Genomic DNA, 55,575 nt, shown 5'->3' with positions numbered 1-55,575 from the left:
GAGGGTCGCGAACTCCTTCGTGTAGTCGAAATCCGCGTCCATCGGGTTCGCGCGGGGCGAGTGCTGGTGGAGAACCTGGAGGTCCAGCTGATTCGGCCACCAGTCCCGGTTGGTCCTCGGCCGGGTCGGTGTGGGGGTCGGGGAGGGGACCGCTGGGTTCTCGCTCTCGCTACCGGACATGCCCGTCCTTCTTTCCTGTCTCGCTGTTCCTCTGCCGGTGCTGCCCTTGGGGTTCGTACGTCGCGACGTCCTCATGCTCGCGCACCGGGCACCGCACCGCTACGAAACACGCAGGGCGGTGACCGGCACGACCGGGTGGAACGTGCGACTCCCGCCCGGCTCGTCCGGGCGCGGGATCAGCGGCCGGGGACGGCCGGCCCGGTGGTGACCGTCGAGACGAAGGCCGGGCGGCCGTCCTGCTCGCGCACCCGCTGCTGGACCTGCGCCTCTTCCGCTCCGGCGCCTTCACCTCCTCGCTGCTCGTGCTGATGCTGGCGATGGCCACCATGGGCGGCAGCTACCTCTTCATCACCGGGTTCCTGCAGATGGTCGAGGGGCTCTCACCCACCGCCGCCGGCCTGTGGATGGTGCCCTCCGCGCTGGCCTCGATCGTGGCGGCGATGATCGCCCCCGGCCTGACCAGGCGCCTGCCGATGGGCGTGGTGATCGGCGGCGGTCTCGTCCTGACCACCGTCGGCTACCTCCTGGTCGCGTTCGTCGACCCGGTGGGCGGCCTGCCGCTGCTGATCATCGGTTTCGTCATCGCCTTCTTCGGCACGGGACCCATCGGCGCCCTGGGCACCAACCTCGTGGTGAGCTCCGCGCCCCCCCGAGAAGGGCGGCTCGGCCGCCTCCCTGTCCGAGACCAGCGGGGAGTTCGGGGTGTCGCTCGGCGTCGCCGCCCTCGGCAGCCTGGGCACCGCCCTGTACCGCGACGACATCACCGTCCCGCGTGGGGTGCCGGCCGAGGAGGCCGAGGCCGTCCGAGGCGGCATGGAGGGTGCGGTCGTCGCCGCCCAGCACCTGCCCGCCGGCCTGCGCGAGCAGGTGCTCGCCGCGGCGCGTGAGGCGTACACCTCAGGACTCAACGTGGTCGGTGTCGTGTGCGCCTCGCTCGTCGCGGTCACGGCGGTCCTCGCGGTGACCCTGCTGCGCAAGGTGGGCGGCGCCGCCCCGCAGCAGCCCGAGCCGGCCGACGCCCCGCAGGAGTCGGTACCGGCCGGCTCCTGACCGGCTGACCCACGGCACGGGCCCTCGCCGAACGGGACGCTGCTCGGGCCACGCCGGCCGGCCCCGCGCCGGCCGGTGGCCGACGGCGGCCCGGGACTCACCCCGGCGGGGCCATCACCCAGCGGATGGTCCGGGTCAGGGCCTGGCCGGTGGGGCGTACGGTGAGGTCCTCGACCACCGGGATCCGGGGCAGCCACAGCATGGCACGCGCCCAGGGCGGCAGCAGGGCGACGGCGTTGGCTGCCAGCCCGCCGTACAGCGGCCGTACCGGGAGCGGCAGAGGAGGCCGCAGCAGCAGGAAGCGCGCGGTGGCGCGGGCGTCGGGGCCGACCCGCAGCTCCGGCCGGTAGGCCGCCAGGCACTCGGACAGCTCGCGCCGGTCGCGCGGGGGATCGCACACACCGAGCGCCTCGGCGACGCGCGCGGTGTCGGCGACGTAGGCGTCGTAGCCGGCGGCGTCCAGCGGGTGGGCGCCGAAGCGCTCGTGGGCCCGCAGGAAGCTGTCCGTCTCGGCGGCGTGCACCCAGCCGAGGAGATGCGGATCGGCGGCGTGGTAGGGCACCCCGTCGGCCGTCGTGCCGCGGATGCGCTCGTGGATGGCGCGCACGGCGTCGACCGCCTGCTGGGCGTCCCCGGCGGTGCCGTACGTCGTCACGGCCAGGAACGTGCTGGTGCGCTGCAGCCGGCCCCACGGGTCGCCGCGGTACCCCGAGTGCCCGGCCACCGCGGCCATGGCGAGCGGGTGCAGCGACTGCAGCAGCAGCGCGGTCAGCCCGCCGATGAACATCGACGCGTCGCCGTGCACCGTGCGGATCGGGCGCTCCGGACCGAACCAGCGCGGGCCCGGGGTGTCGTGGATGCGGGCGCGCTTGGCCGGTCCGTCCGGGCCGGCGACCCGGCGGAACAGGGCCCGGCCCAGCTGTTCGCGGACTTCGGTCAGCACGGTCGGCCTCCCCTCTGCCTCCCAGTGTCCGCCCTCGCGGCGGTCCCGGTCACCGGCCGGAGGTCACCGGCCCGCCCGTGCGGTCCGAGGCCGGCCAGACGTACGGCAGGTCGTCGGGAACCCCCGCGAAGACACCGGCGTAGGCCTCGCGGTCCTTGCGCAGGAGCGCCGAACGGTGGCTCTCGTGGAACGGCTCGTCACCCAGCCACGGCGGCAGCTCACCGGCGCGCGCCAGCTCGTCCTGGTCACGGACCGGGGCACCCGGCCGGAGCCCGGCCAGCCCGGCGACCAGCGACGCGGCGCAACTGTCCTGGTGGCCCCGCTCCCGCCAGACGCGGCAGATCTCCAGGCCGTAGCGGACCAGGGCCTCCTCGTACCCGGTCCACATCCGGACCGCCGGATGGTGCCGCCACCCGTAGCCGGGCACGGTCAGGCCCCGCAGCACCTGCAGCGCCTCGACCCGCTGCTTGCCCAGCCGCCGCCGGTCCAGCAGCAGCGCCGTGCGCCGGAAGTCCGCGTCGGGCAGGAACGTCTGCATCGGCGCGGCTCACTTCTCGTGCAGCGCGGACGGCTTGTGAACCGCCGTCCTGCCGGACTTCTCGCTGCGCACCTCGTACTGCGGTTCCTCGGGCGAGGCGGCCACGGTCCGGCCGGCGGCCTCGGTACGCCGGGTGATCTTCCGCTCGACCGTGCCCTCGGCGGTGCCGCCGTGGCTCTTCCAGGTCACCTCCTCACCCGCCGCGAACGCGTCACCGCCGTCGGCCTTCCCCGTCTTCCCCGTCTTCCCTGTCGTCCTGCGCGCCTTCTTGCTCATCGCGGCACCTCGTTCCGGTCGACTGCGAAAGGGCTCCGTACCTCTGCTTCGGCACCGCGGCGTGCTTCGGATGCGCCCCGCGCCCCGCCGGTCCGGGCGGCCGGCGGCACCGCGTCCCCCGGCGTCGCGCCGTGTGCGGGCGGTCAGGCGCCCGGTGGCACGGACGCCGCGCGGTCGGCGAGGCCGCCGGCACCGAGCGGGCCGGTGAACTCGAAGGGGGTCTCGGCCTCCAGACGGGGCAGTTCCCGGCGCGCCACACGCAGCACCACGGGTGGCAGGGCCGCGCGCACCGGCTGGGTCAGCCGGAGCCACGCCGGCGCGTACACCGCCGTACGACGGCGTTCCAGGGCCCGGACGACACGGGCGGCGACGGTCTGCACCGGGTACACCCGGCGGGCGGGCGGCGGCATGTGGGCGCGCAGCTCGCGCAGCACGGCGTACCGGTCGGCATCGCGGATCATGTCGGTGTCCGTCCAGTTGAGGTAGGCGATGCCCACCCCCACACCCCGGTGGGCCACCTCCGCCCGCAGCGCGTGCGTGAAGGACTCCACGCCGGCCTTCGAGGCGCAGTAGGCGCTCATCAGGGGAGCGGCGCCGATCGACGCGAGCGAGGCGATCTGGAGGAAGTAGCCCGCCGTGCCGAGCAGATCCGGCAGGAACGCACGGGCCGTGTTCGCGCTGCCGACGAGGTTGACGTCGATGACGCGGGACCAGGCGGCCGGATCCGTGGCGAGGAACGGGCCGCCCTGGGCGACGCCCGCGTTCGCCACCACGGCCGAGCACCGGCCGAGCGCGGCCCGCACCGTGCCGGCCGCCGCGTCCAGCGCGGCGGTGTCGGTGACGTCCGCCTCCACGGCCAGCGCCGGGCCCGGCAGGGACGCGGCCACCGCCTCCAGGGCCGCCTTCTCGTGGCCGAGCAGCGCCACCCGGGCTCCGCGCCGGGCCGTCTCGTGGGCCAGCGCCGCGCCCAGGCCTCGGGCGGCCCCGGTGACGACGACGGTCCGGCCGGCCAGCGGACTGCTGCGCAGGGAGTCCATCGGACGCCCTCCTTCCCGGTGGGTCGGGTGGGTCAGGTCTCGTCGGCGGACGGCCGCGCCGTGTGGTGCGGATGCCCGGGGGTTCGGCGGGCCTCCTTCAGCTCCGCCTCGTACAGGTGGTCGCGGCCCGCGGCCAGCTCCCGCACCACGCTCGCCTCCAGCTGCCGGAACGGCTCGTAGTAGGTGGTGTCGTAGGCCTCGACGACCTGGAACGTCCAGTGCCCCGGGATCACGTTGCGGCCGAGGATCTCCGAGCGGACCTTCTCCGCCCACTCGGGGTGGCCGGCCTCGTGCAGCAGCCGGACCGCGCGGTCCAGCTGCAGGTCGGCCGTCCCGGTCAGCTGGTGGAAGTCGTACAGCCGGCCCCTGGCCCGCTCGGTCGTCTCCAGCGCCTTGGACAGTGCTCCGAGGGCCTCGACGGTCGTGTCGTCCACGCCGGCGGGCCGCCGGTGGGCGCGGTCGGGGCCGAGGCCGTCGGCGCCGACCGGCGCGTGGCGGCCGTCGGGGTCTTCGAGCGTGCCGGGGGCGTCGGGGTCTTCGCAGGCGCCGGGGATGTCCTCGTAGCCGTTCATGGGTCCTCCTTGCCGGCCGGGCCGCCCGGCGGGGCGGACCGGCGTCGGGTTCCGGTGCGGTCACGGTGGGCCAGCAGCCGCTGCGCCTGGGCGAGGCCGGGCGGCCGGTGGCGGCGCAGGGCGGCCCGCGCCGCGTTGGCGCCCGGCGCGCCGTGCACCCCGCCGCCCGGGTGGGCCCCCGCGGAGGCCAGGAACAGGCCGGGCACCGGGGTCTCCGGGCGCCCGGTGCCGGGCAGGGGGCGGAACACGAGCTGCTGGTGCATCGCGGTCGTGCCCCCGTTGATGGCGCCGTCGGACAGATTGCGGTCCAGCGCCTGGAGGGCCGGCGGCGAGAGGACGCGGCGGGCGCGGACCAGGGAGCGGAACCCGGGGGCGAACCGCTCCACCTGGCGTTCCACACGGTCGGCCATGCGCTCGCGGTCCGCGGCGTCCCACCGGCCGGTGACGCCCTCCTCCCCGGCGTCGGCGCGGACGCTGCGCGGGAGGTGGGTGTAGGCCCAGGCCGACTCGGTGCCGAGCGGGGACCGGCCGGCGTCGGCCGTGGTCATCTGGCCGAACAGCAGGAAGGGCCGGTCCGGGACCTCGCGCATGGCGATCTGCGCGGCGAAGCGGGTCAGTTCGTCCATACCGTCGGCGAGGTGCACGGTGCCGGCCCGCGACGCCTGCTCCGCCCGCCACGGCACCGGGCCGTCCAGCGCCCAGTCCACCTTGAACGTGGCGAAGTCCCACTGGAAGCGGCGCAGGTCGTCCAGGAGCTGCGCCGGCAGCACACCCGGGTCGAGCAGTTCGCCGTAGAGGGCCGGCACCGACACGTCCGCCAGCACCGCCCGGCGCGCCGGCACCGCGGCGCCGGCCGCCGTGCGCACGCCGACGGCCCGCCCGCCCCGGACGACGATGTGCTCGACGCGCTGCCCGCAGCGCACCTGCCCGCCCCGGGTCCGCAGGCGCCGGACGAGGGCGTGGGTCAGCGCCCCGGCGCCGCCGACCGGGACCGGGAAGCCGTACGTCTGCCCCAGCATCGCCATCAGCCAGCCGAAGCCGCCGCTGCCGGCGGCCTCCGGGGCGAGGTCGGCGTGCAGGGCGTTGCCCGCCAGCAGCAGCCGTCCGCCCTCCCCGTGGAACTCCTCCTCGCCGAGCCGGCGCACCGGCAGCACCAGGGACCGCGCCAGGCGCAGGCCGCCCGCCGCCCGCAGCCGCAGCGCCAGCCGGGCCCCCGCCCGCACGGGCGGGAACGGGGTGAACAGGGCGTCCAGCAGATCGGGACGCAGGGACTCCCACACCTCGTGCAGCCGCCGCCAGGCTGCCCCGTCCCCCGCCGCGAACGCCTCCAGGGAGGCGGCGGTGGTCCCGACGTCGCGGTCCAGGACGGCGCAGCCGCCGCCGGTGAGGGGATGCGCCAGGACGCTCGGCGCGTGGCTCCACCGCAGCCCGTGGTCCTCCGGGCGCAGCCCGGCCAGCACCGGAGAGGCGGCGGCCAGCGGATAGAACGAACTGAACAGGTCGTTGACGAAGGCCGGGTCCACCCCACGGTCGTGGCGCACCGCGCCGCCCGGATCGGGCTGCTCCTCCAGCACCTCCACGCTCCACCCGGCGTCGGCCAGCAGATTGGCGGCGACCAGGCCGTTGGGGCCGGCGCCGACCACCACGGCGTCAGGCATGGCCGACCCCGTCCGTGTCCCGCGCCGCCGACGCGACCGGCGGCCGCCGCGCCGCGCGGCGGCCCTCGCCCGCCTCCCGCTCGCACAGCCGCGCCAGACGGGCCAGCATGGCCGTGTGGCGCACCAGGATCAGCGCCTCGAAGCCGACGTTGTGCAACAGACCGCCCGCCCCCCGCAGCGGGTGCTCGTCGACGATCACCAGACAGTGCTCGCCCCACGGCCGCAGCTCGATCGCTATGCGCGCCGTGCCGAGGGGACCGGCGTCCGCCTCCAGCTCCAGGCGCACGTCCTCCTCGCAGTGGCGGACGACCGTCTCGTTGGACAGGCGCACCGGCCCGAGCCGGATCTCGTAGCGGATCGCCGCACCGGTGTCCGGCCACCGGCCGCGCACCGGACGGGACTGCGACGTCCCCACCACCCACTCCGCGTACCGCCGGCCGTCGGCGAGGACGTCCCACACGGTGCTCGGGCCGACATGGACCAGACGATGGCGAACGGCCACGGATACCTCCTGTGTCGGCGCACTCCGCTGCGCCACGGGCGTGACGCACAGACGTATTCGGCCCGGACACGGTGCCCGGATGCGGTCGGCCCCGGTCGCTCCGGTGCCCCGGCGCGGCTCCCGCGCACCCGTGCGAGGCCGCGCGCTTCGGGTACCCGGCGGACCATGGGCGAGACACGAGCCGCAGGGGAGGGCGCCGCGGGGGCGCCGGCCGGTCCGCTGTCCGTGGCGGTGCTGGTGGAGCTGGTCCGCAGCCGTTCGGCGGGCGGCCACGTCAAGTGCTGGGAGCGGTTCGCCGAGGCGGCGGCCGCCGCGTCCCGGGGCGGCCACACCGCCGTCGACCTCACCGTGTACGTCCTCGGCGACCACGAGTACGTCGAGCCGCTGTCGCCCCGCGTCCGGTTCGTCGGCCTGCGGCCGGTACTGAGCACCGCGCCGCTGACGCGGGCGATCGGCGGCGACGTCGCCGACATGGCGCCGTACCACCCCCGGCTCGCCCGGCTGCTGCCGCGCCACGACGTCTGGCACCTCACCCACACCTTCGCCTTCGCCGCCACGGCCGGCCGCCTCGCCCGCCGCGCGTCCCGGTCGGGGGCCGGGCGCCCGGGGCTCGTCTGCTCGGTGCACACCGACGTGCCGGCGCTGGCCTCCGTGTACGTACGGCAGCTGGCCCGGCGCGTGCCACGGCCCGCGGGCCCGGCCGCGCGCGGGGCGTCCGAGTTCGTCGGCACGGTCGTGCGGTGGCGGCGGGACCGCCTGCTGCGGATGTGCGACCGGGTGCTGGTCGGGTCCTCACAGGACCGCGCGGAGATCGAGGCGGTGGTGGGGCGGGAGCGGGTGGCCCTGCTGCGGCGCGGGACCGACCACGAGCGGTTCGGCCCCGACCCCACCGCCCGGGACGCGCTGGCCCGGGAGCACGGGATACCCGGCGACCGGCCGCTCGTGCTGTTCGCGGGGCGGGTGGACGAGACCAAGCGGGTCTGGACGGTCGCCGAGGCGGTGCACCGCGTACGGCAGCGGCGGCCGGTGCATCTGGTGGTGGCCGGCGCCGGTGCGGACGCCGGGCGGATCGCCCGCCTCCTCGGCCCCGACGTCACGCTGCTCGGCGCCCTCGCCCAGGAGCGGCTCGCCGGCGTCTACGCGGCGTGCGACCTGTTCGCCTTCCCGTCCCGGACCGAGACGGTCGGCAACGTGGTCGCCGAGGCGATGGCGAGCGGGCTGCCCGTCGTCCTGCCGGAGGGCGCCCGGACCACCCAGTGGCTCGCCGAGCCGGGCGCCGACGGCCTGGTGGTGCGCGACGACGACCCCACCGGCTGGACCCGCGCGCTGGACACCCTGCTGGCGCACCCGGACCGCCGCCGCGCCATGGGCCTGCGGGCCGCCGCCACCGCCCGCGAACGGCACCCCAGCTGGGGCCGTGTCCTCACCGAGGACCTCCTGCCCGCCTGGCACGAGGCCGCGGCCCGCGGCACCCGCCCGCACCCCCGCCGAGCCTGACCCCGGCACCGGTCCTGGCCCTGACCCCGGCACCGGGCCTGGCCCTGGCCCCGGCACCGGGCCTGGCCCTGGCCCCGGCACCGGTCCTGGCCCTGACCCCGGCTCGGGCCCTGGCCCCCCGCGCCGCCGGCGGCCTGATGCCGTCCCGGGCGCCGTGACGGGCCGGTGCGGGAGGCGTCGCCGTCGGTGTGGGGCCGGCCGGGCCCCCGGTCGTGCGGAGGCGGGTGGTTGTCCTGGCGGTGTCCGGTGCGGCCGGGCCCGCGCAGCGGGTGGCGTGCGTGCCTGCCTTGGCCGCGGTGCCGCTTCGCGGGGGGGCGCCGGTCGTCGTCCTCGCCGTGGGGCGCGGCCGTCCGCGAAGGGCCCGTCCGCGAAGGGCCCGTCCGCGAAGGGGCGTACGGGGCGGCGCCGACGGCGGGGGAGCGGGGGCGGCAGGCCGGCCCGGTGGCGGCCGCCGGGGGGCGGCCGGTGTGCCGGTCACGCGCGTCCGTCGGGGGCCGCTTCGGCCGTCGAGGTGCCCGCGTCCCGGTCCGTCTCACCGTCCGTCTCGCCGTCCGGGTCGTCGTCGCCCTCGTCGTCGGCCGCCTCGTTCCGGCCCCGGCGCTCCTGGCGGTGCAGGGCGGCCACCACGGGGGAGGAGTCCAGGCTGACGATGCCGGAGAGGGCGAGGACGACACCGAGGACCGTGAGGGGCGTCGCCACCGGACCCAGGTACAGGGACTCGCCGAACAGGACCGTCCCGGCGGCGATCGCGACCGCCGGTTCCGTCATGTCGAGCACCGTCATCGACGCGGCGAGCGGCCCCTCCTGGAAGGCGCTCTGGATGAGCAGCAGCCCGCCGACGCTGACTGCGACGAGCAGGTACGTCTGCCAGGCCGTCGCGACGGCGGCCACCCCCTGGTCGAACCGGGACACGGTGACGCTCAGCAGCACCGACTGGAAGCCCATCACGACACCGGCGGCCAGCGCGGTCGCCGACGCCTGCCACGCACCGGCCGTCGACCGGCGCACGGACAGCGCGGCCAGGACCACCCCGCCGACCGCGCCCAGCGTCCACAGCCACGGGCCGAGACCCACGTCCGGGCGGGCACCGCCGTGCGGACGCGCCGTCGACAGCGCGAGGGCCAGCCCGCCCGCGACCGCGAGGACGCCTCCCCACTCGCGGGCTCCGAGCCGGGTCCGCGCCAGCCGCGCGGACAGCGGGATCGCGAAGACCAGCTCGGTCACGATCAGCGGCTGCACCAGACTGAGCGGCCCGAACGCCAGCGCCAGCGACTGGAACCCGTACGCCAGGACGGCCAGGCCGATGCCGGCCAGCCACGCGGGCTGCCGGGCCAGCTGCCGCAGCAGCCGCCACGACAGCGTCTCCGTGTCGGGCCGGGCACTGGCGGCCCGCTGCTGCAGCACCCCGGCGAGGGCGAAGCAGGCACCGGCGGCCAGCGCGGCGAGGACGGCGATCGTCATGACAGGGGCGGCCGTCGGGGACGGTCAGTCGGGCGCGCCGGGCGACTTGGTGCGGGAGGCGGGCCGACTGTGGATGTAGAGCAGCCGCCGGTCGTCGACGGGGCGGTGCGAGGGAAGCGGCAGTTCGTAGCGCACCGGCCGGGAGTGGTCGGCGATCTGGCGGCGCGGGTTGTAGACACTGTTGAACTTCCACAGCATGCGCGCGAAGTTGGTCTGGCCGTGCAGCAGGTTGCGGCCGAGGATCCGCCCGGCGCCCAGCGCGGTGCTCAGACCGAGGTGCTTGCGGTTGATGACGGACTGGGTGCGCACCAGCTCCTGGTAGAAGACGTCCAGGGGCAGCGTCGTGGGGACGACGGCGTGCTGGATGTCGAAGAGGCGGTAGTCGCGGGTGGTCAGCCGGCGCGACTCGGTGTGCCAGATCTCGGTGCCCGGGTACGGGGTCATCACCGTGAGGTGGACGATCTCCGGCACGGACAGGGCGAACTCGCGCACCAGCCGGAACCGGTCGACGTCCCAGGCCGGGTCGACGATCAGGTTGATGGCGACGTTGATGCCGAGCTTGCGGGCCACCTCCAGCGCGCGGAAGTTGTCGTCGGGGTTGACGCGCTTGCGGAACTGGTCCAGGCCCTCGGCGTCCAGGGCTTCCATGCCGAGGAACATGTAGCGCAGGCCCAGCCTCGACCAGCGCTCGAACACCTCGGTGTTGCGCAGCAGGACGTCCGCGCGGGTCTCCAGGTAGTACTGCTTGTCGATCCTGCGGCGCTCGATCTCGGCGGCGATCGCGTCGCCGTGCTCCGGGCGGATGAAGGCGACGTCGTCGACGATGAAGACGTTGGGCTCCCGGATCGAGGCCAGTTCCGCGGCCGCGGCCTGCGGTGACGCCTTGCGGTAGCTGCGGCCGTAGAACGTCCAGGCGGAGCAGAACGAGCAGTCCCAGGGGCAGCCGCGGGTGAACTCGATGGAGGCGCAGGGGTCGAGTTCCCCGATGAAGTACTTGCGCCGCTTGCGCATCAGGTCGCGTGCGGGCAGCGGACTGTCGATGCTGTGCAGCATCTGCGGGGCCGGCCCGCGGCCGTCGGCGGTGACCAGCCCGGGTACGCCGTCCACGCCCCCGTCCCGCACCGCCTCCAGGAGCGGGGCGACGGCGGGTTCGCCCTCACCGCGCACCACGGCGTCGACGCTGCCCTCACCCTGTTCCAGCACGTCCTGGGCGACGAACGAGACGCTGTGGCCGCCGAAGAAGACGAAGCACCCCGGCACGGTCGCCTTGGCGCGGTGGGCGATGCGGATCGCCTCGGGGATGTTGGCCAGGTAGTTCAGGGAGACCCCGAGCGCCTGCGGGCGGAACGACCGGAGTTCGGCGTCCAGGTGCTTGTGGTTGAGGACCTGGAGGTCCACCACCCGCACCTCGTGACCGGCCTTGCGCGCGGCGGCGGCCACCCGTTCGAGGCCGAGTGGTTCGAGGCGCAGGAAGATCTCCGAGTACATCAGGGCGCTGGGGTGGACGAGCAGCAGTCTCATGGATCACCTCGGACGATGGCGGGCTGTCGTTGGGTGTCCCCGTCCACACGCGCCGAAACGACGGGGAGCGCGGACCCACCCGGATGGTGGAGTCCCGCCGCGGCGGGTGCCGGCGGGCGCCGTCACGGCGCCGAGCCGGACCCGTCGAGGGTGATGACGGTCTTGATGTCGTCGGGCCGTGGGGTGAACGCCTCGGCCAGTCGCTCCAGCGGGACCCGCCGGGTGACGATCCGCTCCAGCCAGGCCGCGTCCGCCCCGGCCAGCGCCTCGGCAGCCTGCCGGTAGTGATCCAGGTTGGCGTTGACGGAGCCCACCACCGCGTCGTTCTCCAGCACGATCTCCCGGTTCACCGACCCGGCGTCCACGGTCAGCCGGCGTCCCGCCGGGGAGACACCCGTCAGGCAGACGATGCCGTACGGGGCGGTGCCCTCGATCGCGCTGAAGACCAGGCGGCCCACCCCGGTGGCCTCGATGACGATGTCGGGGCGTACGGCGGCCAGGACGTCGTCGACGTCCCCGGTGTGGTACTCGGCGCCCAGGTCGGCCACCAGCTTCGGCTTGGGTCCGTCGGTCACCCGGTCCAGGACGTGGACGTCGAGGCCGCGCCGGCTGCCCAGCAGGGCGGCCAGCAGCCCGATGGGCCCGGCCCCGGTCACCAGGACCCGCCGGGGCTCGAACCAGGCCCGGGCGCCGACCCGCTCCACCTGCTCCCACGCCTTGGCGACCACGCTGGTCGGCTCCATCAGGACCCCGGCGCGGGACAGCCGGGGGTCGACGCGGACCGCGTAGGGAACCGGTACGGTCCACACCTCGGCGCCGTAGCCGTCCGCCTGCTTGATGCCCCGCTCGGTGTACCGGCCGTTGCGGCACATGTCGAACTGGCCGTGCGCGCACGCCCCGCACGGCACCGGGTCGGGGCGCCGCACCACCCCCGCGACCAGGTCGCCGGGCGTGAAGCCGCTGCCGGCGGGGGCCTGCCGGACCCGGCCCAGGGACTCGTGCCCCAGCACCAGCCGGTCCCGGCCGGGCGGGGCCCAGCCGTAGGCGCCGGAGACGATCTCCCGGTCGGTGCCGCAGACGCCCACCGCGAGCCCGTCGACCAGCAGGTCGTCGGGACCGGGCGACGGTTCGGGCAGCTCGGACAGGGCGACGGAGCCCTCCCGTCCTGGCGACACGGTCACGGCGCGCATCGTGGTCCTCCCTGAGGTGCGATGTCGTACTGGCGGGTGTGGAGTACCACCGATCCGCCGGAGTACCACCGGTCTGCCGGAGTACCACCGGTCTGCCGGAGTGCCGCTGTCCGCCGGGCCCCTGGACCCCTGAGCCCTTGAACCGCGGTCCGCCGGGCCGCGGTCCGCCGCCGTCCCGCCGATCCGCTGCCTGCGCCGGACCGTCGGCCGCTCCGCGGCACGGGCTCAGCCGAACCGGGCGGCCAGTCGGCGGTACAGCGCAGGTACGGTGCCGTGCACCCGGGCGGGCAGCCGCAGCCAGCCGGGCACGTACACCTCGTCCCGGCCCCGGTGTACGGCGCGCAGCACGGCGTCCACCACCCGTTCCGGGGACACCGGCCGGGGGCGCCGACGCGGGTAGGGCGCGCCGCGCCGCTCGAAGAAGGGGGTGTCGACCACGCCGGGGACGACCAGGGTGACGCCCACGCCGGTGCCCCGCAGCTCGTAGCGCAGGGCGTCGGCGAACGCGGCGAGGGCGGCCTTGGCGGCGGAGTAGACGGCCTCGCCCCGCACCCCGACGGAACCGGCCACCGAACCGATGAGCACCACCCGGCCGGCGCGGGCCTCGACCATGTGCGGCAGCAACTGCCGCACCAGCCGCATGGTGGCGAGCAGGTCGACGTTGACGACCTCGTCGATGGAGGACGCCGGCATGGAGCTGAACTCCCCGGCCCAGCCGATGCCCGCGCCCGCCACCAGGAGGTCCATCCGCCCGCTGTGGTGGAGTGCGAAGTCGGCGAGCCCGCGGTCCGCGCCGGGGCGGGTGAGATCCACCGGGTAGGGGACGGCGGACGCCTCGGCGGCGACCCGGTCGAGGCGCGCAGCGTCGCGGCCGTTGATGACGAGCCGCCAGCCGCCCTCGCCCAGCCGGCGGGCCAGGGCCGCGCCGATGCCCGAGGACGCGCCCGTCACCAGGGCGGTCTTCTGCCGTGTCGCGCGTTCGGTGGGGTGCCGCACCCGCACGGGTGCCGCCGGATGCTCGGTCAGCGAGGTCCCGGTGCGGGGGCGGGGGCCGGGTGCTGCGTGCGACATGGCGGCTGACCTCGGTGTGTGCGGCGGTCCCGCGGGAACGGCGGACGGGTTGCCGTCGGTCCACGGCTCCGGGCGGACGGGTGAGAGAGGTATCCCGGCCCGTACCGTCCGAAACACCCGCTTTCACCCCATCGTCCTCTCCCGGACCCCGCCCGCGCCGACCGGCGTTCCCGGCCTCGGGGCTCGCCGGGGTGCGGACCGGATCAGGGTGCGGACCGGATCAGGGCGCGGGCCGCTCCACGCAGACCCGGGGGAGCGGGAACCAGCGCATGCGCTCGAAGTCGGGGGCCAGGCCGGTGGGGCCGTCGTCGGCCGGAGCGGGACGCGCGGTGAGCACGGTGCGGGCGGCGGCGAGCTGGCCCGCCAGCGCCTCCTCGCTCAGCCGGCGGTGCCGGGGCGCGGGCACGGTGAGGCCCTCGTCGGCCGTCCACCGCACCCCGGTCAGCCGTACCGGCGGCTCGGCGGGGCCGCCGCGGTGGTGCCACTGCCCGGTGCGCGGGTCGAACCGGTAGTCCGGCAGCAGCCGGTGGCCGTAGCGGGCGATCAGGGCGACGGCGTCGACGAGGTAGTCCCGGACGGTGTCGCTGATGAAGTAGTTGAAGTTGACGCGGATCCAGCCGGGCTTGATGCCGTCGCAGCCCTGGACCACCTCGTCCATCAGCGCGTGCGAGGTGTCGGCGTCGATGGCCAGCAGCCGGTGCCCGTACGGTCCCGCGCACGAGCAGCCGCCGCGCGCCTGGATGCCGAACAGGTCGTTGAGCAGGGCCACGACGTAGTTGTGGTGCAGGAAGGCGCGGTCGCCGTGGCGGATCCGGAAGGAGACGATGGACAGCCGCCGGGCGTCGTGACTGCCCAGGATCTGCACCCCCGGCTCGCCGTCCCACCGGGAGAGGGCGTACCGCCAGTGGCGCTCCTCGGCGGCCTGGATGGTGTCGGTGCCGACGGCCTCCTTGAGCGCGAAGACCAGACCGGCCCGCACGGACTCCACGATCGCCGGGGTGCCGCCCTCCTCGCGGGCCACCGGATCGTCGAGATAGCGGTGGCCGAGCGGGTCGACGAAGGCCACCGTGCCCCCGCCGGGCGCGGTGGGCACCCGGTGACGGACCAGCTCGCGCCGCACCACCAGGACCCCGGGGGTCTGCGGGCCGCCGACGAACTTGTGCGGGGAGAGGAACACGGCGTCCTTGTGGTCGCCCGCCCCCGGGGCGCTCTCGGCGACCCGGATCGGGACGTACGGCGCGGCGGCCGCGTAGTCCCAGAAGGACAGCGCCCCGTGCTCGTGCAGCAGCCGGGCGATCCGGTCGGTGTCGGTGAGGATGCCGGTGACGTTGGAGGCGGCGGAGAAGCTGCCGATGCGCAGCGGCCGGTCGGCGTACCGGCGCAGCGCCGCCTCCAGCCGCGCCAGGTCGACATGGCCGTCCGGGTCCGTGCCGATCACCTCGACGTCGGCGACCGACTCGCGCCAGGGCAGTTCGTTGGAGTGGTGCTCGTAGGGACCCACGAGGACCACCGGGCGTTCGGCGGGCGGGGGCTGCCGGTCCCCGGCGCGCAGCCGGAGGATGCCGACCAGCTTGTTGACCGCGGCGGTGGCGCCGGAGCCGCAGAAGATTACCAGGTCGTCCTCGGTGCCGCCGACCGCGTCCCGGATGATCCGGCGCGCGTCCTCGCGCAGCCGCGTCGTCTGCAGGCCGGTGCTGGAGCTCTCGGTGTGCGTGTTGCCGTAGCGGGGAAGGACCTCGGCGCGGACGAAGTCCTCGATCAGGTCGAGGGCGCGTCCGGAGGCGGTGTAGTCGGCGTACACGATCCGCTTCGGTCCGTAGGGGCCGTCCAGGACCTCGTCGTCGCCGATGAGGCCGCGCCGGATGCGGGTCAGCAGCGGGGCGACCGGGGGAGCCGTCGTCGGGTGTGTGACTGTGCCGCTCATGGCGGGCCTCCCTCGACGGTGCCCGTGCCGCCGGTCCTCGGGGCCACGGGTGGTCCGTCCTGCCCCGCATTCTCCCCGTCCCGCGGGGCGCGCACCAGCCGAACGGGCGGGATCCGGCCCGCCCCGTACCGTGGTCCGGAAGACCAAAAAAACTTTAACGGCTCCTTTTCTTGAACCGTTCGTGTTTATGAGGGTAGGTTCTGTGCCATGACCGCATCCCAGACTCCGACCACCGCCGAGGAACTGCGCGGTGCCGGCCTGCGGGTGACGGCGGCCCGCGTGGCGCTGCTGGAGACCGTGCGGGGCGGTGACCACCTCGGCGTCGAGGCGATCGCCTCCGGTGTCCGCCAGCGCGTGGGTCACATCTCCCTGCAGGCCGTCTACGAGGCCCTGCACGCCCTGACCGCCGCGGGCCTGGTCCGCCGTATCGAACCGGCCGGCAGCCCCGCCCGCTTCGAGGGACGGGTGGGGGACAACCACCATCACGTCCTGTGCCGGTCCTGCGGTGCCGTCGCCGACGTCGACTGCGCGATCGGCGAGGCCCCCTGTCTGACCGCCTCCGACGACCACGGCTTCGCGATCGACGAGGCCGAGGTCATCTACTGGGGCCTGTGCCCCGACTGCTCCACCACCCGCAGTAGCTGAGCATTCCGAGATCCGACTAGTCCGGAGGGACATCCATGGCCGAGAACCCCGATGCCATCGTCACCGACCCCAAGACGGAGGGCACGGGTGGCTGCCCGGTCGCGCACGGGCGAGCGCCGCACCCCACGCAGGGCGGCGGCAACCGCCAGTGGTGGCCGGAGCGCCTCAACCTGAAGATCCTGGCGAAGAACCCCGCCGTGGCGAACCCGCTCGGTGAGGACTTCGACTACGCCGAGGCCTTCGAGGCGCTCGACCTCGCCGCGGTCAAGCGGGACATCGCCGAGGTCCTCACCACCTCGCAGGACTGGTGGCCCGCCGACTTCGGCCACTACGGCCCGCTGATCATCCGGATGGCCTGGCACAGCGCGGGCACCTACCGCATCAGCGACGGCCGCGGCGGCGCCGGCGCCGGCCAGCAGCGGTTCGCGCCGCTCAACAGCTGGCCGGACAACGCCAACCTCGACAAGGCCCGCCGCCTGCTGTGGCCGGTCAAGAAGAAGTACGGCCAGAGCATCTCCTGGGCCGACCTGATGATCCTCGCCGGCAACGTCGCCCTGGAGTCCATGGGCTTCGAGACGTTCGGCTTCGCCGGCGGCCGCGAGGACGTCTGGGAGCCGGAGGAGGACGTCTACTGGGGCCCCGAGACCACCTGGCTCGGCGACGAGCGCTACTCCGGCGACCGCGAGCTGGAGAACCCGCTCGGCGCGGTGCAGATGGGCCTCATCTACGTCAACCCCGAGGGCCCGGGCGGCAACCCGGACCCGATCGCCGCGGCCCGCGACATCCGTGAGACCTTCCGCCGGATGGCGATGAACGACGAGGAGACCGTCGCCCTCATCGCCGGCGGCCACACCTTCGGCAAGACCCACGGCGCCGGCCCCGCCGACCACGTGGGCAACGACCCCGAGGCCGCCTCCCTGGAGGAGCAGGGCCTCGGCTGGAAGTCCACCCACGGCTCCGGCAAGGGCGGCGACACCATCACCTCCGGCCTGGAGGTGACCTGGACCGCCACGCCCACGCAGTGGGGCAACGGGTTCTTCAAGAACCTCTTCGAGTACGAGTACGAGCTGACGGAGTCCCCGGCCGGCGCCAAGCAGTGGGTGGCGAAGGACGCCGAGGCGATCATCCCCGACGCGCACGACCCGTCGAAGAAGCACCTGCCGACGATGCTCACCACCGACCTGTCGCTGCGCTTCGACCCGGTCTACGAGCAGATCTCCCGCCGGTTCTACGAGCACCCGGAGGAGTTCGCGGACGCCTTCGCCCGTGCCTGGTACAAGCTGACCCACCGCGACATGGGCCCGAAGTCGCTGTACCTGGGCCCGGAAGTGCCGCAGGAGACGCTGCTGTGGCAGGACCCGCTGCCCGAGGCCGAGGGCGAGCCGATCGGCGCCGCCGACGTCGCCGCTCTCAAGGCCAAGGTCCTGGACTCCGGCCTGACCGTCGCCCAGCTGGTCTCCACCGCCTGGGCTTCGGCCTCCACCTACCGCGGCAGCGACAAGCGGGGCGGTGCCAACGGCGCCCGCGTCCGCCTGGAGCCGCAGCGCAACTGGGAGGCCAACGACCCGGACCAGCTCGCCCTGGTGCTGCGCACCCTGGAGAGCATCCAGCGGGAGTTCAACGCCGGCGCCAAGAAGGTGTCCCTGGCCGACCTGATCGTGCTCGCCGGCTCCGCCGCCGTGGAGAAGGCCGCCAAGGACGCGGGCCACGACATCGAGGTGCCCTTCGCCCCGGGCCGCGTCGACGCGACCGAGGAGCACACCGACGTCGAGTCCTTCGCCGCGCTGGAGCCGACCGCCGACGGGTTCCGCAACTACCTCGGCAAGGCCAACCGGCTGCCCGCCGAGTACCTGCTGCTCGACCGGGCCAACCTGCTCACGCTGAGCGCGCCCGAGATGACCGTCCTGGTCGGCGGTCTGCGCGTCCTGGGCGCCACCCACCAGCAGAGCAAGCACGGCGTCCTCACCGAGACGCCCGGTGTGCTGACCAACGACTTCTTCGCCAACCTGCTCGACATGGGCACCACGTGGAAGTCGACGTCCGAGGACCAGACCGCCTTCGAGGGCCGCGACGCCGTCACCGGCGAGCTGAAGTGGACCGGCACCCGGGCCGACCTCGTCTTCGGCTCCAACTCCGAGCTGCGGGCGCTCGCCGAGGTCTACGCGAGCGACGACGCCGGGGAGAAGTTCGTGCGGGACTTCGTCGACGCGTGGGTCAAGGTCATGAACCTGGACCGGTTCGACCTGGTCTGATCGCAGCGCCGCGGCGACCGCGCCGCGGTGACCGCGCTGCGGTGACCGCGCTGCTGTGACCGAGGGGCGGCCCGTCGGGGCCGCCCCTCGGGGCGTTCCCGGCCGGCGCCGGCAGACTCCCGGGACCGCGGATGCCGGCTTCCCCGGCCCCGTTCCCGGCCCGTCCCCTTCGGCCGAGCCCGGGCCCGACCGCCGAGACGCCCGGCGCCACGCTCCGACCGTCGGCTCTCAGGGCTGCCGGCATCCGAGCCCGCCGGAGTCCCGAGCCCGCCGCAGTCCCGGGGCGCCGGAATCCGGGCCGGGCAGTGGCGGGGCCCGGCTCTGCCGAGGGGACGGCCGTATGCCGTCCCCGGCCCGGTCCGAGCACGCGCGTGGGCCACGGGCAGCCGGGCCACGGCTGGGCCCGGGGCCGGGTCCCGCTGGGTGCGTGCCCGTTCCGACCTGGCGGCCGGGGCAGGCGTTGCCGGGCGGGAGTTCCCGCGGCGGCCGGGGCAGGCGTCCCGTGCCGGAACCACGCGGCGGCAGTGGTCGGTGCCCGGTGCCGGAGTTCCCCGGCAATCAGCTCGTCTTGTGGTCCCAGCGGGGGCCGATCAGCTCCCACTCCCGCCCCCAGGCGTCGATCCGGCGCCGGTCCAGGCGCCACCGCAGCAGGGAGCCCGCGCCCACGACCAGACCGGAGGTCGCCGAGGCGGCGGCCAGCCCGAGGACGGCGGCCTCGACGGCCGCCTCCGTGGCGCTCGGCGGCTCGGTGCTCAGCCGGCCGGCCTCGTCCAGCCAGACCTGCACCCGCGAACCGGCCTTCCCACCGCTGTCGACCAAGGCGGTGTCCGTGCGGGTGACCCCCTCGTGGGTGGTCCAGCGGATCTTCGCCACCACCCGGGTGCTCGCCCCGTCGGCCCTCGCGCCGAGGTCGGGTGCGTCGGCGAGCAGCTCGGCCCGTACGGCGTAGCGCTCCTCGCGCTGCCGGGCGAAGGCGTCGTCGGCGGCCCGGGCCGTGAACAGCCCGGCGAGCGTGCCCCCCACGGCCACCAGCACCCACATCACCAGCACGATCCACGCCTCGACGACATCGTCGTGGCGTCGCAGCGGATTGTCCCGCCACCGCCACATAACCGGTTTCCTGCCGCTGCCGCCGTTCATGGGTCCGCACCTCCTCGTCGCGGTCGTGCTCCGACGGTGACACCCGCCCGCTCCCTCCGGCATGGGCCGCTCAGGTGCCCCCGGGGGTCCGTTGGGGCCCGGGCCGGCCGCCCCGGTGGGCCGTTCAGCCCACCCCCGGCGCTGCACCGCGCCGAGCCGGCCGCCGTACGGGTGGCCGGGGAGGGCGGAGTCACATCCGCGGTGGCGGCGTCCCCGCCGCGGGACGTCCGGCGTAGGGCCCGCCGGTGCCGCGGCGGGGACCAACGGCCCCTCATCGGCTCGGGCGCGGGCCGGGCAGCATCGAAGGCGGCACCCGTCCGAGCCGCGCGCCAGGAGGGCATCATGCAGCGCACAACCCTGGACGCCACGATCCTGGAGACCTGTGTGTCCGCCGCGGTCGCCGCGCCGTCCATCTTCAACGCACAGCCGTGGCGGTTCCGGCTGGACCCGGACACGGTCGCCTTCGAGGTCCGGGCCGCACCCGGCCCGGGCCTGCGCCACACCGACCCCGTGGGCCGCGCGCTGCACCTGTCGGTCGGCGCCTGCGTGCTGAACCTGCGGGTCGCCATGGAGCACTTCGGGTGGACCCCCCTCACCCGGCTGCTGCCCCGCCCCGAGGACCCCGACCTGCTGGCCGCGGTCCGCCCCACCGAACCCGGCCCCACCGAACCCGGCCCCGGCACCCCGGGCCGCCCCGACACCGGCCTGTACGACGCGATCTGGCGCCGCCACAGCAGCCGGTTCCCCTACGCCGACGTGCCGCTCCCCGACGACGTGCGCACCGCGCTGAGCGCGGCCGCCCGCGCGGAGGGCGCCCGGCTGGACTTCCCCGGCCCGGCGGACACCGCCGCGCTGCTGGACCTGACCGCCCGCGGCGAACGCCGTTCCCAGCGCGACGCCGACCGGGCCACCGAGAGCCGCCGCTGGGTCCGGCGCGACCCCTACCGGCCCGGCGACACCGGGCTGCCGCCGGCCGCGATCGGCCCGCAGGACGCCCGGGAGCGGGTGCCGATGCGCGACTTCACCGCCCAGCGCCGTCCGGAACGGCTGGCCGCCGTGCCGTTCGAGCGGCACCCGGTGCTGGCCCTGCTGAGCACCGAGCACGACCGCCGCACCGACTGGCTGCGCGCCGGACAGGCCCTCGAACGCGTCCTGCTGGTCGCCACGGTCCACGGCGTACGCGCCTCCCTGCTGCACCAGGCGCTGGAGTGGCCGGACCTGCGCGACCGCACGCGCGCCGGTGCCGGCCCGGCCGGGCACGCACAGATGGTGCTCCGCCTGGGGTACGGGCCCGTCGGCCCCGACACCCCGCGCCGGCCGCTCCACGAGGTCACCGAGTACCCGCCGGCCGGCGGCGGGCGGCGCTGACCGGGCCCGGCGCTGCGGGTCAGCCCGCCACGGTCACCGGAACCGCGGCCTGGCCGTCTGCGCCCCGCCCGTCGGCCGCCAGACCGCCGGACAGCGTGCCGTACGTCTCGAAGACGTCGGCCAGCCGTACGGCGCGCAGGATCCGGCGGAACCCGGGGCTGTCGGTCACCAGCCGCAACCGGCCGGCGCGGGCGACGGCCCGGTTGCGGGCCCGGCACAGCACACTCAGCCCGGCGCAGTCGATGAACGCCATCTCGCGCAGATCGAGCACCACGTCGGGGCAGGGTCCGGCGGTCAGCGCGTCCAGGCGCTCGGTCAGCGCCCGGGACACCTCCAGGTCGATCTCGCCGCGCACCGTCACCACGACGGTGCCCGCGACGAGGCACTCCGAGAGGTCGGGCACGGACCCGATGTACATGTCGGCCATGCACCCCAGCCAACCGGTCCCGCCGCGTCCGCCGGAAGGGCCGACCGGACCCTCCTGCCCCGGCCCGTACTCCGGGCGCAGCGCGACCCCGGACGGCGGCCGGACGGGGACCGATAGGCCCAAGCGGCGCGCCCAGCGGCCGGACAAGCTGGACTTGCCGGGCAAACCCGGCGGGTTCGAGGTCGCACTGGGCCTGTGGTCACGACGGGAGAAGGTGACGGTCATGGTCGAGCAGGTTGTGCCGGACGCCCCGGGCAAGCACGCACCGGGCGATCTCGGACGGCGTCTCGGGGCGCGTCGCGCGCAACTGGGCCTCACGCTCGGCGAGGCGGCGGCCCGGGCCGGGGTGGCCCCCGGCTACCTCCGATACCTGGAGGAACGCCCCGGCGCCGCTCCGGGCACCGGGGTGCTGCTGCGCCTCGCGGAGGCGCTGGAGACCACCATGGGTGAACTCACCGGCGGAAACGCCGAGATGCCCCCCGGGCCCGGAGAGGCGGCACCGCACCCCGGGTTCACGGTGCTCACCGAGCCCCAGTGCCGGGCGCTGCTCGGCACCCACGGCGTCGGCCGGGTGGCGCTGGTCCTGGAACACGGACCGGTCGTCGTGCCCGTCAACTACGCCGTGGTGGAGGGCCAGGTCCTCTACCGCACCGCGCCCGGCACCGTCGCCTCCCGGGTCGGGGGCCGGCGCGTCGCGTTCGAGGTGGACCGTATCGACAACGCCTTCAGCAGGGGCTGGAGCGTGCTGGTCCGCGGCGACGCCCGGCACGTCACCGACCCGGAGACCGTGGGCCGGCTGGCGGCACTGGCGTACCCCTCGCCGTGGGCGGGCGGGCTGCGCGAGCTGTGGGTCCGGATCCAGCCGACAAAGATCACGGGGCGTCGTGTCGTCGCGTGAGCGGGCCAGGACCCGCCGGAACAAAGGGCTGTTGTCCGTCGCGCCCGGGACCGATGGCCCTTCGGTGCCGGCCCCGGCCACGCCGACCATGGACGTGTACCGCACCCCGAGCCGTGCCAGGCGGAAGACGGACGAGCCGATGTACCCCAATGACGGATTCCGAGAGCTACGACCGCAGGAGTGCCTGCGGCTGCTCGAACGCGTGCCCATCGGCCGCATCGTGCACACCCGCCACGCCCTGCCGGCCGTGCTTCCGGTCAACTTCGTCGTGGACGACGACGGTGCCATCGTGCTGTGCACCTCGGCCGCCTCCGAGTTGGTGCGGGCGGTCGACGGAGCGGTGGTCGCCTTCGAGGCCGACGAGGTCGACGCCGCCGCCCAGTCCGGGTGGAGCGTCGTCGTCACGGGGCCGGCCACCGTCGTCACCGACCCGATCGAGCACGGCCGGCTGGTGCGCACCGGGCCCCGCTCCTGGGTCCCCTCGCGGCACGAGATCTTCGTCCGCATCGAACCCGAACTGGTCACCGGCCGGGAACTGGTCGGCGGCCGCAGCCTCTACGGCGTCGACCTCACCACCACCTGACCGCCACCCGACCGCCCCGGCGCCCGGCCCGTACGGCCCGGGCGCCGGGGCCGTACGGAGCCCCGGTGGGTTCCTGCGGCCCCTGTCCGGGCGGGCGACCGGGCGCGAGCATCGTCGTGTCGGCCGCTCGACGGCGAGCGGACCTGAGAAGGGAAGGACCATGAACGGTCAGTACGTGGTCGTGGGAGTGGACGGATCGCCGGTCGCCGACCGCGCCCTGGACTGGGCGGCGGACGACGCCGTCCGGCGCGGCGCCGAACTGCGCGTGGTGTACGCCGTGCCCGACCTCGACGAGGCGGCCCCGGTGCTCGCCGCGGCGGTCCGGCGGGCCGGCGAGCGCCACCCGGACCTGGTGGTCCGGCGGGAGGCGGCGCAGGGCGGCGCGGTGCCCGCGCTGGCCCGGGCGGCGCGCGGCGCCGCGCTCACCGTGGTCGGCACCCGCGGCTACGGCAACGTCGGCTCGCTCCTCGCCCGCTCGGTCAGCGTCCGGCTGGCCGCCCGGGTGCCCGGACCGCTGCTGGTGGTCCGCGGCGACCACCCGTGCGACGACGGCCGTGCGGTCGTCGTCGGTCTGGCGAGCGACGACGACACCCGCGCCGCCGCCTTCGCCTTCCGCGAGGCCTCCCGGCGCGGGGTCGCCCTGCGCGTCCTGCACGCGCACGGCCACCGTCACTCCCGCCCCGAACTGCCCTCGCTGGTGCCGGCCACCAGCCCCGGCCAGCGCGCCGAGGCCCGCCTGGACCTCGCCGAGGAGGCCGTGCCCCGCTTCGGCGTCGCCGAACTGCGCGAACTCCACCCGCGGGTCGGCGTGGACGCCCGCACGGTGCGCACCGCGCCGGCCCGGGCGCTGCTGGACGCCACCCGGGACGCCGGCGTGGTCGTCATCGGCCACCACCGCCGCAGCGGCCCCCTCGGCCCCCACCTCGGCGCCGTGGCGCACGCCCTGCTGCTCCGGTCGCACTGCCCCGTGGTGCTGGTCCCCACCGCCCCGCACGACTGACCGCACCCCTCGGCACGGGCGGCACCGGAGCCCCGCGGCTCCCGCCACGCGGGTACGGGGCGCACACACGGGGCGGACGGCGCAGAGGACGGGGCAGAAGCGGCGGCGGGCGTGCGCCCTGTCAGGGCCACCCGCCGCCCGCCTACAGTGTGGCGCCCAAGCCCTGCGACGCGGATCCGGCGGGGCGCGCACCAGCACCCCCCAGGTCACCGTCCGCCCCGCCCGGCCCTCCCGCGAGCGGCGTACGCGACCACCCCGCGCGACAGGCACCATTCGTGACACCGCTCGGGCCGTACGACAGGGTGCCCACGGCGCGGGCGGCGTCGAGAGCCAGTGGAGGCCGCTGTGTCCCGACCGTGCATCGCCCTGATCGCCGACCCGACGTCGCCCGAAGGCTGCCGGGAGTACCTGGCCGAGGCGGCACACCTGCTCACCGGCGCCGCGCCGGTGCGGATCGACTCCCGGCACTTCGCCACCGGCGGCACCGGCCGTGCGGTCCGCGACGGCGGCCGGTTACGGCTCCAGGTCCCCGAGGAGGACCTGGACGTCGTGCCCGACGCGGTGCTGCTCTACGAGATCCCGCCGCACCGCAGGCAGACGCTCGCCGGCTTCCAGCGGCTCCTGGCGGCGCACGGCGTGGTGACCCTGGCCACCGGGCCCGACGCCTGGCGCACGGCCACCGAGAAGAACCTCACCGTGCGGCGCTTCGCCCGCGACGGCATCGCCCAGATGGAGACCGCGGTCCTCTCCCGGCCCACCGCGCGCGAGGCGCTGGACGCCTTCGAGCGGCTCGGCGGCGACACCTGGGCCCGGCCGGTCGTCGGCACCGGCGGCAACGACACCTTCCACGTCACCACCCCGGACCGACTGGCCGACGCCGCGGCCTACTACGCCGAGCGGGACACCGACTGGCTGCTCTCCCGCGACGCCGGAAACGTCACCGCCGACGGACGGCGCCACCAGTTCCGCGTCTTCGTCCTCGACGGCCGGGTCATCCACGCCCGCGAACACCTCCAGCCCGCGGTCGACACCCCCTGCAACACCTGCCAGGGCGCCACCGCGGTGTTCATCGACCCGCCCGACCTCTCGCCCCGCCTCACCGAACTCGCCGTCGCGGCCACCGCGTCGGTCGGCCTGCCGTTCGCCGGCGTCGACCTGGCCGTCGAGAACGGCGGCGTCGTCTTCGAGGTCAACGTCCAGCCCGCCTTCGTCGACGGCGAACTCCCGCTCGTCGCCGTCCCCTACGTCCGGGCCCACCTGGACGCCCTCGCCCTGACCACCCGGATCCCCACCCCGCTCGGCCGGGACGGCTCCCTGTCCACCCACTGACCGGGCACACCACCCGAGAAGCGCCCGCGCCGGCGTCTTCGGCGCAGGCGCTTCCCTGGTCGGCCTGATCACGGCGGGTCGAACGGGGGAGGCCCGGGGGACCGGTGGGCCCTGCTGTGGCGCCTGGTGAACCGGGAGAGTGGGGGCAGGTTTTCGAGGAGGGGTCCTGATGTCCCGTACCGTCACCGTCGCCCTGGACGGTTCGCCCGAGAGTGCCGCCGCGGCCGGCTGGGCCGCGCGCGAGGCCGTGCTGCACACCGCGCCGTTGCGGCTCGTGCACGTGCGGGAGCGGCCGCCGTCCGGTGCGGACCGCGACGCCCGGATGCTCACCGAGGCCGCGGCCGAACTGGCGCGCCGTCATCCCGGACTGGACGTCGCCGCCGAGCAGGTCGCCGGACGGCCCGCCCAGGCCCTGTCCGCCCTGGCACGGCGCTCCCCGGTCCTGGTGCTGGGCTCCCGGGGACGCGGCCGCACCGCCGGATACCTGCTCGGCTCGGTCGCGGCGGCCGTCGTGGCCCGCGCCGAGCAGCCGGTGGTCCTGGTCCGCGCGGGCGCGGACCCCGCCGCCGAACACCTGCCGGACGCACCGGGGCGCCCCGCCGGGACCGGACCGTACCGGGACGTCGTCCTCGGCCTGAACCAGCCCGAGCGGCCCTGCGAGGCCCTCCTGGCGTACGCCTTCGACGCCGCCGAGCGCCGCGCCGCCACCTTGCGGGTCGTGCACGGCTCCGCGCCCGACCCGGCCGGCGCCGCCGACGACCTCGCGGCCGGCGCCGACGCGACCTGCGCCGCGGCGCTGCGCCCCTGGCGGGAGAAGTACCCGGACGTCCCGGTCGTCGAGGAGACCGTCGTCGGCTCGCCCGGCCCGCACCTCGCCGACGCCTCCCGCGACGCCTGCCTGGTCGTCGTCGGCCGCCGCACCCGTCACCCGGCCGTCGGCCCCCAGATCGGCCCCGTCCTCGACACCCTGCTGCGCCACGCCGAGGCCCCGGTCGCCGTCGTGCCCCACGAATGAGCCCGCACGGACATCGGCCTCCCTCCGGCGTGCCGGAGGGAGGCCGATGCGGTGAGGCAGGCGGACGGCGGGGTCAGCCGGACGGTGCCGCCTCGGCCGGCACCAGCCGGATGCCCGTGACCAGATCCGGGCGGATACGGACCGCGTAGTCCATGGTCTGTGCCACCCACGGCCGCAGCAGCGCCCGGTAGCGGTCCAGCTCCGCCGGGTCGGCGACCAGATGGGCGTATCCCGTCACGACGACGCTCCATCCGAGGTGCGTCTCGGGGTCGATGTGGTCCGCCTCGTAGGCGACGACCACGCCGGGGTCGCCGGCCTGCCGGGTGCGGGTGGTCAGGGCCGCGCCCTCGTGGGTGCGGATGACGACGTCCCCGTCCACCAGGACGTGGTTGACGGGCCGCACGGTAGGCAGCGCGTGCCGGGTGAAGACGATCCTCCCGAAGGAGACGCTGCCCAGCAGCCGCAGCGCCTCGGCGCTGTCGAGGTCGATGCTCCGGCGCGGGCCCACCGGGGTGGGCCGGACATGGTCGAGGGGCATGAGGCGTTCCACGGGGTCGACGCTGTTCGATCAGGTCATTCGACCGGTTCGCGGCCGTCGGCGGCTAGGGCCGTTCGGCCCCGCCGCGCGGCCGACCGACCCTGCGGGCCCGGGCCGGAGGGCCGGCCGGCCGCGCTCAGGCATGCCGGGCTTCCTCGGCGGTGTACGTCAGCGCGTTGACCACGCCGACGACGCCGTCCACCCGCCAGGCCACCCACACCGCCGACGCGGCGTCGTCCCGGTGGGCGATCTGCCCGGACAGCGTCACCATGCCCTCCCGCACGGAGACGTCGACGGCGTCCGCCGGCAGCCCCGGCGCGCCGGCCCGGATGGTGTCCAGCACATCCCGCCGGATCGCCTCGTCGCTGCGCAGGAAGACCCGCAGCAGATCGCGGCGGGTGGCGATGCCGATCAGCCGGTCCTCCTCGTCGACCACCGGCAGGCGCTCGACGTGGTGCCGCTCCATCACGCGCGCCGCGGCCGGGACCGGCTGCTCGGGGTGCACGGTGATCGCCGGTGTCGACATCAGCTGCTCGGCGGTGACCGGCCGGCCTCCCGGGGCCTCCCCGTGGGTCACCTGCGCACGCACCAGATCGGTGCCCGACACCACGCCGAGCACCTTGTCGTCGTGGTCGACCACCGGCAGACCGCTGATGCCGTGGCGGTGCAGCAGGCGCACCAGCTCCTTGAACGGTGTCGCCCGGTGGGCGTGGACGACCTCGCGGGTCATCACCTCACCGACGGTGCTCGGTTCCACGGCGCTCCTCCTTCGCTCGTCGCACGGACGGCGGACCCGCCTTCCCGGGCCCGCCGCCCCGTACGGGACCCGGCCCGGGTCTCAGACCCGTCCGCCCTGCCCCGGGCCACCTCGCCACGGCGGCGGGGCGGTCGCCCGCCGGGCCGTCTCACCGCGGTGCAGCACCCGGTCGACCTGGCCGCGCAGCCGGTCCTGCAGCCGGTCGGCGAGCTCGTGGGCGCTCGCCTCGTCGGCGTGCACCAGGACCAGGTCGCAGCCGACGCGGATCTCGCCGCCCGCCGACCACGGCTGCCCGGTGTGCGCCGGGACGTGCGCGACGCGCACCTCGCCGGAGACGGCGGGCAGTCCCGGCCGGTCGAGGGCCGCGTCCACCTTGGCCCGCACGTAGGCGAGGTCGTCCTCGCGCACGTCGCCCTCGGCCCGCACCAGCACCGTGCCGGTGGCGGCGGTGTTCCGGGCTGCGGTGTCCCTGGGAGTCATCTGCTCCCCTCCTTCGTTCGTCCGTCGGCCCCCTCAGCGTGACTCCGCCGCCCCGCGCGCCCCAGGGGCCGCCCGGCCCCGAACGCGGGCCGGGGGTCCTGCACGGGACCGGCGAACGGGGGAACCCGTTCATCAGGGCCGATCGGCCCTGGTCCGTCCGGCCGCGGCTGGGGGAGGATCGGCTACGGGCCCGACCGCGCCGAGCGCGTGCCCCCGCGGACGACCGAACGCGACACGACAGTGAACGACGACACGAGGAGTGAACCGATGGCGGACAGCCGGCGGCCGGACCCCGAGACACCGATCAGGGTCTTCCTGCTGGACGACCACGAGGTGGTGCGGCGCGGCGTGCACGACCTGCTGAACGACGAGCCGGACATCACCGTGGTCGGTGAGGCGGCGACCGTCGAGCAGGCCCTGGTGCGGGTCCCGGCGCTCCGCCCCGACGTGGCCGTGCTGGACGTCCGCCTGCCGGACGGCGACGGCGTCACCGTCTGCCGCGACCTGCGCTCCCGGATGCCCGACCTGGCCTGTCTGATGCTGACCTCCTTCGACGACGAGGAGGCGCTGCTGGACTCCATCATGGCGGGCGCCAGCGGCTACGTGCTCAAGCAGATCCAGGGCTCCGACCTGGTCTCCGCGGTCCGCACGGTCGCCGCCGGGCAGTCCCTGCTGGACCCCAGCGCCACCGCCCGGCTGATGGCCCGGCTCCGCCACGACCAGCACCAGGAGGAGGAACCCGACGTCCTGCCCGGTCTGACGGCGCGTGAGCGCGAGATCCTCGCCCTCATCGGGGAGGGACTGACCAACCGGCAGATCGGGCAGAAGCTCTTCCTCGCCGAGAAGACCGTCAAGAACCACATCTCCCGGCTGCTCGCCAAGCTCGGCGTGGAACGCCGCATTCAGGCGGCCGTCATCGCCACCCAGGCCCAGGACCGGCTGCGCCGCCCGGAGTAGACGCCCCGGCCCCGCGTCGGCCGCGCCGCACGGAACCGTGTTCCGGCCCACCCCGGGGCGAGCCGGCGCGTGCGCATCCCGTATCGTCGCCTGCCCTGGGACGTTACCGTGGCTGGTGAGCCCGGACGGCCGGGCGCGGAACACGGTACGGGGATCGGGAGGACCACGGGTGACAGACGCTGAGGAGGGCAACGGCGAGGCCCGTGTACGGCTCCCGCAGCTCCGGCTGGACGAACTGCTGGAGGAGCTGCAGGCACGCCTCGACGCGGCCCGCGGCACCCGCGACCGGGTGCACAGCCTGCTGGAGGCGGTGCTGTCGGTCGGCCGCGAACTCGACCTGGAGCAGGCCCTGCACAGCATCGTCGAGGCCGCGGCCGTCCTCGTCGACGCCCAGTACGCCGCGCTCGGCGTGATCGGCCCCGACGGCACGAGCCTGTCGGACTTCCACACCGTCGGCATCGACGACGAGCAGATCCGCGAGATCGGCCACTACCCCGAGGGCCACGGCATCCTCGGCGAGCTGATCCGCCACCCCGAGCCGCTGCGCCTGACGAAGCTCTCCGAGCATCCCGCCTCGTACGGCTTCCCGGCGCACCACCCGCCGATGAACAGCTTCCTCGGCGTCCCCATCCGGGTGCGCGACCAGGTCTTCGGCAACCTGTACCTCACCGAGAAGCGCGACGGGGCGCAGTTCGACGAGGACGACGAGTCCGTCCTGTCGACGCTCGCCGTCGCGGCCGGCGTCGCCATCGACAACGCCCGCCTGTACGAGGAGTCCCGGCTGCGCGAGCGGTGGCTGCGGGCCACCGCGGAGATCACCCAGAGCCTGATGTCCGGCAGCGAGCGCACCGAGGTGCTCCGGCTGATCGCCGACCGGGCCCGGGAGATCACCGGCGCCGCCCTGGCCGTCGTCGCCACCCCCATGGAGGACACCGGCTCCCTCACCGTCGAACTGGCGCTCGGCGCCGAGGCGGAGAAGCACCAGGGACTGGTGCTCCCCGTGGACGGCAGCCTCCTCGGGGAGGCGTTCACCACCGCGGCCCCGGCGACCAGTGCCGACGCGCCGACCGACAGGCGGATCAAGGCCGGCTCGTCGCGTTTCGCCGGACTGGGGCCCGCCGTCGCCGTGCCCATCGGGTCGGGCGACGAGGTGAGCGGTGCGCTGCTGCTGGTGCGCCATTCCGGCCAGGGCCACGCCCCCTTCTCGGAGAAGGAGATCGACCCCCTCCAGGGCTTCGCCGCGCAGGCGGCGGTCGCGATGGAGCTGGCCCAGCGCCGTCAGGACGCCGAGGAGATCGCGGTGCTCCAGGACCGCGACCGGATCGCCCGTGACCTGCACGACCTCGCCATCCAGCGGCTCTTCGCCACCGGTATGACCCTGCAGAGCGCCGGGCGCTTCATCGAGCACCCGGAGGCCGCCGAGCGGGTCGTGCGGGCGGTGGACGACCTGGACGAGACCATCAAGATCATCCGGTCGACGATCTTCGGCCTGCGCTCCCGCGAGGCATCCGGCGGCTCCGGACTGCGCGCGCGGGTCGTCCGGGTGGTCGGCGAGACCGCTCCGGTGCTCGGCTTCGCACCCAGCGTCCGGATGGAGGGCCTGGTCGACACCGCCGTGCCCCGCGAGATCGCCGACCATGTGGTCGCCGTGCTCTCCGAGGCGCTCACCAACGTCGCCCGCCACGCGCGGGCCGACCGCGCCGACGTCATGCTGGCGACCGACGGCCGCGAGGTACGGCTGACGGTCTCCGACAACGGGGTGGGCATCCCGGCGGAGGGCCGGCGCAGCGGGCTGCGCAACATGGCCGAGCGCGCCGAGCAGTACGGCGGCGAACTCGCGGTGACCTGCCCGCCGGAGGGCGGCTCGACCCTTCAGTGGCGGGTGCCGGTCGGCGACGGGGAGTAGCGCCACCCGGGCCCCTCGGCCCGCCCGATCACCCGACGGCCCCTCACCGAGGGGCCGTCGGCCCTTTCCCCCGCGCGGTGCTCCAGGTGAGGCTGGATTGATCCGTCCGAGGAGGGCACCGTGCCGTACGCCTGGTCAGCGTCGCGCCACCGGCGGACAATGCTCCCAGCACTGTGCCGATCTCCGAAACCGTGCTCGGCGGGCGGGCCGGGGCACGGCCCGTCGTCGAGTTCCGAGGCCCGGCCGCGACCGGGCCATTGGGGAGGCCGCAGAACATGGGAACCGTCACCGTGGGAGCCGTACGGGAACGAGCCCCCGGGGAACGCCGGGTGGCTATCGTCCCCGAGGCCGTCACCCTCCTGCGCCGGGCCGGGATCGACGTGCTCGTCGAGACCGGTGCGGGCTCGGGAGCGTGGTTCACCGACGCCGACTACACCGAGGCCGGCGCGCGGGTGGTCCCGCCCGACGAGCTGTACGCCCGCGCCGACGCCGTCCTGTGCGTCGGCCCGCCGGACGCCGACGGCACCGCGGCCCTGCGCGCCGGCCAGACCCTGATCGGTCTGCTCGAACCGCTGCGCCACCCCGACCTGGTCCAGGAGCTGACCGGGCGCGGCGTGCGCACCGTCAGCCTCGACCTGCTGCCCCGCACCCTCAGCCGCGCCCAGTCCATGGACGCCCTGACCAGCCAGGCCAACATCGCCGGCTACCGGGCGGCCGTCCTCGCCGCCGACACCTACGACCGCTTCTTCCCGATGCTGACCACCGCGGCCGGCACCATGCGCCCCGCGCAGGTGCTGGTCCTCGGCGCCGGGGTGGCCGGACTGCAGGCCATCGCCACGGCCCGCCGCCTGGGCGCCGTCGTCACCGCCTACGACGTACGCCCCCAGTCACGCGGCGAGGTGGAGTCGCTCGGCGCCCGGTTCCTCGACGTGCAGGGCCCGCCGGAGCGCGAGCCGGGCACCGGGCGCGGCGGCTACGCCCGGGAGCTGACCGAGGAGGAGCAGCGGGCCCAACGCGCCGCCCTCGACGCGCACATCGCCCGCAGCGACGTCGTCATCACCACCGCCCAGGTGCCGGGCCGCAGGCCGCCCCTGCTGGTCACCGCCGCCGTACTGGAGCGGATGAACCCCGGCTCGGTCGTCGTCGACCTCGCCGCCGGCGACCTCGGCGGCAACGTCGAGGGCTCCGAACCCGACAAGACAGACGTCCTGGACAACGGCGTCACCGTGATCGGCGCCGGACGACTGCCGTCGGCGATGGCGACCGCGGCGTCCACCGCCTACGCCCGCAACCTCGTCGCGCTGCTGCGCCACCTCGTGCGCGACGGCGAACTCGTCCTCGACCCGGCCGACGAGATCACCGGCGCCCTGATGGGAGAGACCGCCCCATGACCCAGCTCGACCTCCTCACCGCGATCACCGTCTTCGTGCTGAGCGTCCTGGTCGGCATCGAGGTGATCAGCAAGGTCCCCGCGACCCTGCACACCCCGCTGATGTCCGGCTCCAACGCGGTGCACGGCATCGTCGTCGTCGGGGCCATGCTCATCGCCGCCCACGCACACAACTGGATCGGCTACACCCTCGCCTTCGCGGCCATGGTGTTCGGCGCGATGAACGTCGTCGGCGGATACGTCGTCACCGACCGCATGCTGGAGATGTTCAAGCCGAAGCCGACCGCCGAACGCCCCGCCCCCGAGCAGTCGGGCGACGGGCGGTCCGGCGCCGGGCAGTCGGGCGCCGGGCAGTCGGGCGCCGGGCAGTCGCCGGCCGGGAAGGTGCGGTGACATGGACACCGTCGAGAACGCCGTCCACTACGTCTTCCTCGGCGCGGCCGCCTGCTTCGTGCTCGGCCTGCGCCTGATGAACCACCCGCGCACCGCCCGACGCGGCAACACTCTGTCCGCCGCGGCCATGACGGTCGCCATCGGCGCGACCGTCTGGCTGGTCGCCCACCAGGGCCTGATCACCCGCACCGGCTGGACCGTGCTGATCACCGGCGGACTGGTCGGCGCGAGCCTCGGCCTGTGGAGCGCCCGGTCGGTGCGGATGACCGCCATGCCCCAACTGGTCAGTCTGTTCAACGCCGTCGGCGGCGGCGCGGCGGCCCTCATCGCGGTCAGCGACGTCCTCCAGACCGAGGACGCCGCGCTGCTCGGCGCCCGCGTGTCCCTGCCCGCCGCGCTGGACATCGTCATCGGCGCGGTCACCTTCTCCGGCTCCCTCGTCGCGGCCGGCAAGCTGCAGGGCCTGGTCTCCGGCGCACCCGTCGTCTTCCCCGGGGCGCGACTGCTCAACGCGCTGCTGCCCGCGTCCTTCGTCGCCGGGACCGTGTGGCTGGTGCTGGCCCCCGACTCCCGGACCGCCCTGTTCGGACTGGTGGCCGTGGCGCTGCTGTTCGGCGTGACCATGGTGCTGCCCATCGGCGGCGCCGACATGCCGGTCGTCATCGCCCTGCTGAACGCCTTCACCGGCTCCGCGGTCGCGATGGCCGGCTTCGTGCTGAACGAGACCGCCCTGATCATCGCGGGCATGCTGGTCAGCTCCTCCGGCGGCATCCTCACCAAGCTGATGGCCGACGCCATGAACCGCTCCCTCGCCGGCATCGTCGTCGGCGGCTTCGGCACCGCGGACAACGGGCCCGCCGCGGCCGGCACCGGGGGACCCGCCCACGTGCGGTCGGTCGGCGCGGACGACGTCGCCATTCAGCTCGCCTACGCCCGCAAGGTCATCTTCGTCCCCGGGTACGGCCTGGCCGCGGCACAGGCACAGCACGAACTCGGCGACCTCGCCCAGCTGCTCACCGACCACGGCGTCGACGTCAGCTACGCCGTCCACCCGGTCGCGGGCCGCATGCCCGGCCACATGAACGTGCTGCTGGCCGAGGCCAACGTGCCCTACACCCAGCTGAAGGAGATGGACGACGTCAACCCCGAGTTCCCGCAGGCCGACGTCGCCCTCGTCATCGGCGCCAACGACGTCACCAACCCGCTCGCCCGCAAGTCCGGCAACGCCATCTCCGGGATGCCCATCCTCGACGTCGACCGGGCGCGCAGCGTCGTCGTGGTCAAGCGCTCCATGGGCCACGGCTACGCGGGCGTCGACAACGAGCTGTACACCGACCCGAAGACCGGCATGTTCTTCGCCGACGCCAAGCAGGGGCTGAGCGATCTGAAGGCGGCGGTCGGGGAGTTCGTCGGCTGACGGGAGGGGCGGCGGCACCCGTACCGGTCAGCGGTGCGGGACGACCGCCACCGGGCAGCGGGCGTGATGGATCATCGCGTGGGTCACGGGGCCGGTGTGCGGGAGCAGGCGAGGTGCGCGGATCCGGCGGCCCACGACCAGCAGGGCCGCCTCCCGCGACGTGCGCAGCAACTCCTGCGCGGGGTGCCCCTGGACGACCAGCACCCGCACCACCACAGCCGGGTACTGTGCCCGCCACGGGTCGAGGATCCGGGCCACCGCCCGCTCGGTGTCCTGCTGCTGAGCCGCCGTCACCGCCTCCGGGGCCGGGCGCACGGCGAGCGGAAGCTGCCAGCCGGCCACCACCCACAGCTGCGAGCCCCGCCGCGCCGCCGCGTCGAAGGCGAACGCCGGCACCTCCTCGCAGGGCTGCTCCGCGTCCACGCCGACCACGACCGGGCGGCCGACACCCGGGTCCGAGACGTCCGGGACACCGGGGCCGTCGACCGGCGGCCGGTCGGCGCGCACGAGGACCACGGGCCGGTCGGCGCGCGCGACCGTGGCCGACGCGACCGACCCGGCCATGAACCCGCCGATCCCGCCGAACGCCCTGCTGCCCACCACCAGCAGCTCCGCCCGCGACCCCGCCGCGACCAGCGCCTCGGCGGCCGGACGGGCGACCCGCTCGGTGCTCAGCGGCACCTGCGGCAGGCACTCCTCGATCCGGTCCGCCGCCGCCCGCAGCACCTTGTCCGCCCAGTACCGCGAGGCGTCGGACTCCGGCGGACCGGAGCCGGTGCCCAGCTCCTCGTCCGCGTACAGCAGGCGCAGCGGCAGCCCGCGCCGCAGCGCCTCCCGGGCCGCCCAGTCGGCGGCGGCCAGGCTCTCGTGCGAGCCGTCCACTCCTACGACGATCGGGCGCGGCACGGCCGCCACCTCCCCGCATCACAGCTCCACCCGCCCGGACACGGGCTCCTCCCCGTAGTGTCCCGCCCGACCCCCACCCCCGGACAGGGCCCGCCCGGCCCCGCACCGGGGCCGAACGGATTCCCGCCGGTGCACGGGTGGCCGGGTGCGCGCCTCGCCGTCGCGGCCGCGGCGGTGGCGGTAGCCGTGACCGTGGCCGGCGCACGGTGCCGGGCCGGGTGGGCTCGCGGGCCGGCCGCCGGAGCGGGTGCCGGTGACCGTGACGTGGCGCCGGACCCGCCTGGCCCGCCGGTCACGCGGTGGCCCGGGGCGGGGGCGGCCAGTCCGCCGAAAGGCGGTCGCCCTCGTCGGTGACGGCCGTGCCCGACTCGGCGCAGAGCCGGGTGAGACGGTCGGCGATCCACGCGTACTCGTCCCGGTTCGCCAGGCGGGTGTGGCAGTAGTCCAGGGCGATGGGGACCGCCTCGGTACGCAGCGGACCGTCCCCGCCGAGGGTGACGAACCACAGCAGGCCGAGATCGTTGCGCAGGCTCGGATGGACGGCGTAGTCGTCGACGAAGTCGCCCAGGTCGAACAGGACGGGGCGGGTGAAGCCGTGGAAGACGTGGGCGGAGTGCCCCACCACCAGGTCCGCGCCGGCGGCGGTGAGCGCCGAGGCGGCCCGCCGGACGTGGGGCACGGGACGGGCGGTCATGTTCGGCCCCCAGTGGACCGTGACGACGACCAGGTCCACGGAGCCGGCTCCGGCGAGGTCCCCCAGCGCCCGGACCGCCCACTCGGGCACGTCCTCGTCCCAGAGGTTCGCGTACGCCACCCCGGGCCGGTCCGGTCCGGCCGCGAATTCGGCGGGGTGGTCGGTGAGCGCGAGGATCCCGAGCCGCAGCCCGCCGGCCGTCACCACCAGCGGCGCCCTGGCCGCCGCCGCGTCCGCCCCCGCCCCGACCGACCGCACGCCGGCCCGGGCCAGCTCGGCCCGGGTGTCCAGCAGGGCGTCGGGACCGTAGTCGAGGGCGTGGTTGTTGGCCAGCGACACGGCGTCCACGCCGAGGCCCGCCAGGACGTCGGCCGCGCGGGGCGGGGCGCGGAAGAAGAACGGCTTGCCCGGCACGTCGACCGGGGCACCCCGGTCCGACACGCAGCACTCCAGGTTGACCAGGAACAGGTCCGCGTCCCGGACGGCGGTGTGGACCGCGGGGGAGAACAACGGGCCGGGCCGGCTGTGCCGCAGCGCCTCCGCGACGCCGCGCCCCAGCATCGTGTCCCCGGCCAGCGCGACCCTGACGACCATGACTCCCGGGCACCTCCCTGGGCCGGCCCGCACTCCTCCTCCCATTGTCGTCGGTGCCGCGCGGAACGCGGGAGCCCGGAAGGACAGGAAGGGGAGGAACCGGAGCGCCGGGCCCGTGGGGCGGCGGTGTCCGCTGACGTCCGTTCCGACGTCGCCGGCCTGCCACGGGCCCGGCACGGGGGCGGGTGACCTGGTCCGCCCCCTCCGAGGAGCCGCCTGGGCGGCAGATGCCGGTCCCCACACCGGCACCGGCCCGTGAGACCCGCGACCCCGCATCGGGCATCCGCCTGCCAGACCCGAGGCGAGGACCGCGAGCGGCGTCAGGGCGCAGATGAGGGACGCGCCCCGTGCCGCCGGTCTCACGGGCTCGCCACCACTGTGCCGTGCCCGGCACCGCCGGGGCATGGGCCGAGCGGCGCACCCCGCGGGGGCCGACCGCCCCCCGGCTCCCGCCCGTGCCAGGGCCGTTGGACCCCGCCCGCGCCCCCGGCCGCCGTCCGTGCCCCACGTGAGCCGCACGGCACGCCCCAACGGCCCTACCGGCCGGCCCCGCCGGCGCCTGTGATGGGGGGAGGAAGACCGGAAGGGACGGACGGATGACTGAAACGGCGGTACCAGCGATGCCCGGGGGGTCTCACCTGCTGCCCGATCACGCGGCCCACTACCTCGTCCGCGCGGCCGTCACCGCGCCCTCGCACTGCAACGCCCAGCCCTGGCGCTTCGTCGCCCGGGACGGCGAACTGCACCTGCACGCCGACCCGACCCGCATGCTGACCGCCTCCGACCCGGACGGGCGGGAGACGCTGATCAGCTGCGGCGCCGCGCTGTACAACGTACGGCTGGCCGTGCGCCACCTCGGCTTCCTGCCCCGCGTCGCGCTGTTCCCGGACCCCGCGCGGCCCTGGCACGTGGCCACCGTCCACTGGGGGCCGTACGCGCCGCCCAGCGCCGAGGAGGAGCGGTTGTTCGCCGCGCTGCCGCAGCGGCACACCCATCGCGGCCCGTTCCGCCCCGACCCGCTGTCCGCCCGCCTCATCGAGCAGCTGCGCCGGCACGCCGGAGTGGAGGGCGCCGGGCTGTACACCGTCTCCGGCCGGGAGGACCTGCGCCACCTCGCCCTGCTGATCCGCGAGGCCGAGTCCACCCGGCGGGCGCTGCCCGACTGCGGCCGCGAACTCGCCGAGTGGACGCCGCGCGCCGGCAGCGGGCGAGCCGACGGCATCCCCGCCCACGCCTACCCGCGCAACCCCGACACCACCGCCTTCGCCGGGCGCGACTACGCCGCCCACACCCGGCGCGGCCACGACGGCGGCCCCGCCCAGCGCACCCTGCGGCCCTCCCTGGGCCTGGTCGTCCTGCTGGACACGCGGCACGACCAGCGCACCGACTGGGTGCGCACCGGCCAGGGCCTGCAGCGGATGCTGCTGCACGCCGCCGCGGCCGGCGTCGCCGCCGCCTTCCACACCCAGCCGCTGGAACTGCCGGACCTGCGCCGCCGGGTCCGCCGCTCCGTGTTCGGCGGCGGCCACCCCCAGGTGATCCTGCGCCTCGGCTACGTCAACACGGTCCGCCGCACCCCGCGCCGACCCGTCCGCGACGTCCTCACCGTCCGGACGGCGACGGGACTGCCGCTCACCGTCTGACGGCTCCCGTGCCCGGGCGACCGGTGCCGCCGAGGCCGTCCGCGGGCGGGGCGGGGCGGGCGCGGCGGGCGTCGGCAAGCGCGCCCGGGCGGCTCCCCGGGGGCGGGGGGGGGAGCCGGCACGGGGACGTGGTGCGGGGCGGGTTCGGACGCGCGTGGTCGGGGCGGGTGTCGCGGGCCGCGTGCGCGGGGGCGTGGAGCGGCGGAGCGCGTTCCGCCCGTGCGGGGGACCGGCTCGGCACACTCCTAGTCTCGCGGCGGCCCGGCCGGGCGCGGCTCACGGCGGACGCCCCGGCCGACGGCGGCCCGCGGGGCGATGCGGGCGGGACCGGCCGACCGGGCCGCTGCAAGGGGCCGGTCGGCCCATGCGGCGGGGGCGTTCGTGGCCGACGCTGGGAGCAGGAGGTGTTCGGCACCGATCATCGCGACCTCTGCCGGCGCGCCGGCATCGAGGAGGCCCCCCATGACCACCCTGACCACACCCCGCCCGACCAGGACGCTGCCCGCCGAGTACCGGGGCCGGCTGATGTCCCTGGCGCACGAGGTCCGCTACCCGGGCGGCATCCGGCTCTTCGCGGAGGGCGGCCCCGCCGACCGGCTGTGGATCATAGAGTCCGGCACCGTCGCCCTGGAGATGCGGGTGCCCGGTGCCCAGCCGGCCGTGATCGACACCCTCGGCAGCGGTGAACTCCTCGGCTGGTCCGCGCGGTTCCCGCCGTACCGGCGGCGCTTCAGCGCCCGGACCGTGGGCCCGGTGCGTGCCTTCGAGTTCGACGCGGCGGCCGTGCGCCACCTGTGCGAGGACGATGCCGAACTCGGCCAGGTCGTCGCGCAGTGGGCCGGCGAGGCCGTGGTCCGCCGGCTGCAGGCGGCCCGCACCCGGCTGCTCGACCTGTACGCCCCCTACGGCAGCGGGGCCCGGGGATGACCCGTATCGGCCGGTGAGCAGGTCACCCCGGCGGGAGGTGTCGGCGATGGCGAGGACGGGACGGGGACGCGGGACCGGGCGGCGGTGGCTCTGGCGCTGGCGGGCCAATCCGCTGCGCCGCCTCAGCGACCGCGTGGAGGCGTGGATCATCCTGAGCGCCTGGATCCTGGCCCTGGCCGGCGGAGTTCTCGCCGGTGTGTCGGCGGGGACCGGGACGCAGCACCTCCTCGACGCGCACCGCGCGGCCGTGCACCAGGTGACCGCCGTCCTCACCGCCGACGCCCCGAAGGCCCCGCCCGCGGCAGACGACGGCGTCGGCGACGGCCTGGTCTGGGCGCAGGTGCGCTGGACCGACGCCGACGGGGCCACCCACACCGGCCGGGCCAAGGTCGAGCCCGGCGGCGAGACCGGCGGCAAGGTCACCACGTGGACCGACGGCTCGGGCCGGCTGGTCGCCGAGCCCCTCACCGCCTCGGCGGCCGAACTCCAGTCGGCGATCACGGGCACACTGGCCGCACTGGGCACCGCGACCGGCGTCCTGCTGGGCTCCCGCCTCGCCCGGCGCCCGTTGGACCGCCGACGGATGCGGGCCTGGGAGACGGAGTGGGCGCAGGTCGGACCGCGCTGGCGCAAGAAGATGTGGGGCTGACGCGGGGCCGGGGAAGCAAGCGGCCGGTGGTCCTTTCCCGGGGCCCGGACGGCTCACGCCCGCCGCGGCCGGCGGCGGGACCCTGGAAGTGGAAGAGGCGGAGGAGGTGCCCCATGAGCGCGATGACGGAGCGGCTGCCCGGCTGGCCGAGCCTGCCCGACCTGTTCGGCTGGGTCGAGGGCGGACTCCCCCTGGCACACACGGTGCCGGGGACGCACGCCATCCGGATCGAGGAGCAACTGACCGACGGCGCCTACGTCCTGCGCGCCGAACTCCCGGGCCTGGACCCGGCGAAGGACGTCGAGGTCACCGTCGACGAAGGCCTGCTCACCCTGCGGGCCGAGCGGACCGAGGAGACGAAGGACAAGCACCGCACCGAGTTCCGGTACGGCACGTTCACCCGGTCCGTGCGGCTGCCCGCCGGAGCCAAGGCCGACGAGGCCACCGCCGAGTACGAGGGCGGTGTCCTGACCATCACCGTACCGGTGCCGCAGAAGGAGGAAGGAGCCAGGACCATCCCGGTGCGGCTCGCCTAGCACCGTGGTGCACGGATGCCGCACCACGTACGCGCGGCCGGGTGCGACCCCTCCCGGCCGCGCTCCGCTGCGCCGGTCCCGGCGGCCCCCGGTACGCGGTTCAGTCCGGTGCGTCGTAACACGCCGGCCTCGTCCGCCGACCGCCGTCGCGCCGGAGGAGCGGACGGCACAGAGCGCGGACGGCACAGAGAACGGACGGCACCCGCCGACGGGCGTACCCGGTCCGGCCGGCTCCCGGGACCGTGTCCGTCCGTCGCGTCTGCGCGGTGCCGCCCGGCGCGGCCCCCGGGCCGTTCGGCCCAGTGCGGCCGAGGCGGCCCCGGCGCATGGTCGGAAGAGGACCGCGGGAAACGGTCCGCAGGGAAGGGGGCTCGTATGCCCTGGGAGACGATCCACAAGGACACTCCGCCGCAGGTGCCGCCCAACCTGGCCGACTACGACAGGACGTACACCGGTTTCTCGTGGTCCGAGGCCCGCGCCGAACTGGCCGGACTGCCCGGCGGGCGAGGACTGAACATCGCACACGAGGCCGTGGACCGGCATGTCGCGGCCGGCCGCGGCGACGCGGTCGCGCTGCGCTGCGTGGCCCGCGACGACACCGTCACCACCGTCACCTACGGAGAGCTGGCCGCTACCGCCTCCCGGTTCGCCCACGTGCTGCGCACCCTCGGCGCCGGCCGCGGCGACCGGGTGGTGACCCTGCTGGGCCGCTGCCCGGAGCTGTACACGGTGGTCCTCGGCACCCTGAAGAACACCAGCGTCCTGTGCCCGCTCTTCTCCGCCTTCGGCCCCGACCCGGTGGCCCAGCGGCTGCGGCTGAGCGACGCCCGGGTCCTGGTCACCACAGCGGACCTGTACCGCAGGAAGGTCGCCGGACAGCGTGACCGGCTGCCGTCCCTGGAGCACGTGCTGATCGTGGGCGACGGCGCGGACGCTCTCCCCGGCACGCTCTGCCTCGACGAGCTGACCGCGCGGGCGCCGGACGCGTTCACCATCCCGGCCACCGCACCCGAGGACATGGCGCTGCTGCACTTCACCAGCGGCACCACCGGCACCCCCAAGGGTGCCGTCCACGTCCACGAGGCCGCCGTCGCCCACTACGCCACCGCGCTGTACGCCCTCGACCTGCACCGCGGCGACGTGTACTGGTGCACCGCCGACCCGGGCTGGGTCACCGGCATGTCGTACGGCGTCGTCGCCCCCCTGATGCACGGCGTCACCGTCGTCGTAGACGAGGGCGACTACGACGCGCGCCGCTGGTACCGCATCCTGGCCGAGCAGCACGTCACCGTCTGGTACACCGCCCCGACCGCGCTGCGCATGCTGATGCGCACCACGCCCCGGACGGGCCCGTACGACCTGCCCGCCTCCTACGACCTCCGCGCCCTGCGCTTCATCGCCTCGGTCGGGGAACCCCTCAACCCCGAGGCCGTGCTGTGGGGACGGGACGTGCTCGGGCTGCCGGTGCACGACAACTGGTGGCAGACCGAGACCGGAGCGATCATGATCGCCAACTTCGCGGCCTGTCCCGTCCGGCCCGGCTCCATGGGCCGCCCGCTGCCCGGCGTCGAGGCGACCGTGCTGCGGCGCGGCGAGGACGGCCGCGCCGAGGTCGTCGACGGCCGCGTCACCGAGCTGCGCGAGCCCGGCGTCGAGGGGGAACTCGCGCTGCGCCCCGGCTGGCCGTCCATGTTCCGCGGCTACCTCCACGACGAGGACCGCACCGCGGCCGCCTTCGCCGGGGGCTGGTACCTCACCGGCGACCTGGTGCGGCGCGACGCCGACGGCTGGTACTGGTTCGTCGGCCGGGCCGACGACGTCATCAAGTCCGCCGGACACCTCATCGGCCCCTTCGAGGTGGAGAGCGCGCTGATGGAACACCCGGCGGTCGCCGAGGCCGGTGTCATCGGCCGCCCCGACCCCGTCGCCGGGAACGTGGTCAAGGCGTTCGTGACCCTGCGCCCCGGTGCCGCGCCCACCGACGGCACCCGGCGCGAACTGCTGGCCTTCGCCCGACGCCGGCTCGGACCCGCCGTGGCCCCCCGCGAGATCGCCTTCGACCAGCACCTGCCGCACACCCGCAGCGGCAAGGTCATGCGCCGGCTGCTGCGCGCCCGGGAACTCGGCCTGCCCGAGGGCGACCTGTCCACCCTGGAGTCGACGGAGGGGCCGTCATGACCGCCAGGAAGCGTGCCCGCCCGCAGGAACGGCACCGGCTCGACCTGCTCGCCTCGATGCTGCGCATCCGCCGTTTCGAGGAGCGCTGCGTGGAGCTGTACAGCGCCGCCCGCATCCGCGGCTTCATGCATCTGTGCATCGGGGAGGAGGCCGTCGCCGTCGGCGTCAACGAGGCCCTCACCGCCGACGACGCGGTGGTGTCGACCTACCGGGAACACGGACACGCGCTGGCCCGCGGCGTGCCCGCCGACGCGATCATGGCGGAGATGTTCGGCAAGGTCACCGGCTGCAGCCGGGGCCGCGGCGGCTCCATGCACCTCTTCGACGCGGGCCGCCGCTTCTACGGCGGCAACGCCATCGTCGCGGGCGGACTGCCGCTCGCCGCCGGCCTGGCCCTCGCCGACCGCATGACCGGCCGGAACCGTGTCACCTGCTGTCTGTTCGGCGACGGCGCCTTCGCGGAGGGCGAGTTCCACGAGACCGCGAACCTGGCCGCGCTGTGGGGGCTGCCCCTGCTGCTGGTCTGCGAGAACAACCTGTACGCCATGGGCACCGCCCTCGACCGCCACGAGGCCGCGACCGACCTGGCACTGCGGGCGGCCTCCTACGGCATGGTCTCCTGGGCGGTCGACGGCATGGACGTCCGCGCCGTCGAGGACGCCGCCCGCCGCGCCGCCGAGAGCGTTCGCGCCGGCGCCGGCCCGCACTTCCTGGAGATGCGCACCTACCGGTTCCGTGCCCATTCCATGTACGACCCCGACCGCTACCGTGAGAAGGGCGAGATCGAACGCTGGAAGGAACGCGACCCCGTCGACCTCCTCGTCCGCGGCCTCGAAGAGCGCGGAGAACTCACCGACGAGGCACTCGCCGCTCTGGAGGAGCGGACGGCGGACGAGATCGACGCCGCCGTCGACAGCGCGGAGCGGGCCCCGGAGGAACCGGTCGAGGACCTGCTGCGCCACGTCACCAGCGCCCCCGCGGAGGTGAGCTGACCATGGCCGCGCACACCGCGAGCCCCACCGCGGACCGCAGCGGGGAACGGGCCACCGGTCGGGCCCCGGCACGGACCACCTACCGGGAGGCGCTGCGCGAGGCCCTGCGCGAAGCGCTGCGCACCGACGAGCGCGTCTTCCTGATGGGCGAGGACGTCGGCCGGTACGGCGGCTGTTTCGGCGTCAGCCTCGGCCTGCTGGAGGAGTTCGGCCCCGAACGCGTGCGCGACACCCCGCTGTCGGAGTCCGCGTTCGTCGGCGCCGGGATCGGAGCGGCCCTCGCCGGGATGCGGCCCGTCGTGGAGATCATGACCGTCAACTTCAGCCTCCTCGCCCTCGACCAGATCCTCAACAACGCGGCGACCCTCCTGCACATGTCCGGCGGCCAGCTGGCCGTCCCCCTCGTCATCCGCATGACCACCGGCGCCGGACGGCAGCTCGCCGCCCAGCACTCGCACAGTCTGGAGGGCTGGTACGCGCACATCCCCGGTCTGCGGGTCCTGGCGCCGGCGACCGTCGGCGACGCCCGCCGCATGCTCGCGTCCGCACTCGCCGACCCCGACCCCGTGCTGATCTTCGAACACGCCGTACTGCTCAACGTCTCCGGCGACCTGCCCGCCGACGCGGGCCCGGCGGACCTGGACCGTGCGGCGATCCGCCGGCCGGGCACCGACGTCTCCCTGATCACCTACGGTGGCTCGCTGCCCAAGACGCTGGCCGCGGCCGGGGAGCTGGCGGACGCCGGCATCAGCGCGGAGGTCGTCGACCTGCGGACCCTGCGCCCGCTCGACGACGCCACGATCACGGAGTCCGTCTCGCGCACCCACCGGGCGGTCGTCGTCGACGAGGGCTGGCGCAGCGGCAGCCTGTCCGCCGAGATCTCCGCGCGCCTGACCGAGCACTGCTTCTACGACCTCGACGCCCCCGTCGAACGCGTGTGCAGCGCCGAGGTGCCCGTGCCGTACGCCCGGAGGCTGGAGGAGGCCGCGCTGCCCCAGGCCGCCGGCATCGCCGCCGCGGCCCGCCGGGCGGTCGGACCACCGCCCTACACGGCGGACGCGCGGCGCCCGCGGGAGGCGGGGGAGGCGGGCTGACATGGCCGAGTTCACCATGCCCTCGCTCGGCGCAGACATGGACGAGGGACTGCTCCTGGAATGGCTCGTCGCTCCGGGGGACCAGGTGGCCAAGGGCGACGTGGTGGCGGTCGTGGAGACCGACAAGGCCGCGATCGAGGTCGAGTGCTTCCACTCCGGGACGGTGGGCCGGCTGCTGGTCCGACCGGGGACGCGGGTGCCGGTGGGGACGGTGCTCGCGGAGATCGAGACCCATGGGGCGGGGAGCGGCTCCGCCACCGGGGCGCCGACGGCCGGCGACACCGGCGCCCCGCACCCGACGGGCGCCCGCCGCCGCGACCGGCCCCGTGCCGCCGCCTCCGAGCCGTCGGGGAGCCGGACCGCCCTCACCGGCACGCCCGCGGCCGCGGGCGGTCCCGGCGAGGCGCCGCCGCGGCCGCCGGAGACCGCGCGGGTGGCGAGGACCGCCGAGGTCCCGGACACCGCGCGGGCTGCGGCAGCCACGGAGGGCGCGAGCCCGGCCGGTGCCGTCGGCACCGGCGCCGGGACACGGCGCGCGGGGACCGCGGGCCGTGCGGCGGCCCCCGGGCCGCCGGCCGCGGCCCGTCCCGCCGAGGGCGGGGAACCCGTGGGGGACGCGGCGCAGGCGGGCGAGCCCGCGCGACCCGCCCCGTCCGCCGGGCCGCCCGAGGGGGAAGAGGTCACTGACGCGGCACGGACCGGAGGGCAACCGGCCGGGCACGCGGCTGCCGGGTCGCCCGGCGGCGGGTCCGGCACGGGCGCCGGGCCGCTCGTACGGCATCTCGCCGAGGAGCGCGGCGTCGACCTCGGGGCCGTCCACGGCACCGGGCGCGGCGGCCGGATCACCCGGGCCGATGTCGAGCGGGCGGCACCGGTCGCACCCCCGACCGTGCGAGCCACCCCGTACGCCCGGCGCCTGGCCCACACCCTCGGCGTCGACCTCACGACGCTGCGCGGGACGGGACACGGCTCGGCCGTGCGCGCGGCGGACGTCCACGCGGCGGCCCGGACGGCACCCGAGCCGGCTACGGCGCCGCGCCACGGCGGGGCCGAGCCCGCAGCGGTCCCGCGCCGGCAGGACGACGACCGGCGCGACGAGCACACGGCCACCATGCGCCGGGCCATCGGTGAGCTGATGAGCCGGTCCAAGCGGGAGATCCCGCACTACTACCTGTCGACCACGGTCGACCTGGCGGCGGCCGAGGAGTGGCTGCACCGGCGCAACAGGGGCCGTCCGCCCTCCGACCGCGTCGTGTCCGCCGCCCTGCTGCTCAAGGCGGCGGCGCGCGCGGCTCGCGCCGTGCCGCAGCTCAACGGCTTCTGGCAGGACGGTCACTTCGTCCCCGGGCCCGGCGTGCACCTGGGTTTCGCGGTGTCGCTGCGCGACGGCGGCCTGCTCACTCCGGTGATCCACGAGGCGGACACCCTCGCGCCCGAAGCCGTCATGGCGGCCCTGAAGGACCTGGTGCGGCGGGCCCGCCAGGGACGGTTGCGCGGCAGCGAGGTCGCAGGCGCCACGCTCACCGTGACCAGTCTCGGGGAACAGGGCGTGGAGTCGGTGTTCGGCGTGATCCACCCGCCCCAGGTCGCCCTGGTCGGCTTCGGCGCGGTCGTCGAGCGGCCCTGGGCCGTGGGCGGGATGCTCGGGGTACACCCGGTGGTCACCGTGACCCTGTCCGCCGACCACCGCGCCAGCGACGGCGCCGTGGGGGCGCGCTACCTCACGGCCGTGGACCGTCTGCTGCAGGAACCAGAGGAGTTGTGATCCGGATGACGTCACTGACCAGTGCCGAGGCCCGCCACCTCGTGGAGGAGGCCATCACCGGGATCGTCCCGGACGCCGACTTCACCCGCGTCGGACCCGACGACCGGTTCCGCGACGTGCTCGAACTGGACTCGCTCGACTTCCTGACGCTGGTGGAGGTCCTGTCGGAGCGCACCGGGGTGCGGATCGACGAGGACGACTACCCCCGGCTCACCACGCTGGCAGACAGTGCGGCGTTCCTCGTCGAGAGGTCCCGCTGAGTCGTGGGGGCGATGGGTGAGGCCCGAGGTGTTCGGCGGACGGCCCGAGGTGTTCGGCCGACGGACGGCTGAGGGGCGACGCGGATGACGGACGCGGCGCGCCACCGCACCCGTCGGCTCGGTCCGGTCCGGCCGCCGTGCGTCCGGATTCTCGACGACGACCTCCGGCCCCCTCGCCGCCGCCGAACGCGAGGCCATGGCCTGCAAGTAGCGGATCATGAGGTCGTGGCGGAACTCCTCCGACGGACGGCCGGCCTGGGTCGGCACCGTATGGCGCGCCTCGCCCGAGGCCGTCGCGCTCTCCCGTGTGTACCGGTCGTTCATGGCAGCCCCCCACGGTGCGCGTGGACAGGGTCCCCAAGGCCACCATCGCGCCGACACCCCGCCGGTGACAGGGCCGCCCGGCCCCTTGTGCGGGTCGGGTCGGCCCCTGGAAGGGGCGACACCCCCTTCGTAGCGTGGAAGCGAAGCGACCCGGCATCGGACGCCACGTCCGGCTCGGGAGGTGACCATGATCCGGTTCCGTGTCTTCCTCGCCCGTTTCCGCCCGGCCGGCGCACCCGGCCCGGCGGTGGCGGGCGGCGTGCCCGCCGACCGGACCGCCGAACTCGCGGCCGAACTGGCGGCGCCGCTCGCCCTGCTGGACGACACCGTCGCCCGGGCCGCGGCCCTGCGCGCCGACGCCGAGCGCGAGGCGACCGCCCGCCGCCGCGCCGCGGTCGCCCGGGCCGACGCCGTCGTCCGGGCCGCCCGTGCACGCGCCCCCGGCATCAGGGCCGAGACGGCCGCCCGGTGGGCCGAGCGGTCCCGGGAGGCGGCCGCCCGCACCGAGGCAGCGGCCGAGGACACCCTGGCCCGGCTCCGGCAGCGGGCCGAGCAGCGCACACCGGCCGTGGCCGCCCGACTCGTCGCCACGGCCCTGCGGGACATCACCGCGGCGGCCGACCCGGACCGCCCGCCCACCGCCGCCACCGGCTCACCCCCCGGGCCCCCGCCCGGTGCCCCGGCTCCGCCTGCCCGTCCGCCGTACGGCAGCGCGCCCCCGTCGGCCCTACCTCCAGCCGGCCCGTCTGCCACCGGCCCACGCGCCACGGGCCCGCCGCAGGACTCCGCCGGCCCAGGTGCCTCGGGTCCGTCGCAGGATTCCTCTGGCCCACCTGCCTCGGGTCCGTCGCAGGATTCCTCTGGCCCACCTGCCTCGTGTGCGCCGCAGGATTCCTCCGGTCCACCTGCCTCGTGTGCGCCGCAGGATTCCTCCGGTCCACCCGCCTCGGGTCCTCCGCAGAACTCCGTCGGCCCACCCGCCACCGGTCCACGGCCGGACTCCCGCCCCCCGGACCCGCACCCGGAGCCCAGACCTCCGCTCACCGGCGACCCGCCCCCACGCGGCGCGGAGCCGAGCGGTGCGCAGCGCGGTCGTCCGCTCGGGCCGATGCCCGACGCCGGACCTCGGGCACCGAACAGCGCCGGCCACGGCGACCGCGACCCGGGCCACGCCCCGTCGACCGGGGGAGCGGACGCCCGAACCCCGGGCGGCCAGGTCGGCGACACCCCGCCCTCCGGAGGCCCGGCGTCCCCGGCCTCCGGTAGCCCGGCGCCCTCGCCCTCCGGTAGCCCGGCGTCCCCGCCCTCCGGAGGCCCGGCGTCCCCAGCCTCCGGTAGCCCGGCGCCCTCGCCCTCCGGTAGCCCGGCGTCCCCGCCCTCCGGTAGCCCGGCGTCCCCAGCCTCCGGAGGCCCGGCGCCCTCGCCCCCCGAAAACCCGGCGTCCCCGCACACCCGCCCGGCGGGCCTGGGCGCGGCGGACGAGCGCGGCGAGGAGGAGTGATGGGCGCGGGATGGGTCGCCGGGGTGACGCGGGCCAGAGCCATGACGGCCACCTGCGCCGGCCCCCGGCGCGCCCACCGGGTCGCCGCGGCGGCCGACCGGGACGAGGCGTGGCATGTACTGGCGGGCACCGCCTACCGGCGCGACCCCGTGGAACGGGACGAGGGGCCGCGGACCGTCGCCGACGTCCTGGTGTGGCAACTGCGGGTCCTCGCCGGCTGGCAGCCGCGGGCCGGTGCCGCCGCCCTGCGCCTGCTCGCCTCGGGGTTCGAGATCGCGAACACGCGCTCGCACCTGCGCGCCCTGTCCGGTGTGCCGCAACCGCCGCCGTACCGGCTGGGCGCGCTGTCGACCGCCTGGACCCGCCTGGCGCGCACCGCGTCCCCGGCAGAGGTGCGGGCCGTGCTGGCCTCCTCCGTGTGGGGCGACCCAGGTGGCGAGGCCCCGGCCTCCGTGGTCGCCGCGATGCGTCTGTCGGCCGCCGCCCGGACCGCCGCGGGCGTCCCGCACGCCGCCCGCTGGACCACCGGTGGAGCCGCCCTGCTCGTCGCCCGCGAGACCTTCCTGGCCGGCCGCCGGCCGGAGGGCCAGGCCGCCCGGCAGGCGACCGTACTGCTGGGCCGGGGCGCCCTGTCCGCGGTGTCCTACGGCGACTACCGTGCCCGGCTCCCGGCCGACGCCCGCTGGGCGCTGGGCGGGTCCGACCGGCCGGAGGACCTGTGGCGGGCCGAGGCCCGCTGGTGGCGCGAGGTGGAGCAGGACGGGCAGCGCCTGCTGCGCGGCACCAGCCCGGGCCCGGCCCCCGTCGTGGGCGCCGCCGCCGTCCTGGCGACCGACGCCCGGCGGGTCCGAGCCGCCCTGGAGTGCGCCGCGTACGGGGGCCGGGCCGTGGAGGCGTTCGATGAACTCCTGGGCTGACACGCTGGTGCCGACGCGGATGCGGCGGGTGGCGGTGATGGCCGCCGAGCCGGCCCTGCGGGACGTCCTGGTACGCGTCGCCGACGCCGGCTGCGTCGAACTGGACCGCCCCGCCGGGGCCGCCGCCGGGGACCCCGGCCCGGCCGCCGCCCGGCTGCGCGGATCGGCCACGCCCCCGGCCGCCCCCCGGCTGTCGGCCGCCCCACCCGATCTCGACGCGCTGTCCGCCCGGGGCCGCACCGATCTGCTCGCGGGCGAGGCCCAGCTGGAGGCGTACCGGGCGGCGGCCGTGCGGCGCGGCCCCGTCGCGGCCCTGGCCGGCTGGTGCCCCGCCGCCGACGTACCCCGCCTCGCCGGCCGGCTGGCCGACGCCGGGGGCGCCGTCGTACCGCTGCGTAGCCCGCGCGGCACCGACCCGCCGACCCTCCTGCCCGACACCGGCCCGGTGCGGCGCTCCCTGGCACCCCTGGTGCGCACCTACGGCACCGTCCCCTACGCCGACGTCGACCCCACGTTCGCCGCGGGCCTCGCCTACGTCGTCATGTTCGGCATGATGTTCGGCGACGCCGGTCACGGCCTGCTGCTGCTCCTCGGCGCACTCGTGCTGCGCTCCGGGCGCCCCCGCGGCCGACCCGCCCTGCGCCGGGCCTGGCCCTTCCTGGCCGGTGCGGGCATCGCCAGCACCCTCGCCGGCATCGCCTACGGGGAGTTCTTCGGGCCCACCGGGGTGCTGCCCGTGCTGTGGCTGAACCCCCTCGACCGGCCGCTCCCGCTGCTGCTCGCCGCGATCGCGTTCGGCGCGGTCCTGCTGGCCCTCGCCTACGCCGCGGGCACCGTCAACCGCTGGCGCGAGGGCGGACCGGGCCGCGCCCTGTACGCGTCGTCCGGTGTCGCCGGCGCCGCCGTCTTCCTCGGCCTCGCCGGGCTCGCCGCCGGCATCGCCCGCCACCTGCCCGCGCTCACCGCCGGGGGCGCGGCCACCGCCGGTGCCGGGCTGCTCCTGGCGGGCGCCGGACTGTACGGCGCCACGGGGGGCGGTCTCTCGGGCGGCCTGCAGACGGCCGTCCAGCTCTTCGACGTCGTCGTCCGGATCGGCTCCAACACGGTCTCCTTCGCCCGCCTCGCCGCGTTCGGGCTCACCCACGCCGCGCTGGGCGCGATCGTCTGGCAGGGCACCGAAGCCCTCGCGAGGACCGGCGGCCCGCCCGCCCTCGTCGCGGCCGGCCTCGTGCTGGTCCTCGGCAACGCGCTCGCCTTCGCCCTGGAGGCGCTGGTGGCGGGCGTACAGGCGCTGCGCCTGGAGTTCTACGAGCTGTTCTCCCGGGTCTTCGACGCGGAGGGCCGGCCCTTCCGGCCCTGGCACGTGCCCACCGAGGTGCCGGAACCCCCCGCACCCCGGCCCGCCCCCGCCCCCGCATCCCGTCGCACGGAGGTGACATCATGATCGCCTGGCTGGTCGCCCTCCCCGCGTTCCTCGCGGCCTTCGCCCTGACCCGCCGACTGCTGCGCCGCCGCAGGCCGACCGCGCTGCGGCCCCTCCTCGCGCTCGACGGGGCCCTGTTCGCCGGAGGTCTCGCCCTGCTGCTGGTCGCCCTGACCGGTGATCCGGCGCGGGCCGACACCGTCACGACCACCGCACAGGACTCAGGCTCCGGTTCCGCCGCTCTCATCGGCGCCGCCATCGCGGTCGCCGGCGCCTCCATCGGTGCCGCGATCGCCGTCGCCTACACGGGAGCGGCGGCCCTGGCCGCGCTCAGCGAGCGTCCCGAACTCTTCGGCCGGGCCATGGTGATCGTCGGACTCGCCGAGGGAATCGCCATCTACGGCCTGGTCGTCGCCATCATCCTCATCGGGAAGGCCTGACCATGGCCCGGATCGCGGCCATCGGGGAGCGGCCCCGGGTGACCGGGCTGCTGACGGCCGGCGTCGAGGTGTTCCCCGCGCACGACCCGGACGCCGTACGCGCCGCCTGGGACGCCCTGCCGGCCCACGTCGCCCTGGTCATCCTGACCCCCGCGGCGGCCGCCGCCCTCCCCCCGGACCGCCTGGACGGGGACCGGCCACTGACTGCGGTGATGCCGCCATGACCCCCGAGCCGGCCGCGGGCGGCGGCCGCGCGCACGCCTCTCCGGCCCGTACACCGTCCGGCACGCCGGCCGCGCTCCCGCTCCCGCGGGGTGCCGGTGCGGCCCTGGACCCGGTGCGGACGCGGCTGCTCGCCGACGCCCGGGAGGCCGCCCGGGCGCTGCTGGCCGCCGCCGACCGGGACGCCGACGCCGCCGTGCGGGACGCCGGGGCGAGCGCCGCGCGGATCCTGGCCGAGGCGCGCCGGCAGGGCAGGGCGGACGCCGACCACCGCGTGAGCGCCGAACGGGTCCGCGCCCGCCGCGCCGCGCGCGCCCGCGAACTGGCCGCCCGCCGGGCATGCTGGGAGGAGCTGTGCCGTCAGGTCGTGGCCGGCGTCGAGGCACTGCGCCGCACCGACACCTACCCGCCGCTGCGTGACGGGCTCGCCGCGCGCGTACGGGCCGCACTCGGGCCGGACGCGGTGATCACCGAGGCCCCGGGCGGCGGCGTCGTCGGCGAGGTGCCCGGCCGCCGCATCGACTGCCGGCTGGCCACCTTCGCGCGACGCGCCCTCGACCGCGCCGCCGCGGGAGAGGAGGAGCCATGGGTTCCCTGACCCGGGCCGCGCCCGCCGCCGGCCGCGTCCTGCGCGTCGCCGGTCCCCTGGTGGAGGCCGAGCACGTCCCCGGCACCGCCATGAACGACCTCGTCGCGCTGGGCGAGGCCGCACTGCCCGGCGAGGTCGTCGCGATCCGGGACGCCGTGGTCACCGTCCAGGCCTACGAGTACACCGGTGGCCTCGCGCCCGGCATGCCCGCGCGCCCTCTCGGCCGGCCCCTGTCCGCGGCGCTCGGTCCCGGCCTGCTGGGCGGCGTGTTCGACGGCCTGCTGCGCCCGCTGTCCGGTGCGGGCGACTGGCTGGCGCCCGGGGCCCTCGGCGACCCACCCGGGCCCCGGCCCGCCCGCGAGTTCACCCCCCGGGTGGCCGAGGGGGACCGGGTCCGGCCCGGCGACTCCCTCGGCGAGATCACCGGCACCGGCCCCGTCCGCCTCAGCGCGCTGGTGCCGCCGGGCCGGGCGGGAGAGGTGACGCGGGTGGCCGCACCGGGCCGGTGCCCCGAGGACGCCGTCCTCGCCCTCGTGGCGGGCGTACCGGTCCGCATGACCACGCGCTGGCCGGTACGCGTCCCCCGCCCGGTCCGCGCCCGGACGCCCGCCGAGCGTGCCCTGACCACCGGCCAGCGCGCCATCGACCTGCTCTTCCCGGTCGCCGTGGGCGGCACCGTCGCCGTGCCCGGCGGGTTCGGCACCGGCAAGACCGTCCTGCTCCAGCAGATCGCCAAGTGGTGCGACGCCGACGTCATCGTCTACGTCGGCTGCGGCGAGCGGGGCAACGAGATGGCCGACGTCATCGACGAGTTCGGCGCGCTCACCGACCCGCGCACCGGGGGCCGGCTCGCCGACCGGACGGTGATCGTCGCCAACACCTCCAACATGCCCATGATGGCCAGGGAGGCCAGCGTCCACACCGGGGTCACGGTCGCCGAGTACTTCCGCGACATGGGCCTGCACGTCGTCGTCATCGCCGACTCCACCTCACGCTGGGCCGAGGCCCTGCGCGAGTTCGCCTCCCGGACCGGCGCGCTGCCCGCCGAAGAGGGCTACCCGGCCGGCCTGGCCTCCGCGCTGGCCGCGTTCTACGAGCGCGCCGGCCCGGTCACCACCCTGGGCGGACGCGCCGGTTCCGTCACCGTGATCGGCGCGGTCTCGCCGCCCGGCGGGGACATGACGGAACCCGTCACCGCCCACACCCAGCGGTTCGTGCGCTCCCTGTGGACCCTGGACCGCGACCTCGCCTACGCCCGCCACTACCCGGCCGTCTCGTGGGCCGAGTCGTTCTCCCGCGACATCGAGACACTCGACGCCCGCGACCTGACGCCCGCCGCCGACGGCGCGGCGGCCGGCGACCCGGACCGGCCCGCGCGCCGCGCCCGGGTCGCCGCCGTGCTCGCCGAGGCCGACCGGCTCGCCGACCTCGTCGACCTGCTCGGCATCACCGCGCTCCCCGCCCGCGAGCGGATCGGGGTGCTGGGCGGGCGGCTGGTGCGCGAGGCCGTGCTGCAGCAGAGCGCCCTGTCGGCCCGGGACGCCTACAGCGGCCCGGAGAAGACCGCGGCCCTGGCCGACGCGGCTCTGGCGGTCGCCGCCCGCTGCCGCGAACTCGCCGACGGGGGAGTCGACCCGGCCCGCATCGAGAACGTCGACTTCGCGCCGCTGCTGCGGGCCCGAGAGGAGGCCGGCCCGCACGACTCCGACACCGTGCGCGCCCGGTGCCGCGCCATGCTGGACCGACTCGGGGAGCTGCGGTGAACGCCGTACGGGACTGGGGGCGCGCCGAGTTCACCTCGGTCAGGGAGCTGCGCGGACCCCTCCTGGTCGTCGACGGGGTCGAGGGCGTCGGCTGGGACGAGTACGTGGTGCTCACCCTCGCCTCGGGAGAGCGGCGGCACGGCGTCGTACTGGAGGTGGACCGGGGCACGGCCGTGGTGCAGGTGCTGGAGAACACCGCCGGCATGGACCCCGGACGGATCGCCGCCGCCTTCGCCGGCAGCCCCTTCCGCGTCCCCGTCGGACCGGGCTGGCTGGGCCGCGTCTGCAACGGCCGCGGCGTGCCGCTCGACGGCGGACCGCCCGTGTTCGCCGCCGACAGCGCCGAGGTCGGCGGCCGGCCGGTCAACCCGGTGCGCCGTGAACCGCCCGCCGAACCGGTCCTCACCGGGGTCAGCGCCGTCGACGCCCTGACGACCCTGGTGCGCGGCCAGAAACTCCCGGTGTTCTCCGCCGCGGGCCTGCCGCACCTGGAACTCGCGGCCCAGATCGCCGCCCGCGCCACGGTCGGCGGGCAGCCCTTCAGCGTGGTGTTCGCCGCGATGGGCGTCACCCACGCCGACGCCGACTTCGTCCGTGACGCCCTGGAGGAGCGCTCCGCCGCCGGTGAGCTGGTGCTGCTGCTCAACACCGCCGACGACCCGGTCATCGAACGGGTCCTCACCCCGCGCATCGCCCTCACCGTCGCCGAGCACCTCGCCTTCGCGGCTGGCCGCCACGTGCTCGTGGTGATGACCGACATGACGAGCTACGCCGAGGCCCTGCGCGAGGTGTCCGCCGCCCGAGGCGAGATCCCGGCCCGGCGCGCCTACCCCGGCTACCTCTACAGCGACCTGGCGTCCCTGTACGAGCGCTGCGGACGGGTCCGGGGCCTGCCCGGCTCAGTCACCGTCCTGCCGGTGCTCACCATGCCCGCCGGCGACATCACCCACCCCGTGCCCGACCTCACCGGATACATCACGGAGGGGCAGATCGTGCTGTCCCGCCCGCTGCACGCCCGGGGCGTCTACCCGCCCGTGGACGCGCTGTCGTCACTGTCCCGGCTGATGCGCAAGGGCGCCGGGCCCGGCCGCACCCGAGCCGACCACCTGGACGTCGCCGCCCAGCTGCTGTCGGCGCTCGCCCGCGCCCGCCAGGTCCGCGACCTCGCCGACCTCGTCGGGCAGGGCGCGCTCGGCGCGGTGGACCGCCGCTACCTCGACTTCGAGGAGGCCTTCGCCCAGGGCCTGCTGCGGCAGCGGCGGGACGAGGCGCGCCCTTTGGCGGACACCCTGGAGCGTGCCTGGCGGGTGCTGCTCACCCTGCCGCGCAGCGAGCTGTCGATGCTGCCGGCCGACCTGCTCGACGCCCACGGGGCGTCCTCCGAGGGGCGGTGATCTGGTGCCCGAGCCACGCGTCCCACCCGGCCGGGCCGGCCGGACCCGGCTGCGGCGCCGCCGGGAGGCGGCCCTGCGGGGCGCCGACCTCCTCGACCGCAAGCTGCGGATCCTGCTGCGACGGCACCGGGAACTCCGACGCGTCGAGGACGAGACACGGGTGGTGTGGCACGACCGGGCGGCCCGGGCGCAGGCCTGGACCCGCCGGGGCGTGCTGCTCGGCGGCCCCGACGGTCCCGGTGGCGCGACCGGCCCGGACGCCGCCGACTACCCGCACCGCGCGGAGCTGCGGATCACCTGGGACTCCACGACGGGGGTACGGCATCCCGGCGCCGTGCACTGCGAGACGGCCGGCCGGGACCCCTCGGCCCCTGCCCCCGACAACACCGCCCTGCTGCTCGCCGAGGCCGCCTGGGCCGACGCCGTCCGCGCGGCGGCGGCCCACGCCGCCGCGCGCCGCGCCGCCCACGTGGTGGGGGAGGAGGTGCTGCGGACCCGGCAGCGGGTGCGGGCACTGCGGCGGCACTGGATACCGGCGCTGGAGACGGCCCTCGCGCGGCTGGAAGCGGCACTGGAGCAGGCCGAGCACGAGGACGCGGTACGCAGGCGGTGGGCGGCCGGGCGGGGAAACGGATGACCGCCCGGCGCCTTCGCCGGTCGGCGGCCGGGCCACCCGGCCCGCACGGCCCGTCGGGCCGCGGGGGCGCGCCCGACGGGGAGCACGGTTGCTTCCCGGACCGCGCCCGCACCGGGGGCATGGGGCTGCGGTGGGGCGGTGGGCCGTGGCGTGACGGCGGGAAGGACCATCCACTTCTCGCGGATCCCGATTGCGCGGTGCGCGACCGGTGA

General features: G+C 76.0%; 52 protein-coding genes and 1 pseudogene (1 of these 53 running past the window's edge). 33 read left to right on the top strand and 20 right to left on the bottom strand.

Going from position 1 to position 55,575, the window contains the following annotated elements:
• Positions 1 to 180, bottom strand: the start of a protein-coding gene (gene katG, locus ACSLTV_RS09260; RefSeq protein ID WP_432139482.1) for a catalase/peroxidase HPI. It extends 2,010 nt beyond the left edge of the window; only the first 180 of its 2,190 coding nucleotides appear in the window; its start codon is at positions 178 to 180; its stop codon lies beyond the left edge, outside the window.
• Between the two features lie 236 nt (positions 181 to 416).
• Between katG (ACSLTV_RS09260) and ACSLTV_RS09255 the strand changes: the two are divergent.
• A pseudogene (locus tag ACSLTV_RS09255) lies at positions 417 to 776 on the top strand (MFS transporter); the annotation flags it as partial.
• A 106-nt stretch (positions 777 to 882) separates the two neighbouring features.
• A complete protein-coding gene (locus ACSLTV_RS09250) occupies positions 883 to 1,230 on the top strand; it encodes a hypothetical protein (protein WP_432156759.1) in 348 nt (115 codons plus the stop codon).
• Between the two features lie 97 nt (positions 1,231 to 1,327).
• On the opposite strand, the gene ACSLTV_RS09245 is transcribed toward ACSLTV_RS09250, so the two are convergent.
• The 7 genes from ACSLTV_RS09245 to ACSLTV_RS09215 all read right to left on the bottom strand — a co-directional run bounded on the left by ACSLTV_RS09245 (position 1,328) and on the right by ACSLTV_RS09215 (position 6,756).
• On the bottom strand, positions 1,328 to 2,173 hold the full coding sequence (locus ACSLTV_RS09245) for an oxygenase MpaB family protein (RefSeq protein ID WP_432139480.1): 846 nt from the start codon (positions 2,171 to 2,173) through the stop codon (positions 1,328 to 1,330).
• A 49-nt stretch (positions 2,174 to 2,222) separates the two neighbouring features.
• Positions 2,223 to 2,711, bottom strand: a complete 489-nt coding sequence (locus ACSLTV_RS09240; protein ID WP_432139479.1) for an MSMEG_6728 family protein — start codon at positions 2,709 to 2,711, stop codon at positions 2,223 to 2,225.
• Positions 2,712 to 2,720: 9 nt separating this feature from the next.
• A complete protein-coding gene (locus ACSLTV_RS09235; protein ID WP_432156702.1) occupies positions 2,721 to 2,987 on the bottom strand; it encodes a DUF2945 domain-containing protein in 267 nt (88 codons plus the stop codon).
• Positions 2,988 to 3,130: 143 nt separating this feature from the next.
• Entirely contained in the window at positions 3,131 to 4,015 is an 885-nt protein-coding gene (locus tag ACSLTV_RS09230; protein ID WP_432139506.1) for an SDR family oxidoreductase, read from the bottom strand.
• 41 nt (positions 4,016 to 4,056) lie between these two features.
• Positions 4,057 to 4,596, bottom strand: coding sequence for a hypothetical protein (locus ACSLTV_RS09225; protein ID WP_432139477.1), 540 nt, complete (start codon positions 4,594 to 4,596; stop codon positions 4,057 to 4,059).
• Entirely contained in the window at positions 4,593 to 6,254 is a 1,662-nt protein-coding gene (locus ACSLTV_RS09220) for a phytoene desaturase family protein (protein WP_432156701.1), read from the bottom strand. Before ACSLTV_RS09220 ends, ACSLTV_RS09225 begins: the two co-directional genes overlap by 4 nt.
• Entirely contained in the window at positions 6,247 to 6,756 is a 510-nt protein-coding gene (locus ACSLTV_RS09215) for an SRPBCC family protein (RefSeq protein ID WP_432139475.1), read from the bottom strand. Before ACSLTV_RS09215 ends, ACSLTV_RS09220 begins: the two co-directional genes overlap by 8 nt.
• Before the next feature lie 165 nt (positions 6,757 to 6,921).
• Between ACSLTV_RS09215 and ACSLTV_RS09210 the strand changes: the two genes are divergently transcribed.
• Positions 6,922 to 8,253, top strand: coding sequence for a glycosyltransferase (locus tag ACSLTV_RS09210; RefSeq protein WP_435611951.1), 1,332 nt, complete (start codon positions 6,922 to 6,924; stop codon positions 8,251 to 8,253).
• A 474-nt stretch (positions 8,254 to 8,727) separates the two neighbouring features.
• Here the strand turns inward: ACSLTV_RS09210 and ACSLTV_RS09205 are convergent, their stop codons facing one another.
• From ACSLTV_RS09205 to ACSLTV_RS09185, 5 genes are all read right to left on the bottom strand, one after another.
• Entirely contained in the window at positions 8,728 to 9,714 is a 987-nt protein-coding gene (locus tag ACSLTV_RS09205) for a DMT family transporter (RefSeq protein ID WP_435611950.1), read from the bottom strand.
• A 24-nt stretch (positions 9,715 to 9,738) separates the two neighbouring features.
• Complete coding sequence (gene hpnR / locus ACSLTV_RS09200) at positions 9,739 to 11,235, bottom strand: hopanoid C-3 methylase HpnR (protein WP_435611949.1); 1,497 nt, start codon at positions 11,233 to 11,235, stop codon at positions 9,739 to 9,741.
• Between the two features lie 122 nt (positions 11,236 to 11,357).
• A complete protein-coding gene (locus ACSLTV_RS09195) occupies positions 11,358 to 12,425 on the bottom strand; it encodes a glucose 1-dehydrogenase (protein WP_435611948.1) in 1,068 nt (355 codons plus the stop codon).
• Positions 12,426 to 12,650: 225 nt separating this feature from the next.
• The gene (locus ACSLTV_RS09190; protein ID WP_432139470.1) at positions 12,651 to 13,496 is read right to left on the bottom strand and encodes an SDR family NAD(P)-dependent oxidoreductase; all 846 of its coding nucleotides are present in this window, start codon (positions 13,494 to 13,496) and stop codon (positions 12,651 to 12,653) included.
• Positions 13,497 to 13,716: 220 nt separating this feature from the next.
• Positions 13,717 to 15,420 carry an aminotransferase class V-fold PLP-dependent enzyme gene (locus ACSLTV_RS09185; RefSeq protein WP_435611947.1) on the bottom strand — a complete coding sequence of 568 codons (1,704 nt, stop codon included), beginning with the start codon at positions 15,418 to 15,420 and terminating at the stop codon, positions 13,717 to 13,719.
• 207 nt (positions 15,421 to 15,627) lie between these two features.
• Between ACSLTV_RS09185 and ACSLTV_RS09180 the strand changes: the two genes are divergently transcribed.
• Positions 15,628 to 16,065: a Fur family transcriptional regulator gene (locus ACSLTV_RS09180; protein WP_432139468.1), complete on the top strand. Its 438-nt coding sequence runs from the start codon at positions 15,628 to 15,630 to the stop codon at positions 16,063 to 16,065.
• A gap of 35 nt (positions 16,066 to 16,100) precedes the next feature.
• Complete coding sequence (gene katG, locus ACSLTV_RS09175; RefSeq protein ID WP_432139467.1) at positions 16,101 to 18,317, top strand: catalase/peroxidase HPI; 2,217 nt, start codon at positions 16,101 to 16,103, stop codon at positions 18,315 to 18,317.
• 558 nt (positions 18,318 to 18,875) lie between these two features.
• On the opposite strand, the gene ACSLTV_RS09170 is transcribed toward katG (ACSLTV_RS09175), so the two are convergent.
• The gene (locus ACSLTV_RS09170) at positions 18,876 to 19,457 is read right to left on the bottom strand and encodes an Rv1733c family protein (protein WP_432139466.1); all 582 of its coding nucleotides are present in this window, start codon (positions 19,455 to 19,457) and stop codon (positions 18,876 to 18,878) included.
• 342 nt (positions 19,458 to 19,799) lie between these two features.
• On the opposite strand from ACSLTV_RS09170, the gene ACSLTV_RS09165 reads away from it, so the two are divergent.
• Positions 19,800 to 20,825 carry an Acg family FMN-binding oxidoreductase gene (locus ACSLTV_RS09165; RefSeq protein WP_435611946.1) on the top strand — a complete coding sequence of 342 codons (1,026 nt, stop codon included), beginning with the start codon at positions 19,800 to 19,802 and terminating at the stop codon, positions 20,823 to 20,825.
• Between the two features lie 19 nt (positions 20,826 to 20,844).
• Here ACSLTV_RS09165 and ACSLTV_RS09160 read toward each other — a convergent pair whose 3' ends face one another.
• Positions 20,845 to 21,252 (bottom strand): STAS domain-containing protein, encoded by a 408-nt coding sequence (locus ACSLTV_RS09160; protein ID WP_432139464.1) that lies wholly within the window; start codon positions 21,250 to 21,252, stop codon positions 20,845 to 20,847.
• A 223-nt stretch (positions 21,253 to 21,475) separates the two neighbouring features.
• On the opposite strand from ACSLTV_RS09160, the gene ACSLTV_RS09155 reads away from it, so the two are divergent.
• From ACSLTV_RS09155 to ACSLTV_RS09135, 5 genes are all read left to right on the top strand, one after another.
• The gene (locus ACSLTV_RS09155; protein WP_432139463.1) at positions 21,476 to 22,150 is read left to right on the top strand and encodes a helix-turn-helix domain-containing protein; all 675 of its coding nucleotides are present in this window, start codon (positions 21,476 to 21,478) and stop codon (positions 22,148 to 22,150) included.
• A 139-nt stretch (positions 22,151 to 22,289) separates the two neighbouring features.
• A complete protein-coding gene (locus ACSLTV_RS09150) occupies positions 22,290 to 22,733 on the top strand; it encodes a pyridoxamine 5'-phosphate oxidase family protein (protein ID WP_432139462.1) in 444 nt (147 codons plus the stop codon).
• A 160-nt stretch (positions 22,734 to 22,893) separates the two neighbouring features.
• Positions 22,894 to 23,733 carry a universal stress protein gene (locus ACSLTV_RS09145; protein WP_432139461.1) on the top strand — a complete coding sequence of 280 codons (840 nt, stop codon included), beginning with the start codon at positions 22,894 to 22,896 and terminating at the stop codon, positions 23,731 to 23,733.
• Between the two features lie 345 nt (positions 23,734 to 24,078).
• Positions 24,079 to 25,062 (top strand): ATP-grasp domain-containing protein, encoded by a 984-nt coding sequence (locus ACSLTV_RS09140; RefSeq protein ID WP_432139460.1) that lies wholly within the window; start codon positions 24,079 to 24,081, stop codon positions 25,060 to 25,062.
• A gap of 169 nt (positions 25,063 to 25,231) precedes the next feature.
• Positions 25,232 to 26,077 (top strand): universal stress protein, encoded by an 846-nt coding sequence (locus ACSLTV_RS09135; RefSeq protein ID WP_432138377.1) that lies wholly within the window; start codon positions 25,232 to 25,234, stop codon positions 26,075 to 26,077.
• 73 nt (positions 26,078 to 26,150) lie between these two features.
• Here ACSLTV_RS09135 and ACSLTV_RS09130 read toward each other — a convergent pair whose 3' ends face one another.
• From ACSLTV_RS09130 to ACSLTV_RS09120, 3 genes are all read right to left on the bottom strand, one after another.
• Positions 26,151 to 26,615, bottom strand: coding sequence for a pyridoxamine 5'-phosphate oxidase family protein (locus ACSLTV_RS09130; RefSeq protein ID WP_432138378.1), 465 nt, complete (start codon positions 26,613 to 26,615; stop codon positions 26,151 to 26,153).
• 136 nt (positions 26,616 to 26,751) lie between these two features.
• Complete coding sequence (locus ACSLTV_RS09125; protein ID WP_432138379.1) at positions 26,752 to 27,372, bottom strand: CBS domain-containing protein; 621 nt, start codon at positions 27,370 to 27,372, stop codon at positions 26,752 to 26,754.
• Between the two features lie 81 nt (positions 27,373 to 27,453).
• Positions 27,454 to 27,852 (bottom strand): hypothetical protein, encoded by a 399-nt coding sequence (locus tag ACSLTV_RS09120; protein ID WP_432138380.1) that lies wholly within the window; start codon positions 27,850 to 27,852, stop codon positions 27,454 to 27,456.
• Positions 27,853 to 28,119: 267 nt separating this feature from the next.
• Between ACSLTV_RS09120 and ACSLTV_RS09115 the strand changes: the two genes are divergently transcribed.
• The 5 genes from ACSLTV_RS09115 (at position 28,120) to ACSLTV_RS09095 (ending at position 33,915) form a co-directional block, all read left to right on the top strand.
• Positions 28,120 to 28,809, top strand: coding sequence for a response regulator (locus ACSLTV_RS09115; RefSeq protein ID WP_432138381.1), 690 nt, complete (start codon positions 28,120 to 28,122; stop codon positions 28,807 to 28,809).
• Between the two features lie 169 nt (positions 28,810 to 28,978).
• Positions 28,979 to 30,715, top strand: coding sequence for a sensor histidine kinase (locus ACSLTV_RS09110; protein ID WP_435611945.1), 1,737 nt, complete (start codon positions 28,979 to 28,981; stop codon positions 30,713 to 30,715).
• 275 nt (positions 30,716 to 30,990) lie between these two features.
• Entirely contained in the window at positions 30,991 to 32,106 is a 1,116-nt protein-coding gene (locus tag ACSLTV_RS09105) for an NAD(P) transhydrogenase subunit alpha (protein ID WP_432138383.1), read from the top strand.
• Positions 32,103 to 32,498 (top strand): NAD(P) transhydrogenase subunit alpha, encoded by a 396-nt coding sequence (locus ACSLTV_RS09100; RefSeq protein WP_435611944.1) that lies wholly within the window; start codon positions 32,103 to 32,105, stop codon positions 32,496 to 32,498. Before ACSLTV_RS09105 ends, ACSLTV_RS09100 begins: the two co-directional genes overlap by 4 nt.
• Before the next feature lies 1 nt (position 32,499).
• Positions 32,500 to 33,915 (top strand): NAD(P)(+) transhydrogenase (Re/Si-specific) subunit beta, encoded by a 1,416-nt coding sequence (locus ACSLTV_RS09095; protein ID WP_435611943.1) that lies wholly within the window; start codon positions 32,500 to 32,502, stop codon positions 33,913 to 33,915.
• A gap of 27 nt (positions 33,916 to 33,942) precedes the next feature.
• On the opposite strand, the gene ACSLTV_RS09090 is transcribed toward ACSLTV_RS09095, so the two are convergent.
• Both ACSLTV_RS09090 and ACSLTV_RS09085 read right to left on the bottom strand, forming a co-directional pair.
• The gene (locus ACSLTV_RS09090; protein ID WP_432157709.1) at positions 33,943 to 34,821 is read right to left on the bottom strand and encodes a universal stress protein; all 879 of its coding nucleotides are present in this window, start codon (positions 34,819 to 34,821) and stop codon (positions 33,943 to 33,945) included.
• Positions 34,822 to 35,113: 292 nt separating this feature from the next.
• Positions 35,114 to 36,109 carry a CapA family protein gene (locus ACSLTV_RS09085; RefSeq protein WP_432138387.1) on the bottom strand — a complete coding sequence of 332 codons (996 nt, stop codon included), beginning with the start codon at positions 36,107 to 36,109 and terminating at the stop codon, positions 35,114 to 35,116.
• A gap of 596 nt (positions 36,110 to 36,705) precedes the next feature.
• Between ACSLTV_RS09085 and ACSLTV_RS09080 the strand changes: the two genes are divergently transcribed.
• The 17 genes from ACSLTV_RS09080 (at position 36,706) to ACSLTV_RS09000 (ending at position 55,363) form a co-directional block, all read left to right on the top strand.
• The gene (locus ACSLTV_RS09080; protein ID WP_435611942.1) at positions 36,706 to 37,752 is read left to right on the top strand and encodes an Acg family FMN-binding oxidoreductase; all 1,047 of its coding nucleotides are present in this window, start codon (positions 36,706 to 36,708) and stop codon (positions 37,750 to 37,752) included.
• 462 nt (positions 37,753 to 38,214) lie between these two features.
• Complete coding sequence (locus ACSLTV_RS09075) at positions 38,215 to 38,679, top strand: cyclic nucleotide-binding domain-containing protein (RefSeq protein ID WP_435611941.1); 465 nt, start codon at positions 38,215 to 38,217, stop codon at positions 38,677 to 38,679.
• Positions 38,680 to 38,725: 46 nt separating this feature from the next.
• Positions 38,726 to 39,328 (top strand): Rv1733c family protein, encoded by a 603-nt coding sequence (locus tag ACSLTV_RS09070; RefSeq protein WP_435611940.1) that lies wholly within the window; start codon positions 38,726 to 38,728, stop codon positions 39,326 to 39,328.
• Between the two features lie 113 nt (positions 39,329 to 39,441).
• A complete protein-coding gene (locus tag ACSLTV_RS09065; RefSeq protein ID WP_432138391.1) occupies positions 39,442 to 39,864 on the top strand; it encodes an Hsp20/alpha crystallin family protein in 423 nt (140 codons plus the stop codon).
• Positions 39,865 to 40,239: 375 nt separating this feature from the next.
• Complete coding sequence (acsA, locus tag ACSLTV_RS09060; RefSeq protein ID WP_432157712.1) at positions 40,240 to 42,042, top strand: acetate--CoA ligase; 1,803 nt, start codon at positions 40,240 to 40,242, stop codon at positions 42,040 to 42,042.
• A complete protein-coding gene (gene pdhA, locus ACSLTV_RS09055; RefSeq protein ID WP_432138393.1) occupies positions 42,039 to 43,034 on the top strand; it encodes a pyruvate dehydrogenase (acetyl-transferring) E1 component subunit alpha in 996 nt (331 codons plus the stop codon). Before acsA ends, pdhA begins: the two co-directional genes overlap by 4 nt.
• 2 nt (positions 43,035 to 43,036) lie before the next feature.
• Positions 43,037 to 44,128, top strand: a complete 1,092-nt coding sequence (locus ACSLTV_RS09050; protein WP_432138394.1) for an alpha-ketoacid dehydrogenase subunit beta — start codon at positions 43,037 to 43,039, stop codon at positions 44,126 to 44,128.
• Between the two features lies 1 nt (position 44,129).
• Positions 44,130 to 45,893, top strand: a complete 1,764-nt coding sequence (locus tag ACSLTV_RS09045; protein WP_432157713.1) for a dihydrolipoamide acetyltransferase family protein — start codon at positions 44,130 to 44,132, stop codon at positions 45,891 to 45,893.
• Between the two features lie 5 nt (positions 45,894 to 45,898).
• Positions 45,899 to 46,153: an acyl carrier protein gene (locus ACSLTV_RS09040; RefSeq protein ID WP_432138396.1), complete on the top strand. Its 255-nt coding sequence runs from the start codon at positions 45,899 to 45,901 to the stop codon at positions 46,151 to 46,153.
• A gap of 1,824 nt (positions 46,154 to 47,977) precedes the next feature.
• On the top strand, positions 47,978 to 48,895 hold the full coding sequence (locus tag ACSLTV_RS09035) for a hypothetical protein (RefSeq protein WP_432138398.1): 918 nt from the start codon (positions 47,978 to 47,980) through the stop codon (positions 48,893 to 48,895).
• The gene (locus ACSLTV_RS09030; RefSeq protein WP_432138399.1) at positions 48,879 to 50,339 is read left to right on the top strand and encodes a V-type ATPase 116kDa subunit family protein; all 1,461 of its coding nucleotides are present in this window, start codon (positions 48,879 to 48,881) and stop codon (positions 50,337 to 50,339) included. Before ACSLTV_RS09035 ends, ACSLTV_RS09030 begins: the two co-directional genes overlap by 17 nt.
• Complete coding sequence (locus ACSLTV_RS09025) at positions 50,336 to 50,758, top strand: ATP synthase subunit C (RefSeq protein ID WP_432138400.1); 423 nt, start codon at positions 50,336 to 50,338, stop codon at positions 50,756 to 50,758. Before ACSLTV_RS09030 ends, ACSLTV_RS09025 begins: the two co-directional genes overlap by 4 nt.
• Positions 50,759 to 50,760: 2 nt before the next feature.
• On the top strand, positions 50,761 to 50,982 hold the full coding sequence (locus tag ACSLTV_RS09020; protein ID WP_432138401.1) for a V-type ATP synthase subunit F: 222 nt from the start codon (positions 50,761 to 50,763) through the stop codon (positions 50,980 to 50,982).
• Positions 50,979 to 51,578 (top strand): hypothetical protein, encoded by a 600-nt coding sequence (locus ACSLTV_RS09015; protein WP_435611939.1) that lies wholly within the window; start codon positions 50,979 to 50,981, stop codon positions 51,576 to 51,578. The genes ACSLTV_RS09020 and ACSLTV_RS09015 overlap by 4 nt, the downstream gene beginning before the upstream one ends.
• Positions 51,566 to 53,332, top strand: coding sequence for a V-type ATP synthase subunit A (locus ACSLTV_RS09010; RefSeq protein WP_432138403.1), 1,767 nt, complete (start codon positions 51,566 to 51,568; stop codon positions 53,330 to 53,332). The genes ACSLTV_RS09015 and ACSLTV_RS09010 overlap by 13 nt, the downstream gene beginning before the upstream one ends.
• Complete coding sequence (locus tag ACSLTV_RS09005; protein ID WP_432157715.1) at positions 53,329 to 54,726, top strand: V-type ATP synthase subunit B; 1,398 nt, start codon at positions 53,329 to 53,331, stop codon at positions 54,724 to 54,726. The genes ACSLTV_RS09010 and ACSLTV_RS09005 overlap by 4 nt, the downstream gene beginning before the upstream one ends.
• A gap of 4 nt (positions 54,727 to 54,730) precedes the next feature.
• Positions 54,731 to 55,363, top strand: a complete 633-nt coding sequence (locus ACSLTV_RS09000) for a V-type ATP synthase subunit D (protein WP_432138405.1) — start codon at positions 54,731 to 54,733, stop codon at positions 55,361 to 55,363.
• Positions 55,364 to 55,575 lie beyond the last annotated feature (212 nt).

Origin of the sequence: Streptomyces sp. bgisy159, from assembly GCF_965341775.1 — a bacterium.
Lineage (GTDB): Bacteria > Actinomycetota > Actinomycetes > Streptomycetales > Streptomycetaceae > Streptomyces.
This window is presented reverse-complemented; position numbering and strand designations above follow the sequence as displayed.

Excerpts from the sequence above, each read along its gene's own strand:
- ACSLTV_RS09240 (WP_432139479.1), bottom strand. The coding sequence starts at position 2,711 with ATGCAGACGTTCCTGCCCGACGCGGACTTCCGGCGCACGGCGCTGCTG.
- ACSLTV_RS09235 (WP_432156702.1), bottom strand. The coding sequence starts at position 2,987 with ATGAGCAAGAAGGCGCGCAGGACGACAGGGAAGACGGGGAAGACGGGG.
- ACSLTV_RS09225 (WP_432139477.1), bottom strand. The coding sequence starts at position 4,596 with ATGAACGGCTACGAGGACATCCCCGGCGCCTGCGAAGACCCCGACGCC.
- ACSLTV_RS09220 (WP_432156701.1), bottom strand. The coding sequence starts at position 6,254 with ATGCCTGACGCCGTGGTGGTCGGCGCCGGCCCCAACGGCCTGGTCGCC.
- ACSLTV_RS09210 (WP_435611951.1), top strand. The coding sequence starts at position 6,922 with ATGGGCGAGACACGAGCCGCAGGGGAGGGCGCCGCGGGGGCGCCGGCC.
- ACSLTV_RS09205 (WP_435611950.1), bottom strand. The coding sequence starts at position 9,714 with ATGACGATCGCCGTCCTCGCCGCGCTGGCCGCCGGTGCCTGCTTCGCC.
- hpnR (WP_435611949.1), bottom strand. The coding sequence starts at position 11,235 with ATGAGACTGCTGCTCGTCCACCCCAGCGCCCTGATGTACTCGGAGATC.
- ACSLTV_RS09195 (WP_435611948.1), bottom strand. The coding sequence starts at position 12,425 with ATGCGCGCCGTGACCGTGTCGCCAGGACGGGAGGGCTCCGTCGCCCTG.
- ACSLTV_RS09190 (WP_432139470.1), bottom strand. The coding sequence starts at position 13,496 with ATGTCGCACGCAGCACCCGGCCCCCGCCCCCGCACCGGGACCTCGCTG.
- ACSLTV_RS09185 (WP_435611947.1), bottom strand. The coding sequence starts at position 15,420 with ATGAGCGGCACAGTCACACACCCGACGACGGCTCCCCCGGTCGCCCCG.
- ACSLTV_RS09180 (WP_432139468.1), top strand. The coding sequence starts at position 15,628 with ATGACCGCATCCCAGACTCCGACCACCGCCGAGGAACTGCGCGGTGCC.
- katG (WP_432139467.1), top strand. The coding sequence starts at position 16,101 with ATGGCCGAGAACCCCGATGCCATCGTCACCGACCCCAAGACGGAGGGC.
- ACSLTV_RS09170 (WP_432139466.1), bottom strand. The coding sequence starts at position 19,457 with ATGAACGGCGGCAGCGGCAGGAAACCGGTTATGTGGCGGTGGCGGGAC.
- ACSLTV_RS09165 (WP_435611946.1), top strand. The coding sequence starts at position 19,800 with ATGCAGCGCACAACCCTGGACGCCACGATCCTGGAGACCTGTGTGTCC.
- ACSLTV_RS09160 (WP_432139464.1), bottom strand. The coding sequence starts at position 21,252 with ATGGCCGACATGTACATCGGGTCCGTGCCCGACCTCTCGGAGTGCCTC.
- ACSLTV_RS09155 (WP_432139463.1), top strand. The coding sequence starts at position 21,476 with ATGGTCGAGCAGGTTGTGCCGGACGCCCCGGGCAAGCACGCACCGGGC.
- ACSLTV_RS09150 (WP_432139462.1), top strand. The coding sequence starts at position 22,290 with ATGTACCCCAATGACGGATTCCGAGAGCTACGACCGCAGGAGTGCCTG.
- ACSLTV_RS09145 (WP_432139461.1), top strand. The coding sequence starts at position 22,894 with ATGAACGGTCAGTACGTGGTCGTGGGAGTGGACGGATCGCCGGTCGCC.
- ACSLTV_RS09135 (WP_432138377.1), top strand. The coding sequence starts at position 25,232 with ATGTCCCGTACCGTCACCGTCGCCCTGGACGGTTCGCCCGAGAGTGCC.
- ACSLTV_RS09130 (WP_432138378.1), bottom strand. The coding sequence starts at position 26,615 with ATGCCCCTCGACCATGTCCGGCCCACCCCGGTGGGCCCGCGCCGGAGC.
- ACSLTV_RS09120 (WP_432138380.1), bottom strand. The coding sequence starts at position 27,852 with ATGACTCCCAGGGACACCGCAGCCCGGAACACCGCCGCCACCGGCACG.
- ACSLTV_RS09115 (WP_432138381.1), top strand. The coding sequence starts at position 28,120 with ATGGCGGACAGCCGGCGGCCGGACCCCGAGACACCGATCAGGGTCTTC.
- ACSLTV_RS09105 (WP_432138383.1), top strand. The coding sequence starts at position 30,991 with ATGGGAACCGTCACCGTGGGAGCCGTACGGGAACGAGCCCCCGGGGAA.
- ACSLTV_RS09100 (WP_435611944.1), top strand. The coding sequence starts at position 32,103 with ATGACCCAGCTCGACCTCCTCACCGCGATCACCGTCTTCGTGCTGAGC.
- ACSLTV_RS09095 (WP_435611943.1), top strand. The coding sequence starts at position 32,500 with ATGGACACCGTCGAGAACGCCGTCCACTACGTCTTCCTCGGCGCGGCC.
- ACSLTV_RS09085 (WP_432138387.1), bottom strand. The coding sequence starts at position 36,109 with ATGGTCGTCAGGGTCGCGCTGGCCGGGGACACGATGCTGGGGCGCGGC.
- ACSLTV_RS09080 (WP_435611942.1), top strand. The coding sequence starts at position 36,706 with ATGACTGAAACGGCGGTACCAGCGATGCCCGGGGGGTCTCACCTGCTG.
- ACSLTV_RS09075 (WP_435611941.1), top strand. The coding sequence starts at position 38,215 with ATGACCACCCTGACCACACCCCGCCCGACCAGGACGCTGCCCGCCGAG.
- ACSLTV_RS09070 (WP_435611940.1), top strand. The coding sequence starts at position 38,726 with ATGGCGAGGACGGGACGGGGACGCGGGACCGGGCGGCGGTGGCTCTGG.
- ACSLTV_RS09065 (WP_432138391.1), top strand. The coding sequence starts at position 39,442 with ATGAGCGCGATGACGGAGCGGCTGCCCGGCTGGCCGAGCCTGCCCGAC.
- acsA (WP_432157712.1), top strand. The coding sequence starts at position 40,240 with ATGCCCTGGGAGACGATCCACAAGGACACTCCGCCGCAGGTGCCGCCC.
- pdhA (WP_432138393.1), top strand. The coding sequence starts at position 42,039 with ATGACCGCCAGGAAGCGTGCCCGCCCGCAGGAACGGCACCGGCTCGAC.
- ACSLTV_RS09050 (WP_432138394.1), top strand. The coding sequence starts at position 43,037 with ATGGCCGCGCACACCGCGAGCCCCACCGCGGACCGCAGCGGGGAACGG.
- ACSLTV_RS09045 (WP_432157713.1), top strand. The coding sequence starts at position 44,130 with ATGGCCGAGTTCACCATGCCCTCGCTCGGCGCAGACATGGACGAGGGA.
- ACSLTV_RS09040 (WP_432138396.1), top strand. The coding sequence starts at position 45,899 with ATGACGTCACTGACCAGTGCCGAGGCCCGCCACCTCGTGGAGGAGGCC.
- ACSLTV_RS09035 (WP_432138398.1), top strand. The coding sequence starts at position 47,978 with ATGGGCGCGGGATGGGTCGCCGGGGTGACGCGGGCCAGAGCCATGACG.
- ACSLTV_RS09030 (WP_432138399.1), top strand. The coding sequence starts at position 48,879 with ATGAACTCCTGGGCTGACACGCTGGTGCCGACGCGGATGCGGCGGGTG.
- ACSLTV_RS09025 (WP_432138400.1), top strand. The coding sequence starts at position 50,336 with ATGATCGCCTGGCTGGTCGCCCTCCCCGCGTTCCTCGCGGCCTTCGCC.
- ACSLTV_RS09020 (WP_432138401.1), top strand. The coding sequence starts at position 50,761 with ATGGCCCGGATCGCGGCCATCGGGGAGCGGCCCCGGGTGACCGGGCTG.
- ACSLTV_RS09015 (WP_435611939.1), top strand. The coding sequence starts at position 50,979 with ATGACCCCCGAGCCGGCCGCGGGCGGCGGCCGCGCGCACGCCTCTCCG.
- ACSLTV_RS09010 (WP_432138403.1), top strand. The coding sequence starts at position 51,566 with ATGGGTTCCCTGACCCGGGCCGCGCCCGCCGCCGGCCGCGTCCTGCGC.